We start from the raw sequence: 57,671 nt of genomic DNA on the forward strand, positions 1-57,671 counted from the left end.
GTCTTTAGCCTTCCCGCTAATCCCATAGGAGTCGAGCACCCCTCCATTCCAATCAACTTTTTCATCAAAAAAAGTATACACTAAATCCTAATCAAATAGCCTTTACTTAGAGTAATCTAGCAGTTTTTATTAATAAGTTTGTAGTTCAATTAATATCGAACATTAAACTAAATTAGTCAAATGAATTTGTTTTTCTAAGAATAAGCTCATAATTATTTAACTTCTGAAAAAAACATGTCTAGTGTTATTGGAATCATAAAATTGCTCGAACATATTAACATTTAAGACCATTAAAAGAACATCCAGAAAAATGATAATTTCATCTTTATTAAATGTTTATTTAATGTCCGTTTTCCCTATTGACCATTTTATATTTCAACACTCTGTAGAAACCTCTTGTACTTCAAGAGGTTTCTTTCGTACTTAAATTTTAGATGTTGGGTTAAAATCTAGTAAAAAAGTAAGAGTCTCCATCTAGTCCACATTTCCTTTTCTTTAAACTGAATATTCATAATATATTGTCAAAAATAGTTTCATATATTAATATTAACTGTAAGCGAATACATATGCCGATGCCAATTCTTTCCTTTCCGGTTGGAGTTATGCACGGAATACCTGTTTTGCGGGAGGAAATAAATTGTACAATAAAGATACGATCTATCTTATCGGAGATGCAAAGACTTCATCTAATAATCCGATTATGCAGAAATATAATGCTTTTTTTATTGGACTGGTAGTCGATCGGACAAGTCATTTGATTGTTGATGCTGATTGCTCAGCTACTATTTCTTTAACTTCATCCTTTGTGAAGCATTTATTCGAAGGGCAATCGATGTTAAATGTGGATGGAGTAATAGATGAAATTAGTTCAAGGTATTTTGGTTCATCCCAAAAAGCATTGACTGTAGCCTTTAAAAATGCACATATAAAATACAAGCAAATAATTGAATCTTAAATGCTGCTTTATCTATTTTCGTAGATGAAATCCAGTTATTAGCAAAGGGAAGGCCCTTTCTAATAGCTGGATTTTTTATTTAATACAAGATTATTGTGACAATCGGAAACTTACTAAAAATTTTAATCTTAAACGGAAAGGACAAAAAAGATGATTATTCAATCGATACAAGTGCAAACAGAAGTTTTCCCTTTAAGAAAGCCATTTAAAACAGCTCTTAGGACAGCTACCGAAATAGAGAACGTCTTTGTATATGTCCAGCTAGAAGATGGGATTGTCGGAGTAGGAGCTGCAGCACCAACTTTAGCTATTACAGGAGAATCAAAAGAAAGTATTGAAGCGATTTTAAAGACTGTCCTTACACCACTACTACTAGGAAGGGATATTCGAAATATTAATGAACTCTCTTTAATAATTGAACGCTCTTGTGTGGCAAATACAAGTGCAAAAGCGGCAATGGAAATCGCACTGTATGATGCATTATGCCAACATCTTAATCTTCCACTCTATCAATATCTTGGAGGGCGGACGAATCAATTAAAAAATGATATGACGGTTAGTGTTGGAACAGTGGATGAAATGAGTCATGATGCGAGTCAAATAATCAAGGACGGCTTTTCTATTTTGAAAATTAAAGTAGGAAAAGACTGGACGAGAGACATTGAACGAATTATGGCCATCCGTGAAAGGGTCGGAAACGACATTACGCTCCGAGTAGATGCCAACCAAGGATGGACGCCAAGACAAGCTGTTTCCATTATCCAAGAATTAGAACAGTTGAATTCAAAAATCGAGCTTATTGAGCAACCGGTCCAAGCAGGTGATATTGATGGACTAAAATTTGTAAAGCAAAACGTCAAAACACCAATCATGGCCGATGAAAGTCTTTTTTCTCCCCAGGATGCAATGCGTCTGATCAAAGAGGATGCAGTTGATCTTCTAAATATTAAGTTGATGAAAACAGGAGGAATTAGAAGAGCGCTGCAAATTGCAGATATTGCTGAAAGAGCGAATATCCCTTGCATGATAGGAAGTATGATGGAAACTTCGGTCTCAGTACTTGCGGCTGCACATATTGCTACTGCTCATCCGAACATACAAAAAATCGATTTGGATGCACCACTTTGGTTAAAGATCCAGGATTTTGATGGAATTGAATTTAATGGTGATGAAGTGCACTTATCTTCACTACCCGGCCTAGGGCTACACCGAGGATTCTCTAAAAGTCTTCGTTAAAATAAGGAGAGGAGCTTTACGATGAAAAAGACAAAAAATTTGATTTTAAGTTTATGTGTTGCAGGTACTTTACTTTCTACAATGACAAGCCAATCTTTAGCAAAAACGCAAGAGGAACTTACTCCAGGTGAGACAGCCTACGTTGATGTGTCTGTGTCGACTCAGTGGACAACAAATGGTAGATTCCAAGTTAGAGATATTGATGCACCTTCTTTAAGTAACCCTGTTGATCCACGTCAATGGTCAGCTAATATGGAAGATACAGAAGTTCGTCGTTGGCTAACAAGTTATCTTGAAACTCAAGCAGTATACGGTACAAAAGTAACCATTTTAGAAGAGTCAGGTGACTGGGTAAAGGTTGCTGTAGATGGTCAGCCTACACCACGAAACTCCTTAGGCTATCCTGGTTGGATGCCGAAAAGACAATTAACAACGGATGACAGATTAGAAAATTATAAGAATACCCCATTTATTATGGTATCGAGTCAAACAGCATGGCTTTATGATGGGAAAGCATTAAATGATAAGTTTATGGAAATTAGCTTTAATACTCGCTTACCTGTCGTTAAAGATTTTGGCGACGTTGTAATGGTTGCAACACCAGATGATGGAAATAAATTTATTAAAAAAGAAGATGTAGCAGTCTATCAAAATGAAAATCAGTTCCCTAAGGCAACTCCTGAAAATTTAATTAATACAGCGAAGAAGTTCCTTGGTTTACGTTACTTATGGGCTGGAGTATCTGGATTTGGGTTTGATTGCTCAGGATTTACATATAGCTTATTTAAGTCATATGGTATTACAATTCCAAGAGATTCAGGACCTCAATCTAAGAACGGTAAGGAAGTAAAGAAAGATGAAATCCAACCTGGAGACTTATTATTCTTTGCAAGTAACAATGGAACTGGATCAGTTCATCACGTTGCAATGTATATCGGTAACGGTTTAATGATTCAGGCTCCTAATGCTGCTAGAAGTGTTGAAATCATTCCGTTAAATACTCCTGGTTATATCGAGGAATTCTCAGGTGCTCGCCGCTATTGGGAAGAATAATTAAGTAAATATTGAGCAAAAGTTGGAAAACCATGAACAGTAGTTGTTGTTCATGGTTTTTGTTTTTACTCTTAATGTTCGTAGATTTATATTCAGCTTTTGCTCCGCTATTTTCACAAATTATAAAGTTATCATTCAATTGGAAAAAATTGGAGTATAGGATAATAGATTCATTTTGAATAAAGTCTATCACTCTCAACTTGCTTGTCCCATAGGATAGAGGGAAAGAGATAGGATATCGTTCGAGAAGGAAGCTATATTCTCGTTTTCTATCATTTCTTTCTTATTTTAATAGGAAAGGAGGGATATATGTTGGCTTCCATTCAAAAAAGTGTAGATTCTTCCAGCCTAGCTGAAGTAATCGACCGTATTCTTGATAAAGGTGTTGTGATTGATGCATTTGTAAGAGTATCTCTTGTCGGCATTGAGCTTTTAGCAATTGAAGCTCGTGTTGTTATCGCTAGTGTTGATACTTGGTTACGATATGCAGAAGCAGTCGGATTGCTGAAAGACGAGGAAGAGGAAGAAGAAGAGGAAGTTGCTTAAGCAAGTAGGGCCAAGGCTTTATGCTTTGGTCTACTTTTTTAGACAAGGGGGCTATTATGGAAATTATTAAAATACTAGAAGTAGTAAAAACTTTTTTTGGGCAGTTTATTCGACCAGTTCATAAAATTACTCACGTTCATAAATCTGACAGGGGGTGGGAGCTTACAGTTGAGGTAATTGAAGAAAAAGAATATATGAAAGCTCACGCTAAAGATGAGTTAGTAGGAGTTTATAATGTTTTACTTAGTCCTGAATTAGAAATTGTATCATTTCAAAGAAAATCATTACGGGCTAGAGGCGCAATTCTACATGAGTGAGGGGGAAAACTATGGAAAAAAGCTTTATATCGTCTCCTTATTTGTATAGCTTAACAGAACGGTTACTGTCTTATTTACAATCTGGATTTTCAGTCCATCTTACAGGACCAGCTGGTGTTGGAAAAACATCACTTGCACTTCATATTGCAAAACAAATGGGTAGACCGTATTTATTAATTCATGGAAATCATGAAATGTCTAATAAGGATTTGCTTGGGAGTTTTAATGGCTATACAAACAAAAAAGTGATAGATAACTATATTCATTCCGTTTACAAAAAGGAGGAAACGATTAAAGAAACTTGGGTTAACGGCCCAATTATAGAAGCTGCTACAAAAGGATATACATTGATTTATGATGAATTCACTCGTTCGCATCCAGAAACAAACACTCTTTTTTTATCAATTTTGGAAGAAAGAGTTATTCCACTTTTTGGGATGAAAAGGAAAGAGTCTTTTTTACCCGTGCATCCTAACTTTTCAGTAATTTTTATAAGCAATCCACAGGAGTATGTTGGCGTATTTGAAGCACAAGACGCACTTCTTGACCGATTAATTACGATTCCGCTAGAAAAAATGAATCATGAAACAGAGTGTTCAGTCTTATCACATCTAACTGGATTATCGGAAAATGAGAGTCTTTATATTGCTAATTTAGTGCAAATTGTTCGTTATCATTGTAGAAAGATTGAACCTCAAAGTCTTCGGACCTCGATCAAACTAGCCTCTATCACAAAGCGAAATAATATTCCAATTTCAATTTATGATCAACAGTTTCAAACCTTATGCACAGATATTTTTTGGTTTCACCTCAAACAAGCAGGTAAAGTTCAAACATACTCTCAAGCAAAACAATTCATTGTAAAAATTATCAGTTTGCAAATGGAGGGAGATTGAATTGAGCGAAGGTGTTTATCCTTTTTGTATCATTCAAACGAATATCGATCACGAATTTGGTTTTACAAAATGGGAAGGAAAAGAAATTAAACTTTACCCAATCCGATATAAAGATGTTGTTATGATTGTTGCAGATGTATCTGATCAGGACTACCTTCCAACACGTGCAAATTTACTCGCTCATCAAGGTGTAATTTCTTTAATTATGAAACAGTTAACCGTCATTCCAATGAGTTTTAATAATGTATTTACCTCTACAGAAGAGATTCATTTATTACTAGAAAAACTATATGATGAACTGCAATCAATTTTTCAAAAAATAAACAATAAAATTGAGGTTGGTTTAAAGGTTATTGCGCGTAAGGAGTGGTTAGAAGAAGAAATACGAATGAATGATGACATACAAAAACTTAAGGAGAAAGTAAATCAGCAAAAAGAAGCTGCATTTTACGAAAAGATTAAACTTGGAGAAAAAACGAAGGACTTTTTCTACAATCTGCAACACAATCTGTACAATGAGATTTATTTACCTCTTTCTACACTTTCGAGTGCCTCTAAATCAAACCCTCCAATATACGAAACCATGCTTCTCAATTCGGCCTTTTTAATTGATCGCGACCTAGAAGAAATCTTCGATGAAAAGGTTAATGAACTCTATGAAATATGGAAGGATAAAGTAGAATTCAAATACTCTGGGCCATGGCCAGCATATAACTTTATTCAGTTAACGATAACGGCAGGAGATCAGTCATGATTTTTAAAGCTTTAGCCTTCCCACTAAAATCAATCATTCTATTAGGAGAAAAAATAAAGGAGGAAGCTGACCGCGTATTATTTGACTCGAAAACGATAGAGCAACAATTGGTTCGTTTACAAATGATGTATGAATTAGGAGAAATTTCGGAGGACATTTATGAACAACAAGAAGAAGAACTACTTTTGCGATATCAAGTCGCAAAAATGAAAGAACGGGAGGTAGGCCGGTGAGCATTTATTTATATGGTTTGCTACCAACAAATCAGCTAGAAGATTCACCCTTTTATGAAGTGAAGGGGATTGATCAAGATCAAACTAGTTTTGAAATTGTTGAAAAAGTAACCGCAGTTTTCTGTTATTTAAGAGAGGAAGAATTTGCCGAGTCAGTTCTAAAAGAAAAAATGGACAATCCAAAATGGGTACACAAGCATGCAGTTCATCATCATGAAACAATTGTGACTTATTCTAAAAACTATTTATTTCTTCCTTCTAAGTTTTGTACGGTCTATTCAAGTATTGAAAAATTAAGAGAGGATTTATCGAAAGAGCAGCTTAATATCCTTTCTCTTTTTGAGCAATTAAAGGAAAAAGAGGAATGGAATGTAAAGATGTACTATGATAAAACGAAATTTTTTAAAGTATTGGAGCGACATAGTAAAGTAATCCAAAATATGAGGGATGAGTTGAAAGTATTATCTCCTGGGAAACAATTCTTCATGAAGAAAAAGCAAGGACAACTACTCGAAAATGAAGCACAAAGTGAACTACGTTTAATATCTCAAAGCTTGGAAAACACCTTAGTAAATTCAACGGTTTACAATAAAACAAGAGTAAATTGGAGCCGAAATGCTACAGGAAGAAATGTTGATATGATATACAATAGTACTTCTCTAATCCTAAAAGACGGCAGAAAGAAATTTGAACTGCTAATAAAAGAATTTACACAAAAGTATGAGGATAGGGGAATTATTGTAGAGATTACTGGGCCATGGCCATTCTATCATTTTGCTAGTTTGGATTCTAAAATTACATGAACAGTCAGAATGATAACATCACATTATTAGATATTTTAGACGGAGTTCTAGATAAAGGAGTAGTTATTACAGGTGATCTCATCCTTTCTATTGCAGATATTGATTTGGTATATGTAAATATTTGCTTACTAGTGACAGCAGTAGAATCGATTCATGAAAGGGGGTTAAAGAATGTCAGCAAATCGGGGGATAGCCGCCGAGAGAATTAATTTGAATCCAGAAGATGCTGAACAAGGACTAGCTCAACTAGTGCTTACAATTTTGGAATTGCTAAGGCAACTCGTAGAGCGACAAGCTATTAAAAGGGTAGAGGGTGGTACGCTTACGGAAGAACAAATTGAAAATCTTGGTACAGCTCTATTGAATTTAGAAGAAAAAATGGAAGAATTAAAAATCATTTTTGGACTTGAAGGAAAAGACTTAAACATTGATTTAGGACCTTTAGGGAACTTAATGTAAGAAAGGAGAAAACATGCAACATTCAGCACAATCTACTAATATTTTAGATATTTTAGAGAAAATTTTAGATAAAGGGATTGTCATCGCAGGAGATATTAAAATCGCCTTAGCAGATGTAGAATTACTCACAATTAAAATTCGTCTTGTTGTCGCTTCCATCGATAAAGCGATGGAGATTGGGTTAAATTGGTGGCAGGATGATCCTTATTTTAATTCAAGTGTAAAAGGGAAACTTTTGCATGATCGGATTAATCGGATAGAAGACAAGTTAGGTATAAAGCAAGAGGAGTAGAGTAATTTACTATAATGAAAATAAAGCAGCAACCTAATTGGCTGCTGCATTACATAAAAATAAGGTGATTGTAGTTAATTCGAATTTATAAGTTTAATATCAAATTTTGGTTCAATTGTCATTCTTGGATAGTCTTTTCTCCAATTTAAAGACGACCAAGTGTTAGGATGGAACGCTTTTAATTCCTTTCCAATGCCAAGAACATCCGAATTTGCTGATTGCATCGTCTTAATTGTATTTAATGCGAGTTTCTCAAAGTGCTTATTAAGTTCTTTTTCCAATTGGACGTAATTAGGCTTTATTTTAGGTCCCTTATCACCAAGCTCGAAAGCACTAACTAACAATGATATTTTTATCTTAATTTTCGGTAATTTGGTTGCCCCTTTAGAGACGGTTATTTTTGATATATTTCTTTTTACTGTAAATCCATAATTTTTTTTTTCAACATCTTTATGATCGTATTTTTCACCATTTTTGTTAGAAAAATTACCAGTAAATCTCTGTCTTCCTTTATTTCCGCCTTCCATTAGCATCAACAGTTTAATTTGATCTTTATCAAGTTGTTTTCCGGTAGGTTTTCCATTACGAAATAACATGGCACCACTTAACTCCAAGTTTGAATCGATAGGAGTTAACATCGGCAATGCTAAATCAGACAACTTATCATCCTTTGATTGTATGAAATTCATCATTGAAACAGTTGGTATCGTTCTGTTCTTTTCCATAGAGATAATAAAGTCATTCAACTCTCTCGAAAAATCTGGATTAGAATCTGAAGCCTGTTTAAATACTTTAGAAAAATCTCCATCAATAACAATTAATGGTGAGTTAATAGACGAATAAGGTGCATTGAGTAAAAAATCAAGTTCATTTATAGCATCATCTGAGGCAAAATTTTTACCTAACAAATAGACTCTAGTACTAATCCCTATGAAAGGAGATTGATCAGTATATTCCCATTGACCAATTGCCTCCGCTAAAGTTGGCCCTTTAAGCTCTTTCACCACTGAATGTGACTCACCTGAACCTTGCCCAGTGCTTTTAAGATTCGTAACGAGAAAAAATGCTTCGACTTCACTAGTCTTTTCGTTCAAGTCAAAACCATTTACATCAACTAAATGTAGCTTTTTTAAGTCCAACCTGTCCCAGCACCCTGTCAATAAGGGTAAAAGAAGTAATAAAATTAAGGCTTTTTTCATTTAATCGCCACCTTCTCTTTTACAAAAGATAGTAGTAGTATCAGTGACGGTACGCCAATAATCATAATTGCCGTTGCAATATTGTGATACTCGGCAAAACTGTGAAGTAAATGTCGATTTGAGAAGAAAATTCCGGCCACAAAACAAACAAATGCAATTAACCATACTAAAAGTGGATGGTTTTGGATTTCTTTTTTACCTAGAAAAGATAAATAACGTGCAGACAAAAATAAGTAAATGTAAGCTGTCACTAATGTCACTGATAACCAGATTGCGATAAATAGAATATCTAGACTTTGAACGACTGGCCATCTAAATTTACGAAGAATAAAGACCAGCGGTTCTCGAATGATATTTAATTGATTTTCACTAAAATTGTATGTCGCAATTAATGAGATAAATACGTAAAAGGCAGTCGTTACACCGTTTGCTACAGACATAGCGATTAAGATATGCTTCTTTTTTTTACATTTTACAAACGGAAAAACGTACAGAAGGAGCTCATATCCTGCAAATGTCCAAAATGCAGGAATCGCTCCTTTAATGATAGGGCCAATGCCATGTGTCCCAATTGGAAAAAAATGACGTAAGTCCCCATTACCAAAACCACTAATAAATATAATCATAAAACCGATTAGAAACATGCTCATGATAGACTGGGTTATGGTCGCTATAGACCTAAGTGTAGAGCTTGCAATATATCCAGAGACAATGACCAGTAATCCAATCAGAACAAACCAAGGTGTTTCAAATAACAACCATCGATTTATGACATCTGTATAGGAAACGATAAGCATTAAACATGATTCTGCACAGTATGCTGCAAATAGTAGGTTTATTAATAATCCTAACGGTTTTCCAATTATTGATGATATATACTGTTGAAACGAGCGATCGGGATAAGTTTTTCCAAGATAGTAGACAATTAGGATCGCCAATTGAGCAATTAGTCCACCAATAATCATGGACATCCATGAGTCATAACCTGCTATCAAAGATTCTGTATGGGGGATTGATAAAATACTGACTCCTACCTGATTTAAAATAACTAGGCAAATAAGTTGATTAATAGAAATCTTCTTTAAATGAATCACTCATTCTCCCCCCCTAGGATTACTTATTTTTATTTCATCTTTTGCTAAGCTTTCAATTGGGCGTTTTTTCATGGACCTAATCGGTGCTCTGAAAATTGTATCTTTTATCGTATCGCCATTAAACCAATTGAAAAAGTACGGAATACCAAATGTACTCATCCGAGATAAATGTGCCAAAACCAACAAATATGAAATTTCCAATCCAATTAAGCCAAAAAGTGATGCCATAATGATAAAAGGATAGGCTAATAATCGTGCTGTGTTACTCATTTCATACGAAGGGATAATAAATGAAGCAACCGCAGTTAGTGCTATAATAACAACCATCATGTTTGAAATTAGATTTGATTGAACAACAACCGTTCCGATTACAATACCACCGACAACACCAATCGTTTGACCAACGGGATTTGGTAAACGTACAGTTGACTCTTTTAAAACCTCAAGAATGGCCAACATCGTGATTGCTTCTAAAATAGGTGGCATAGCGACGTACTGCATTGAACTTTGAAGTGTCAGTGCGATTTCTAATGGGAGAATCCTAGGATCAAAGGTAACAAGTGCAACATAAATACCAGGTAAACTAATTGCAATAATAAAACAAAAAATTCTTAGAAATCTTAAAAGACTTCCAAATAACCAGCCAACCTGATAATCATCTGGACTTTGAAAAAAAGCCCAGAACGATACAGGAACGATTGCACACTCTGGCGCACCATCTGTTAAAAAAGCAATTTTCCCATCCATTAAATAAGACATAACTCGATCTGGTCTTTCAGATACGAGCATTTTTGGAAAAAGAGAAAATTTTTTGTCTTGTATAAGTTCTTCAATATATCCTGGTGCTTCAATGTAATCGATATCGATATTAGCTATTCTACGTTCAAACTCCTGTAAAACGACATCGTTTGCAAGAGACTGCAAATAAATTATAGCTATTCTCGAGTTCATTCGACGGCCTACTTGAAAATACCTAATTACTAAATCTGGTGAGGCAATTAAATTTCGTATAATATTTAGATTTGTATTCAGATTTTCATTGAATGCTTTATGTGATCCACGTAATACACGTTCATTTATTGGAAAGTTTATTGAGCGTTCTTTAACTAGTTCTGTTCTAAGTAAATAAAGCTTTAATTCTCCCTTTAGTTGTAAAATTGTTTTTCCTTCTATGAGCGCATTTGCTGCATCAGAAAGAAGCTCGGTTTCAGTAAAATCGAGAATTGAAACGGCCTCTCGTATATTGACATTTGTATTATTAAGTAAAGGACGGATAATGTGGTCTTGTACCGTTTTATCTTCAATCATTGTGTCTAAATAAAATAACCGATAATGTCTCTCACCAGTTTTGAAATCGCTTGTTTTGAAGTCTGAACTATTAAATAGCAATTCCCGAAGAGATTTTTCATTTTTATCTAGATCTCGGTCCGCTATCATTTAGTATCCTCTTTTCTAGGTGGTAATTTTATCCTATTTTTCCCATAAATTCTGTTACTATTCTGTAATTTAAGATGTGAAAATTTTAATATATTCAGCTTTAATTTATAAACTCATTTTCGAACAACGGAACGTTTTACTGTACGTTTTTATCGAATTCACATATAATACAAATATAAGGAGTGTGAGACCATTGGGATTGTCTATAAAATTGGAGAATTAGCAAAAGAAGTGGGAGTGTCTAAGCGTACAATTGATTATTATACTAACTTAGGATTACTTGAACCCGAGCGTTCGGAGTCTGGTCACCGTTTTTATAATGAAGCTTCTTTAGAGACTTTAAAATTTATTGAGCAATGCAAATCAATGCACTTACCACTCCAAGAAATAAAAGATATTTTAGATAAGAAAAAAACAATGATGCCAGATCAGAGTATTGCGCCTCTAACAGAGGAAGTAACTGTTCATATGAATCAGTTACAGAATGAATTGTCACAATTAAAATATTTACTAGAAAATTTAACTGAAGAACAAAAGCTAAATATTATCCGTCAATTAACGTCACAAACATCAGAATTAATTCAGACGTTATTGTCATTTATTCTTTAAAAGGAGAGAATGTGAATGTTTTTTCATCCTATGGATTTCCTTATTTTAATTGCCTTTGGATTAACGATTTGGGCACAATTTAAAGTGAAATCTAGTTTTAATCACTGGGCTGAAGTGCCAGCATCAGGCGGGTTAACCGGAGCTGAAGTAGCTAGATATATATTAAATAATAATAATTTACCTAACGTACCAGTGGAAGTAGTACCTGGTCGCTTATCAGATCATTATGATCCTATGGCAAGAACAGTTCGTTTATCAGAAGAAGTATATTATGGAAGATCGATTGCATCTGTATCAGTCGCAGCACACGAAGTAGGTCATGCGATACAGCATGATACCTCATATGGTTTCTTAACACTTCGTCATCGAATTTTTCCTATCGCTAACATTGCATCAGGAGCAGCTCCATTGCTACTACTAGCAGGATTTTTACTTCAAGCATTTTCTTTAATTGGAGTAGGGATTTTACTATTCTCAGTAGCAGTAGCTTTTCAACTGATCACTTTACCAGTTGAATATAATGCAAGTTCACGAGCAAAGAAATTAATGCTAGCAGGAGGAATGATCCACGATTCCGACAGAAAAGGTGTAAATAAGGTTTTAGGAGCTGCTGCTCTTACGTATTTAGCGGCAACCTTAATTTCAGTTTTAGAATTAGTAAAATATTTATTTATATTTTTCCAAGGACAAACTGAAGAAGAATAAAATTAGTTAAAAAGATGATTTCGTGATCTATTCGAAATCATCTTTTTTGTTTGAAAAATTAAATTTAAATTGGTTAGTATGTTTAAAATTTCGATGTCTAAAATAGTAAATAGGTTTTAAATTTGGAAGATTTATGTATTTTTGTAACCTTAGCTTTTTTAATACTAAATGTTGTACAATTAAGTTGTTAAAAAAATGGGGGAAAATTATGACACTTTCGGCAATTGAACATTTTTTAAATACATACAAAGACTATGCTGTCATCCTGAGTATTCTAATTAATGTTCTAATTAGTATTGTTGGTATTATACCAGCTTGGTTTTTGACAGCGATCAATATTAAATTATTCGGTTTTACTGGTGGATTTTTAGTCTCTTTCATAGGTGAATTAGTTGGTACATTCGTATCATTCGTTTTATATAGAAAGGGTTTACAAAAAAGATTTATTAGTAATTCAACAAAATTTAAAGGATTAAATAGGCTATTAAGCTTAGAAGGAAAAGAAGCTTTTTACGGGGTGCTATTTTTACGTTTTATTCCTTTTATTCCATCTAGTTTGATTACATTGTTTGCAGCCTTTGGGAAAATCACATGGTCAAGCTTCATGTTAGCTAGTTTGTTTGGTAAGTTACCAGTCATATTATTTGAATCGTATTCTGTTAATCAAGTGCTAGAGTTTACTTTATTCGGTAAAGTCATTTTGGGACTGTTAATTATCATCTTGCTAATCTATTTTTATAGAAAACGATTTACTGTTTTTGTGAAGAATAAAATTTGAAAAAGTTGTAAAAAAGCTCAAACCTAATATAAGGGTTTGAGCTTTTCAAGCTGTTGAAAAGCAACCTTGTCAATTAAATTACCAAATTTTCGCAAAAGGAGTAGTGTGATGTTGATTTCCACTACGGGATGCTCGCTTTCCATGGGGCGAGATTCTTTAGCCTCCTCGGCAAGCCTGCGGGGTCTTTAGCCTTCCCGCATATCCCATAGGAGTCGAGCATCCCTTCGTTCCAATCAACTTGTTCATCAAAAAAAGTCTGCAATAAATCCTAATCAAATAGCCTTTACTTAGAGTAACCTAACTGATGTATATTCACCACCTTGTAGGTCAATTCATTTCGAACATTAATTAAACTAATCAATTGAATTTGTTTTTCTAAAAATTAGATCAATTTTTTTAAAACTATTAGTAGATCCTCAAAAAATGATAAATTTCATCATTAAATAAATGTTCATTTAATGTCCGTTTTCCCTATTGATCATTTTATATTTCAACACTCTGAAAAGCTCAAACCTAATATAAGGGTTTGAGCTTTTATTTTTTCTAATACAACTAACTAAAATGGAATTAAAACCAAAAAGGATAGCTATCTTTAACTTTTAAGTAGAAAGCTTTCATAATCATTAGTTTAAACACTGACAACCCTTACATAAACATGTCTAAATTAATTTATTTAATCATATATTGAAATACCTCAATTTTAGAAAAAGCTTTACCTTTTTAAGAAAGATTGTAAGTAATTAATTCTTACTTGAAAACGGCTGGAATTTTACTGTTGTATGGAATGAATGATAGAAAATCATTGGATAAATCGTATAATCTGCTTTCTTAAAAAGTAACTTTGTAGCCTAATAGGAGGGTGTTGTTAGTGAATAGAGTTTCGTTAGAGAATTTATCGAAGAACTTTGAAGAAGTACATTCTGGATTATCCGAAAGGGAAGCATTTGAAGAAGCACATCGTTGTCTTTATTGCTATGATGCCCCATGTATTAAAGCTTGTCCAACAGGGATCGACGTACCTACGTTTATTAAGAAAATTGGTTCAGGCAATTTAAAGGGATCTGCTAAAACAATTATGTCATCTAATCCTGTTGGAGCAAGCTGTGCCAGAGTTTGTCCTACAGAAGAATTGTGCGAAGGTGCTTGTGTACTCAATCATTCTACTAAACCGATTATGATTGGTAATTTACAGCGTTATGCAACTGATTGGGCGATAAAAAATAATCAACAATTATTTAAGCCTGGAAAAAAGAACGGAAAAACAGTTGCAATCGTTGGTAGTGGTCCAGCTGGTTTAGCAGCGGCCCATGAACTTGCCTTACTAGGCTATGAAGTAACAATTTTTGAAGCAGAAAATCATGCAGGAGGTTTAAATCGATATGGTATCGTTTCTTTCCGGCTACCAAAGAGTATATCAAGCTGGGAAGTTCAACAAATCGAAAACTTAGGTGTGAAAATTCATACAAACACTAGAATCGGTTCGGATATTTCTTCAGAGGAATTATTAAAAGACTATGACCTAGTCGTTCTAGCGATCGGTATGGGGAAAGTACCGATGCTAGATATCGAAGGAGAGGATTTGGACGGAGTATACGATGCGATTGATTTTGTAAAAGAGACAAAAACGGGAGAGTTATCAAATCGTTTTATCGGTAAAAATATTGCTGTAATAGGAGCGGGCAATACAGCAATTGATGCCGCAACATGTTCGATTCGATTAGGCGCTGGTAATGTCAAAATTTTATACCGTAGAACGCAATCTGAAATGAGCGCTTATCAATTTGAATATGATTTTGCGAAGCAAGATGGAGTGGAATTCCGATGGCTAACATTACCAATACGAATAATTGGTGAAAATGGAAAAGTAATTGCACTTGAGTGTGTTCGATTAGAACTAGGTGAAGTTGGAAAAGACGGTCGACGCAGGCCTGTACTTATTCCAGATTCCAATTTCACGATACCGGTTGATGGGGTTATAAAAGCGATCGGGCAAACTCGATATGTAGAGTTAATCGAACAATTTGGATTAGAACACACTGATGGCGTTGTGAAAATTAACCAAGATTCATTTCAAACATCTAATCCGAAAGTTTTTGCTTGCGGTGATGTCATATTTGGAAAAGGGCAAGGTGAAGCGATGGTAGTGACTGCAGCTCAGCAAGGAAAAGAAGTAGCTTATGCGATTCATAAACAGCTAAATCATTAAAAGGAGGTTTTCTTGCATGGCAGATCTACGAATTAATCTTGCAGGTATTCAGTCACCTAACCCATTTTGGCTTGCTTCTGCTCCTCCAACAAACTCAGGGTATCAAGTCCAACGTGCGTTTGAAGCTGGCTGGGGAGGGGCAGTTTGGAAAACATTAGGAGAACCAATTATTAATACTTCCTCACGATTTGCCGCGATTAATTTTAACGGACAAAGAGTTGCGGGATTTAATAATATCGAACTAATATCTGATCGACCTCTTGAAGTTAATTTAAAAGAAATTTATGAAACGAAAAAAAGATTTCCTGACCGAGCGATTATCGCATCACTTATGGTTGAACCGCAACAATATAAATGGCACGAAATCGTGAAAAGGGTAGAAGATGTTGGAGTTGACGGATTAGAACTGAACTTTGGCTGCCCACACGGAATGGCAGAAAGAGGAATGGGATCTGCATCCGGTCAAGTTCCTGAATTAGTCGAGCAACAAACTTTTTGGGTAAAGGAAGTTGCGAAAACACCTGTCATTGTAAAACTAACTCCGAACATTACTGATATTACTGTAACAGCTGAAGCGGCAGTTCGAGGTGGAGCTGACGCAGTTAGTATGATTAACACCATCAACAGTTTAATGGGAGTAGATTTAGACTCTTGGAATACGGTTCCACATGTTGCCGGGAAGGGAGCACATGGTGGATATTGTGGACCTGCAGTAAAACCAATTGCATTAAATATGGTGGCAGAATGTGCACGTAATCCACGAATATCCGTCCCAATTTCCGGTATTGGAGGAATATCGAATTGGCAAAATGCAGTAGAGTTTTTATTAATGGGAGCAACTGGCGTTCAAGTTTGTACAGCAGCAATGCATCATGGATTTCGCATTGTTGAAGACATGATTGATGGTCTAAACAATTATTTAGATGAAAAAGGTCTTTCTTCAGTAACGGAGCTAGTAGGTAAAGCCGTTCATAAATATTCTGATTGGGGAAATTTAGATTTAAATTACCAAGTAGTTGCTAGGATTGATACGGATGAATGTATTAACTGTAATAAATGCCATATTGCATGTGAAGATACATCACACCAATGTATTGATATGTCAGTAGATGAAAATGGAAAGTCGTATTTAAAGGTTCGAGAAGAAGACTGCGTAGGATGTAACTTATGCAAAATCGTTTGTCCGGTGGAAGATGCAATTAACATGGTAGAAGTCCCAAGTAAACAGCCTTCGATGACTTGGAATGATCGCCAACATGCTTTAAAGACATTAGCAAGATCTAATCAATATTCAATTTTAAAGGGGGGAAGGAAAAGAAAATGAAGAAAATTATTCGAAATGGAACAATTGTCACTGCAACGGATACTTATAAGGCTGATATTTTAATAGAAGAAGATAAAATTTCTGCAATTGGTTTAAATTTCGATCGGACAGATGCAGAAGTTATTGATGCTTCAGGTCATTATATTTTTCCAGGTGGAGTAGATCCGCATACACATTTAGATATGCCGTTTGGTGGAACTGTCACAAAGGATGATTTTGAATCTGGAACGATTGCGGCTGCTTTTGGGGGAACAACAACCATTATTGATTTTTGTTTAACGAATAAAGGAGAACCACTCCAAAATGCAATCGAAACATGGCATGAAAAATCCAAAAATAAAGCAGTGATCGATTATAGCTTTCATCTTATGATTGGCGAAATAAATGATGATGTTTTAAAAGAGTTACCTAGAGTAATAGAAAAAGAGGGAATCACATCATTTAAAGTATTTATGGCTTATAAAAATGTATTTCAAGCTGATGATGCGACGTTGTATCGTACTCTATTAGCAGCAAAGGAATATGGGGCACTAGTAATGGTGCATGCGGAAAACGGTGATGTTGTAGATTATTTAATCAATCAAGCTTTAGCTGAAGGAAAAGTAGAACCTATTTACCATGCATTGACACGTCCCCCAGAAGTAGAGGGAGAAGCGACTGGTAGAGCGGCTACATTAACTGGCCTAGCAAATTCACAACTATATGTCGTTCATGTTACTTGTGCAGAGGCGGTTGAAAAAATAACGGAAGCCCGAAATAATGGAATTGATATATGGGGTGAAACATGCCCACAATACTTAGTGCTTGATCAGTCTATGCTAGAAAAGCCTGACTTTGAAGGAGCAAAATATGTTTGGTCTCCTCCTCTCCGCGAAAAATGGAACCAAGATGTGCTATGGAATGCTTTAAAAAATGGAAATCTACAAACGTTAGGGTCTGATCAATGTTCTTTTGACTTTAAAGGACAAAAGGATCTAGGTCGAGACGATTTTTCAAAAATCCCTAACGGAGGACCGATGATTGAAGATCGAGTAAGTATATTATTCTCTGAAGGCGTTAAAAAAGGCAGGATCTCATTAAACCAATTCGTTGATATCTCTTCTACTAGAGGTGCAAAGCTATTTGGTTTATATCCACAAAAAGGAACAATAGCGGTCGGTTCAGATGCTGATTTAGTGATTTTTGATCCGAATTGTAAACGAACGATTTCTTCAGAAACACACCATATGGCAGTCGACTATAACGCATTCGAGGGAATGGAAGTAACAGGTGAACCAGTGAGTGTATTAGTTCGTGGAGAATTTGTCATAAGGGAAAAGCGATTCGTAGGAAATGCAGGTAGTGGGCAGTTCTTAAAGAGGAAGAAGTATGGTGAAACTAGTTTAATAGAAGAGATTAGTAACGAAGGGAAGAAGTAATCAATGTCAACTTATAAGGAATTTTTAATTGAAAGAAATCAAATTGATTCCCTTATAAAGAAAGGCTACCAGATTAAGAGTGTAAGAGAAACGCTAGACGGAGCTTATGTTGACTTTGAAAATCAAGAGGAAGAGGATCGGTTTATAACGCTCCATATTATGAATGCTGATACTCGTAAATATTTTGGATCGTTAATTATAAAACAGTTTGGGGTTCATCTTTGAAAATTAGAGAATCTCTAAATAAAATGGGCGAATTGCAATTAAAATCTGTGAATCGCAAATAAAAGGGCCGAAACGCAATTGAAATTTGAGAATCGCAAATAAAAAGGCCGAATCGCAATTAAAATTAGAGAATCGCAAATAAAAGGGCCGAATCGCAATTAAAATTAGAGAATCGCAAATTAAAGGGCCGAATCGCAATTAAAATTAGAGAATCGCAAATAAAAGTGCCGAAACGCAAATAAAATCCGAGAATCGCAAATAAAAAGGCCGAATCGCAAATAAAAAGGCCGAATCGCAAATAAAAAGGCCGAATCGCAATTAAAATCCGTGAATCACAAATAAAAATAGTAAAATCACAATTAACATTGAAATCGAGTGTTCTAAAAGATTAAATCATTAAAAAAATAGATGAATTTCACTCGGATTATTAAAAGATGATTTGAATTTTAGCTAGTTTTGCTACTTTTTATTAAAAACGATGCAATCCTGGTAAGCTTTTAAACGAATCTGCAATGATCAAGCAAAACAGAACGTCACGCATTAAATGATGATATACTTACTGGCAAAAACCAATAATGAATGACAAATCGCATCTCATCCGTAACTACTAACGGGATATGCGATTTTTTCTATTTAAAAGGCTTTCCCATTAGTCAGTCACTTAAACTAATGGAAAAGCCTAATTTTTTTATTTACTCTAATCTACTAGTAATCATTTTTTTCCTTGTATAGAATTCAACCCCATCTGCACCATTTGCGTGTAGGTCACCATAGAACGAGTTTTTCCAACCAGAGAATGGAAAGAAAGCCATTGGTGCGGGCACGCCAATGTTAACTCCGAGCATTCCTACTTCAATGTTATCTCGGAAGTATCGAATACTTGATGCACTGTCTGTAAAGATACAAGCTCCATTTCCAAAATCTGACTTGTTCGTTAGCTCAATCGCTTCTTCTAATGTTTCAACTCTAACGATTGATAGAACTGGTGCGAAAATTTCTTCTTTCCAGATTTTCATAGATGGGTTCACATTATCAAAGATCGTAGGTCCAATAAAGTAGCCTTTTTCTTTTCGAATTAAATCATTTCGTCCATCTCTTAATAATATGGCACCTTCTTGTATTCCACATTCAATATATTGTTCCGTCCGTTCACGATGTTCCTTGCGAATGACGGGACCTAGAAATACATCTTCATCCAATCCATTTCCGATTGTGATGTTATCCGCTTCTATTTTTAATTTCTCTATTAAAGGATCTGCAATGTCTCCAACTGCTACGACCACTGAGCAAGCCATACATCGTTCACCTGCAGAACCGTATGCAGCTGTAACGATTTGCTTAACCGTTTCTTCTAAGTTTGCATCTTGTAAAACGATACTATGATTTTTCGCACCAGCTAAAGCTTGAACACGCTTACCGTTTGCAGAGGCAGTTTTATATACATATTCCGCCACTGGCTGTGAACCTACAAATGAGATAGCTGGAACATCCTTGTTTTGAAGTAATTCGTTTACAATTTCGTGTGCTCCGTGAACAATATTGAACACACCCTTTGGTAGACCTGCTTCGGTAAAAAGTTCTGCTAAACGATTTGCAAGAAGTGGAGTACGTTCTGAAGGCTTTAAGATAAAAGTATTTCCACAAGCAATAGCTAATGGGAACATCCAACAAGGTACCATCATTGGAAAATTAAAAGGCGTAATGCCTCCTACTACGCCAACAGGATATCGATACATTGCCGATTCTATATTTGTAGCTATATCAGGTAGTTGTTTACCCATCATTAATGTTGGTGCGCCGGCAGCAAATTCTACGCATTCTATTCCACGTTGAACTTCCCCATATGCCTCATTATAGCTTTTGCCATTCTCAATCGTTATTAAATTAGCAAGTTCATCCCAATGTTCAACTAACAATTGCTGATATGAAAATAGTATTCTTGCTCTTTTTGGAACAGGTGTTTTACTCCATGTAGTAAAAGCGTTTTTAGCTGCTTTTACAGCATTTTCTAAATCTGATTTAGTTGATAAAGGAACAAACGCTAGTATTTCTTCGGTAGCAGGATTAGGAACTGGGATTGTTTTGGCATTTGGTGAAGCATCAATCCATTCACCATTAATAAAATTCTTTAATACTTTAATATTTGTTTGAGTGGACATAGAATTTCACCTCGTACGATTATAGGTTTGAGAATGCTTTGTTTAAAGTAGATACGATAAAGTCAAGCTCTTCATCAGTTGTTGTAAATGGAGGAGAAAGTGTAAGAATATTATTATAGCCTGGGACGGTATCTCCATTTCGACCGATTATTAATCCTTGTGCCTTACATTCGGTTATTATTTTTAATACCATTTCTGGACTAGCAGGTTTTTTACTCTTTTTATCTTCAACAAGCTCAATTCCTGCAATAAAACCAAAGCTGCGGATATCTCCAACATTTTTATAAATTAGCAAACCGTCTAATTTTTTACGAAGCTCATCACCTAAATAGCTAGCACGTTCAATTAAATTTTCTTTTTCAATTATTTCTAAGTTTTTAAGTGCAACTGCACATGAAGCAGGATTTCCTCCAAATGTGTTCACATGACGAAAATGATGATCTGCTCCAGGCTGTTTAAATACGTCATATAGTTCGCTTCTTACTGCAGTTGCTGAAAGAGGAGAATAGGCACTCGTCATTCCTTTAGCCATTGTGACGATATCAGGTTTTATACCGAAGTTTTGGTGTCCAAACTGTTTTCCAGATCTGCCAAACCCACAGATTACTTCGTCAACAATTAGTAAAATACCAAATTTATCACAAATTTCTCGAACTTTTGTTAAGTATTCGGCAGGTGGTACAATTACTCCTCCACCTGTAATCACTGGCTCCATAATGATTCCAGCAATCGTTTCAGCACCTTCATAATTAATAACATCCTCGATAGCTTTCGCACATTGGATGCCGCAATCTCCATACGTTTTACCGAAAGGACATCGATAACAATAAGGTGGTGCTACATGTTGAAAACCTGAAGAAAGAGGTTCATATTTAACTTTGCGATTAGCTTGACCAGTAGCACTTAAAGCACCCATAGAATTACCATGATAAGCTCGATATCTTGAAATAAATTTATAACGCAGGGGCTCACCATTTTGGTGATGATATTGTCTAGCGATCTTAAAAGCTACTTCATTCGCATCGGATCCTGAATTAGAATAAAAAATACGATAGTCTCCAGCGAGCCATTCATTTAACTTTTCAGCTAATAAGATAGAGGGAACATTACCTTGAGACATTGGAACATAGGGAATTGCTTGAATTTGTTCAGCAGCAGCTTTGGCGATTTCCTCGCGACCGTATCCTACATTCACACACCATAATCCAGACATCCCGTCTAAATAATTTTTACCATCAATATCAGTGACTGTACTATTTTTTCCGGATACTAAAACCATTGGATTTGGATTGTGAGGCGACATATGATGCCATACATATTTTTGGTCTAATTCAAGAAGCTCTTCTTTTGAAAGAGAAGTAGAAGGAGTTGCTTTTACAGTTTTATCATTCACTGTTAGTCACCAACTTTCAAAATTCTAGTTTTATTTGAAATCCTCTTTATTAATTAATATTACAGAAGGATTTATATTATCCTTTTTGCTGGACAAAATTCTAGATTAAATGAATTATGATTAAATATAAAAAAATAACCGCTAATATAGTATATTAGCGGTTTAATGGCTTTCTTTTAATAAATTCTTACTACAATACTCAATAATTTCTTTTCTCTTCACCATACCTATAAACACATCTTTATCATCAATAACAGGAATGAAGTTTTGATTAATAGCTCGTGTAAATAAATCTTCTATTTGTGCATTAATTGATACGGGCTCATATATGTTGTGCAGGGAAATTTCTTTTAAACTGATTTCGTTCGTATTAGAAAATGATAAACTTGCCGTATTTTTTAATTTCCATAATAAGTCACCTTCAGTAAGTGTACCAACGTATCTACCATCATCATCTACTAAAGGTATAGCCGTATAACGATGATGTTCCATTTTTTCAAGTGCTTGACGCATAGTTGAATTGATATTCATATATACTAGTTCGTTTTTGGGGGTAAAGAAAAACGCGATATTCATTTTTCGTACTCCTTAATATAGTTTAATTATAATTTGTATTTTTAGGTTTCAAGTAATTTACTAATATTTTGTTCCATTACAAAAACTTCAATTCGCTCACCAGTTTTTGTACTCGTATCACTATGACTTGATAAAACCTTACATCCTGTATGTTTTTCAATAATTTCTTCATATTCTTTACTATACATTTCTCTAAGGACTTGGCGCATTTTTTTTACAAGACTTTTGCCTGTGTTGTGTGAAACTAAATGTTTCTCTTCGGTTGTCAATACGCCTTTGAATCGAAGGATAATCATGTCTTCAACAATATATGTTTTTGCTTCTTGAGGACCTCTTCCAATTAACTCTCTTTGGAATTTTATAAATGCCTCACTTAATTCGATTTCCAGTTTTTTTTTCGTTGTTAACATTAATATCTCTCCTATACTATTATTTAAAACAAAAAAATAGCCACAAGAAGAGAACTCTTCTCGTAGCTATTTATTTCAATGGAAAGTATATTGAAATATTAATAACACGATTAAGTTTTACTCTCTTCAAACGCTGGCGAGGTTAGCTGACGGATTCGGACTTGAAAAGTTGCCCTACCATTTTGGATTCACCCCATGTGCAATGCACGAATTGGTTCCCCCGCTCGTATAAACGATTTAGCGATTACAGCAAATTAATTTATTTTGTTGATATATATATCATACAGAGATAAATAAAATTGTAAAGGAATAAATATTTACAAAAATTTTATAAAAATTTTCATTGAAAAAACTCTTTACATGAAAAAAACATCGCCGTATAATCAAATCAACAAAATAATTATCGGCTTAATTACGAATCATTCGTAAGCGGAGGAACCAATTTTTTGGGGTTAATTTTACATGAATGTAGAAGGGATGAGATACTCTTTCGCCATCCTACCCGACAGCTAACTTCGTAGGCTAAAGCGAGGGAGGTCAGTAGACCACCTAATTTGAACGGGTTTTTTTATTGCCTTTTTGCAATAATTTTGCCTGAGCAAATCACTGTGTAGGTCTTTTTATTTTGTTTTCAAATGGAAAATTCTGGATTATGCATAGAAAAGATCAGGGAGACAGAACACAAAGAGAGCAATACGCTAGCTGGGTGTTAGGTAGACCAATGAATACTTTTCTTCCAAATTCAATTAACTAAATCGTTATTAGTTGTAGACATATTTAATTAAAAAACTATGTTTATATCTACAATATTTAGTTAATTTGCTGGGGGATTAGTGTCCATTGGTCTTTTTTGTTGTTCAGAAAAAGGCATGAAATTTATGAGAGGGGAGAATTTGAATGATCAATGACTTAACAATGATTGGTCTACTTGTTATCGTTTTTGCAGTTTTTTGGGGTTTTACAATTTTTTGCGAAAAAGCGTAAGGGGGATATATTGATGCTTATTCCAGCAATTATAGGGATTGTTCTTATTCTATATTTAATTTTTGTACTAATTAAACCAGAGAAATTTTAGTTAAACATGTGGGAGGAATTTTTAAATGTCCATGGGAATTTTGCAGGTAGTTGTTACATTACTCATTATTGTTTTATTAGTAAAGCCAGTAGGTAGCTACCTTGTTAAAGTATATGACAATGAGAAAACGGGATTAGATCGCTTTTTTGGGCCTTTTGAAAGGTTTATTTATCGATTAATTGGTGTACAAGAAGAAGAAAAAATGGGTTGGAAAAAATATGTTTTAGCGATGTTGTTAAGTAATTTTGTGATGTTAATTATTTTATATGCAATTTTTAGATTTCAAAAATATTTACCTTTCAATCCAGATCATATAAGTAATATGCCATCAGCTTTGGCATTCAATACGGCAACTTCTTTTATAACAAATACGAATTGGCAGGCTTATAGTGGTGAAAATTCACTAACGTATTTCTCCCAAATGGCGGCTATTACATTCCCAATGTTTACTTCAGCAGCTACCGGCTTTGCAGTAGCGATTGCCTTTATAAGAGGATTAGTAGGACGTCAAGATAATCTAGGAAACTTTTATGTAGATTTAGTTCGTTCAATCACTCGAGTATTTTTACCTTTATCATTTATCGTAGCTTTATTTTTAGTATTCCAAGGTGTACCTCAAACTTTAAAAGGTGCAGTAGATGCAACAACAATTGAAGGGGTAAAACAAGTCATTACTAGAGGGCCTGTAGCTGCACTTGAATCAATTAAACATATTGGTACAAATGGTGGAGGATTTTTTGGTACAAATGCTGCACATCCATTTGAAAATCCTACACCTTTATCAAATTTAGTTCACATAGTGTGTATGATGCTTTTACCTACTTCATTAGTTTATGCATTTGGTGTAATGGTTAAAAACAAAAGGCAAGGCTGGACAGTATTTGCTGCAATGGGCATATTGTTTATAGCTCTTCTTACAGCAGTATTTGTTGCAGAGTATAATGGTACTCCTGCGCTACAAGCGCTTGGTATACATGGAAATATGGAAGGAAAAGAAGTGCGTTTTGGAATATCTGAATCAGCGCTCTTCACGGCTGTTACGACTGCTGCTACAACTGGATCAGTTAACAATATGCACGATTCATTAACACCAATCGGTGGAATGGTACCACTTGCTGAAATGATGTTAAATAATGTTTTTGGTGGAAAAGGCGTTGGTTTATTAAATGGATTACTATATGTCATCTTAACAGTCTTTATTTGCGGGCTAATGGTAGGGAGAACACCTGAATTTTTAGGAAAGAAAATCGAAGCAAAAGAAATTAAACTAGCATCAATTGCGATTTTAACTCACCCATTAATTATCTTAGTTCCTACTGCATTAGCATTAGCTTTAAAAGGACCAGTTTCTTCTATATTAAATCCTGGTTTCCATGGTTTGACTGAAGTATTGTACGCCATTACTTCTGGAGCAGCTAATAATGGATCAGCATTCGGTGGATTAACAGCTAATACGGATTTCTATAACATTGTAATCGGATTAGTTATGTTGTTTGGTCGATATATTTCAATTATTGCTATGCTAGCGATTGCTGGGTCATTTTCTACTAAGAAAGTTGTTGCAGCAACATCTGGAACATTCAAAACAGATACGCCTTTATTTACAGTCATATTAGTTGCGATTATTTTAGTTGTTTGTGCATTAACGTTTTTCCCTGTACTTGCACTAGGTCCAATCGCAGAGCATTTAGGGATGTTCAAATAGTAGGAAACGGTAATAGCTAAGGAGGAGAATGAACAAATGGCAATCGAAAATAAGCCACTATCAAAAGCAATAAAAACGCAAGCTGTGATTGATTCATTTAAAAAATTAAATCCACTTGTGATGATAAAAAATCCAGTCATGTTTGTAGTAGAAGTCGGGACTTTCATAACTCTTATTCTATCAATTAAACCAGATCTTTTTGGAATCAGTACAGTAGGTAGAATATATAATATTGCTGTATTTTTAATTCTTTTATTTACAGTATTATTTGCTAATTTTGCAGAAGCACTTGCTGAAGGGCGTGGTAAAGCGCAGGCAGATACACTAAGAAAAACAAAATCAGAAACAAATGCAAAGTTAAGACAAAAAGATGGGTCTTATATAGAAGCACCATCAACCTCACTGAGAAAAGGAGATATCGTTCGAGTAGATACAGGAGAAATTATTCCTTCAGATGGAGAAATTATTGAAGGTCTTGCATCGATTGATGAATCAGCTATAACAGGTGAATCAGCACCAGTTATTAAAGAAGCAGGAGGAGATTTTTCATCTGTTACTGGAGGGACTACAGTCGTTTCAGATTATATTATTGTTAAAATTTTAACTGATCCTGGTGAATCATTTATTGACCGAATGATTTCTTTAGTAGAGGGAGCAGCTCGTCAAAAGACACCGAATGAGGTGGCATTAACTACTTTATTAGCAGTGTTAACACTAGTTTTTTTAATCGTGATTATGACACTTGTTCCAATTGCGAATTATTTAAATGTCTCAATTGATGTTGCAACATTAATCGCGTTACTTGTTTGTTTAATTCCTACAACGATTGGTGGGTTACTATCAGCAATCGGTATTGCAGGGATGAACCGTGTAACACAATTTAATGTATTAGCTATGTCTGGTAAAGCAGTTGAAGCAGCTGGTGATATTGATACGATGATTTTAGATAAAACTGGTACGATTACGTTTGGTAACCGTATGGCAAATGAATTCATTCCAGTTGGTAGTATAACTGAAAAAGAGGTAACGATGGCTTCTTTAAAATCTTCCGTAAAAGATGAAACGCCAGAGGGACGTTCTGTTGTAGAGTTGGCACATAAAACTGGACTAAGTTGGGATCAAAATGAATATAAAGACGCCGAGGTAATTGAATTTACTGCTGAAACTAGAATGTCAGGTTTAAATTTAAAAGATGGAACTGAAATTCGAAAAGGAGCGGTAGACGCAATTAAGAAATATATTGCCGCTAAAGGAGGAAACATTCCTCCTGACCTTGAGGAAAAATCAAATGTTGTAGCAAAAGCTGGAGGTACACCACTTGCTGTTGCAATAAATAATCAAATTTACGGTGTTATTTATTTAAAAGATACAGTAAAACCAGGATTGAAAGAACGATTTGAAGAATTAAGAGCGATGGGGATCAAAACGGTTATGTGTACAGGTGATAACCCGTTGACAGCTGCAACTATTGCCAGAGAAGCAGGTGTTGACGAGTTTATTGCAGAAGCAAAACCAGAAGATAAAATCGCTGCGATTAAAAATGAACAAAATGAAGGAAAGTTAGTTGCGATGACTGGAGATGGAACAAATGATGCTCCTGCCCTAGCTCAAGCTGATGTTGGTTTAGCGATGAATTCAGGAACAATGGCTGCAAAAGAAGCAGCAAATATGATCGACTTAGACTCTGATCCTACTAAACTATTATCTGTTATTGCGATTGGTAAGCAATTACTAATCACACGTGGTTCATTAACAACATTTTCAATCGCAAATGATATTGCGAAGTATTTTGCGATTATCCCAGCCTTATTTATAATGGCAATTCCGCAATTAGATTATCTTAATATTATGGGACTGAATTCGCCTAAGTCTGCAATCCTATCAGCATTAATATTTAATGCAATCATCATTCCTCTCCTCATTCCTGTTGCGATGAAGGGTGCGAAGTATAAGCCGATGGATGCAAATAAACTATTATCCAAAAACTTATTAATCTACGGACTTGGTGGTGTTATTGCTCCGTTCATTGGAATTAAAATTATTGATATGCTTGTATCCACATTGCATTTTGTTTAATAGATTGGAAATGGAGGATTTAATGTGAGATCAGTTATGATTGCGATAAGAGCATCTATTGTATTGTTATTAATTTGCGGATTGGGATATCCATTAGCTACAACAGGAGTTGCACAAGCTATTTTCCCAAAACAAGCAGATGGTAGTTTAATAGAAACGAATGGAAAAGTTACCGGTTCCAAATTACTAGCTCAAGAATTTAAAGGGCCTGAATGGTTCCATTCTAGAGCGTCTGCTGCGAATTATAATCCTACTGCTTCAGCTGCAACTAATGCTGCTGTCGCATCAAAGGAATATGTTAAAGCAACAAAAGATAAAGTAAATAATTTAAAAAAAGAAAATAATGATCTTGGTAAAACAATACCAGCAGATTTAGTAACAACGTCTGGTTCGGGATTTGATCCTGATTTATCCCCAGAAGCAGTAAAAGCTCAAGTACCGAGGGTTGCTAAGGCAACAGGGATTTCAGAGGATAAATTAAGGGCTTTAATCGATTCTCATACAACTGGTCGTCAATTAGGAATATTTGGAGAGCCGCGTGTGAATATATTAGAACTGAACTTAGCATTACAGAAATTAATATAAAAGGGGAGAGAAGTCTCTCCTTTTTCCTATGTATAGAGAAAGGAGGAAGAATATTGAGTGGTAAACAGTTTCGTAGAAAAACACCCGAGGAATTACTAGCATCCATACAGAAAATCAAAAAAGGTAGATTAAAAATAATCATTGGGACAGTAAGTGGATCTGGAAAGACATACCATATGCTACAAGAAGGTAATGTTTTAAGAGAACGTGGGATTGATGTTGTAATTGGTTTAATTAGTGAGACGAACCGTCAAAAAACAATTGATCAAATAGGAAATTTGGATAAAGTCCCTACTGTCCATTGGGAAGAAGAAGGAACGATTAAACATGACCTTGATTTGGATGCAATTATTAAAAGAAATCCAGAAGTAGTACTTGTTGATTCCATAGCTCATCAAAATCGACCAGAAGCAATGTTTCCAACACGTTTAGAAGATATTAATTATTTAATCTCCAAAAATATAAGTGTTATTACAACTATGAATATATATGAAATTAAAGAAGTATATGATGAAGCTGATAAATTGACCGGTGGAAAAGTTAAAGTGGAATTATTTGTTCCAGAAGATACTTTGTCATTGGCTAATGAAGTTAAGTTATTAGATGTAACACCTGAAGTTATTTTAGAAAGATCAAAAGAAGATTTTAACAATAATGATGAAAACACAAAATATACTCAGTTATTTCATAAAAGCAACTTAGCAGTACTTCGGGAGTTAGCACTACGTTTTATAGCTAACGAAGTAAATGATGAGCTTGATGAATATAGAGAAATACATGGTATGGTAGGACCATCCGGAGCGTCAGAAAAAATTTTAGTTACTGTTCAATATCATTGGAATGGTTCTATTTTGATACGTAGGGGGCAACAAATTTCCAAAAGATTAGGTGGAGATTTACAAGTAGTATGTTTTCAACCCCCTAACAAAAAATTCACTACTGATGAATTAACGTTTAAACGCTCCATCATAAAACTTGTTGAAAAAGTCGGAGGAAATTTTGAAGAATTGCCATTAAGAAGTAAATCAATTGCGAGTGAAATAGTTGAATATTCAGTTCGAAATAATATAACAAGTATTGTACTCGGGCAATCAAAAAGAACTCGATCGGAAGAGATTGTAAATGGTTCGATCGTTAATAAAATTTTAAGAAAAAGTAAAAATATAGATGTATTTATTGTTGCTGATCGAGCCCGAAAAGATGGTGAAAGATTAATTCCTACAATGCAAGTAAATAAAGAAATAACAGATCCATATCGTCGCTTAAATCCACAAGAGCTTGCTCAGGAAATTCATAAAATTAAACGTGGTTCCTTAAAAGTTTATATAGGAGCGGCTCCTGGTGTCGGAAAAACATATACGATGTTAAGAGAAGGTAATGAGTTAAAGAAAAAAGGAATCGATATCGTCATTGGGTTACTTGAAACGCATGGTAGGAAAGAAACCTTGGAAAAAGTAGGAGTTTTAGACGTAATCCCGAGAAAAGTCATTCCTTACAAAGAAACAACTTTAGAAGAAATGGATACTGAGGCTATTATACAAAGAAATCCAGAGGTCGTGTTAATAGATGAATTAGCGCATACGAATGTTCCAGGAAGTAAATATAATAAGAGATATTTGGATGTTGAAGAGATTCTGGAAGCAGGGATATCAGTAATTTCTACAATGAATATACAACATGTTGAAAGCTTAAATGATAGTGTCGAACAAATTGCTGGAATAAGAGTGAGAGAAACAGTTCCTGATCACATACTTAAAGATGCTAATGAAATCGAATTAATTGATATTTCTCCAAAAGCACTTAGAGAAAGAATGAAAGAAGGGAGAATTTATGCACCAATTAAAATCGAACAATCACTAAATAATTTCTTTAAAACTGGAAATTTAATTGCATTAAGGGAATTAGCATTAAGGGAAGTCGCAGATGATGTAGATGAACGTCTTGAGGCGTGGGAAAGAGATTTATCACTTAGAGGACCTTGGAGACAAGAGGAAGTCATTTTTGTTTGTGTAAATTTAAAACCTAATAATGAAAGACTTATTCGTAGAGGCTTTCGAATTGCATATCGGCTAAAAGCTAAATTGTATGTATCGTATGTTAAAGTACATGACAATTTTTCAGAAGAAGAAAAACTTTCATTAAAAAAAATAAAAGATTTAACTGCACGCTTAGGTGGAAAGTTTGAATTGTATGAAACAACTGATCGAAGACACGTTTTTATTGAATTAGTAAAAAATATTTTAGAAAAAAAGACAACTCATGTAATTATTGGGCAGTCAGCCCGTTCTAGATGGGAGGAAATAAAAGCAGGATCAATCGTTCAAAAGTTGTTAAGGGAGTTGCGCCACTTAGATGTTTTAGTAGTTGCTGACCCTAAAGAAGGACAGGATAAAATATAAAAAACTTTTTTCTTAAAAACCCTTGACCTAAACTTAGGTTTAGGCTGTAATCTCTGATTTGTAAGAAACAAATTAACAAATTGGAGGAAACTTAAATGAAAAAATTTGCTTTTGTAACAGGGGCTAATAAAGGAATAGGATTAGAAGTTGTTCGTCAGTTGGCAGAAAAAGATTACCATGTATTTTTAGGTGCTCGAAATGAAGAATTAGGGAAGCAAGCTGTTAAATCTTTAGGATTATCAAATATTACCTTTATTCCAGTTGATGTCACTAATACAGAATCGATACAAAATTCTCTCGCAAAAATTAATGTGATAACTAATCACCTAGATCTTTTAATAAATAATGCAGGTATTGCACCTGATTTTAATATTAAACCAAGTGAAATCAAACTTGAAACATTACGTCAGGCCTTTGAAGTAAATTTCTTTGGAACTTTCCAAATGATCCAAACTTTTTTACCATTGGTTAATAAATCAGAACGAGGAAAAATTATTAATGTAACGACCGATATGGCATCACAAACAATGTTTGACCGCGGTGAAACTGACCCAATTAATATTTTAGGTTATAATTCTTCAAAAACAGCTAATAATTCTTTAACATTAACATTTGGTAAAGAATTTGGAAGTAACGGTCCAGAAATTTTCGGTGTTACACCCGGATTTACAACAACGGACTTAAATCATAATTCGGCTGGAGGAAAAACAACAGCTGAGGGTGCCAAAATCATAGCTGACTTTGCGTTAAGTAATATAAATTATAATGGCAAAATATTAAATGCAAATGGCATTATGCCGTGGTAAGGGAGAGTTCATGAATTATACAATTGGGCAAGTAGCAAAGTTAAATAACTTAACAATTTCTCAATTAAGATACTATGACAAACAAGGATTGTTACCCTTTCTAAAAAGAACTGAAAGTGGAGACAGAATTTTCGATAAGGATTCACTTAAATTGATCGAAATGATCTTATGCTTAAAAAATACAGGAATGCCAATCAAAAAAATAAAGCAATTTGTTGACTGGACTATGCGTGGAGAAGAAACCTTGAATCAACGTTTAGATCTTATGAAACAGCAAGAAGAAAATGTTTTACAGCAAATAAAAGAAACAGAAGAAAATTTAAAGAAAATTCAACGGAAAATTGCTAAATATGAATTCGAAATACAAAAATAAAAAAGACGACTTTTAACAGTTGTCTTTTTTATTGAATTCATAAGTATATACTCAAGGTTTTTTAATTGTTGTTTAAATTAGATTTCTCTATAACAAGACCTAATTTTTTAGCTACATAACCCGTGGTACTAGCCTGTATAAGAATTGTCATTAGAATGGCGATAAAAGTAACTGTTGTTATTTCGTTTGCATATTTAACTCCAGCAGCTACAATCATCCCAGAAAGTGCAGCAGGAATAACTCCCGTTTCACGAACCCAAAACATAAACAAAATTTCTTTCCATGTCCATTTTGCTTTTCGATCTGGCAAAGCACAAAAAAGGACTGTAAGCGGTCTCGCAATAAACATGAAAACTAAAACAATTAGTACTCCTTGTATCCAAAATTTACTTAAAATATGAAAATTAACTTGGGTACCAAGTAACATAAAAATAAGTTTCCTCATAATTAATGTAACATTATCCGAAAAATGTGCATCTGTTGTTTTAGTTTCATCTGAAATATGAAGACGAAACAATTGTGGATTACCTAAAATAAGACCAGCTGTAAAAGTTGCCATAAACCCACTAGCATGAATCAATCCAGCTACTAAATATGAGCTAATTGCTAATACTAGACTGACAATTGTGCTGTATTTATTTAAAAATGCCCATCTATGTGATGAAGTAAAAAAAGCTCCAAAGAAACCAACAATTATTCCAACTAATATTCCACCCCCAGCTTCACGAAAAAAACTCCAAATACTAGCTGAAATGGATAATTGCGATTGTCCTAAAATGACTCCAAGTATAGTAAATGCCAAAATAGAACCCGTTGCATCATTAAAGGCTGATTCACTTTCTACAGTTTGTCTTACTTTTTCATGGATCGTAACTTGTTTAAAAACTGGAATCAAAGTTGCTGGGTCTGTAGATGCGATGACTGATGCAAGCAAAAGTGCATATAAGAATGGTAGCTTCAATAAATAAAAAGCTGTAACTGCTACAACTAATGCTGTAATAATGACTCCAAGAGTCGATAGTAGAGAGATGGTAATCCATACTTTTTTTAAAACGGAAACATGAATGGCTTTACCACCTTCAAACAGAATTAAGACAGAACCTAGGACGATAATGAACTGATTTGCCACTGATTCATTTGGCAATGAAATGAAATTAAATACTGATGGACCTACTAATATTCCGATTATCATAAATAAAGCTACATCAGGAATTTTTATTTTTTCAGCTAATTTAATTGCCAATAATCCAAAAATCAAGACGAAAGTAATTATATACAATTCATGTTCAACAGTCTTCATTACTACTGATTCCATAATAGATCACCTCTTTAGGCACTTATAAACTAATCTTAGATTGACCTTGTTGAACTCGAAATATTTATTAAGAATATATCAAGTAATTATTATATTTTTTTCTCATTGGGTACGCTAATAATCAAATAGGGCAAAACAATATGAAAAGAGGAGATGTACTACTATGAAAAAAAAGCTGGAGCCTTCCTTAGACCCATCAAAAGTTTTAGTGATTGGATTTGCTCTTATTATAGTTTTAGGTAGTATTCTTCTAGCTCTACCAATCGCTACTATGGATGGAAAAGGGTTGAATTGGTTGGATGCTTTATTCACTTCTACATCTGCTACTTGTGTGACTGGATTAGTTGTAGTGGATACCGGTACAACGTTCACATTATTTGGACAATTAGTTATCTTGTCGCTCATTCAAGTTGGGGGTTTAGGTTTTATGACATTTGCTACTTTTTTTGCAGTTCTTTTAGGTAAGAGAATTTCTCTAAAAGAACGGTTGTTATTGCAGGAAGCATTGAATAATTTATCAATTGCAGGAATTGTTCGTTTAGTAAAGAGAATCTTTATTTTTACAATTGTGATCGAATTAGTTGGTGGGATCATATTAGCAATTCGTTTTTCATTTGATATGCCAATTAGAAAGGCAATCTATTTTGGACTATTTCATTCTGTTTCTAATTTTAACAATGCTGGGTTTGATTTAATGGGAGGATTTAAGAGTCTAACTGGCTATGTTGCAGATCCTACTGTTACAATTGTAGTTTGTTTATTGATTACACTTGGCGGAATTGGTTTTATCGTAATGAACGAATTGTATGAATATAAACAAACAGGCTTTCTCTCTTTACATACTAAAGTAGTTCTTCAAACAAGTATTTATTTATTAGTTTTAGGAACTGTTCTGATTTTCTTCTTAGAATTGCATAATCCTAAAACATTACAGCCTTTATCTTGGACTGGCAAATTTCTGGGATCATTGTATCAATCTGTGACACCTAGAACGGCAGGATCCAATACACTCAATATACCTGATTTAACGCAACCCACACTTTTTATTATTATCATTTTAATGTTTATTGGGGCATCTCCGGGTTCTACGGGTGGAGGGATAAAAACGACTACATTCGCTACATTATTAGGAGCTGTTCGTTCACAGATTAAAGGGAAAGAGGATGTTGTATTTTTTAAAAGAAGTATAATGTATGACACTATTTATAAGGCACTTACTGTTACTGTATGTGGTCTGCTTATTGTTATCTTTGTAACCATGATATTGACAATTACAGAACATGGAAAGGACTTCTTAATGATCTTATTTGAAGCAACTTCTGCATTTGGAACTGTTGGATTATCTATGGGATTGACCCCTGATCTAACACCAATTGGAAGGATTTTGATCATTTTAACAATGTTTGCGGGAAGGGTTGGTCCATTGACGATTGCTTTTGCTGTTACATTAAGAAGAACTTCGGATCCTTTTAAACGACCAAAGGGTAAAATCATGATTGGTTAAATCGGACCATAATTCAATTTATAGGAGCAATGTGAATATGAAAAAACAATATGCAGTCATTGGACTCGGTAGATTCGGCTCAGGTATTGTGAATACTTTATTACAACACGGTAATGAAGTGTTAGTAATTGATATTAATGAAGATCGAATTAATCAGTTTGCAGACACAGCTACACATGCAGTAATAGCAGATTCTACAAATGATGAAGCTTTAAAGGCTATTGGTATAGGTAACTTTGACACAGTGATTGTAGCGATTGGAAATGATATGCAATCTAGTATTTTAACAACCTTAGTTTTAAATGAATTGAAAATTGATAAAATTGTTGCAAAAGCATTAAATAAGCGTCATGGTGAAGTGTTAAAAAAAGTGGGGGCTGATTGGGTTATCTATCCGGAAAAGAATATGGGAGAAAGAGTAGCTCATCAATTAATGTCTCCAAATGTTTTAAACTTTATTGAACTCGCTCAAAATTACAGTATTGAAGAAATTAAGTTACCTTCAAAAATGGTTGGGAAAAGTTTGAAAGAATTAAACATTAGAGTAGAATTTAATTTAACTGTCATCGCTATAAAAAGCGAAGGAGTAGTTAATATCTCACCTTCTCCTGATGAAATTATACATGAAGGAGATGTATTAGTTATGATTGGAGAAAATAGGGATTTACATAGATTTTCAAATATCGAATAAGTTTTAAAAATACAATTTTAAATTAAAAATTATTTTCTCATGAGTAGCGTTTTTTAGTAAAATGTACTTATTTTTATCGTGATAAATATGTAAACGATTACCAAAAATAGAGCAACTAAAATCATTTATTTCAAGTAATCGTTTACAATAAATATTCCAAAAATCACCATTTGACGAGTGTATTTTATCATGATAAAGTTGGTCTTACGTTTAAAAACGAACGTCAAACCACGGCCATTTGGTCATGGTTTTTTATATGAAAAAAATCGAAAGGAGAATACAAAAATGAAAAAAGTTATTTTATCTTTAGTAGTTGGATGTGGATTTTCTATTTTACTGACTGGGTACGAAACGAATAAGTCAGAAGTTAATAAAAAGGTCTCTATGTTTAATCAAACTGAGGTACAAAACGTGTTATCAAGTATTGTAGCAGTTGATCAATCGAAAGAGATCGTTTGGAATCAAGCGCGCTAATTAGTAGCGAATTTTCCTAAAGATGGTCTTACGTTTAATAATGAACGTCAAACCACGGCCATAGGTCATGGTTTTTTTATATGAAAAAAATTGAGAGGAGAAAACAAAATGAAAAAAGTAATTTTATCTTTAGTAGTTGGATGTGGATTTTCTATTTTACTGACTGGGTACGAAACGAATATGTCAGAAACGAATAAAACAATTTCAACGTTTAATCAAAAAGAAGTACAAAGTGTATTAACAAATATAGTTGTAACTGGAAATTCACAACAAATCGTTTGGAATCAAGTACGATAATTATAGCAGGAAGAGGGAAAAAGAGATTTTTTTTGCCACTCATTTCTTCCTATATTTGTTGATCCATTAGATTGCTATTATTTTGAGATTCCAAATTTATAATGTAAATTTTAAAAAAAGTCTCTTTACAAATTTATCCTAAAGTTATATATTTACATTTGAAAATTTTATATTTCTCTATTTTCAAACCATAGTTGCTTAATCTTAAAAAGAGCGGGGGAACCATTTCTTTATAGGGGTGAATCCTTTTTTGTAAAGGTAGGGGTATTCTTTAATCCCGAATCCGACAGCTAACCTCGTAAGCATTTAAAGAAGGGGGTTTATTTAGTATTGTTTTTAAACACTAAGTAAAGCTTAGTGTTTTTTTGTACGTTTTTTTAAGAAAAGGGGAGAAATTTATGCATCATCCGTCCGATTATATAGAACTAGGACTTTTTATTTTAGCGATTTTTGGGATTTATTACTCAGTTGCAAATTTTAACAGCGTAAAACGAGTTTTTATTGGTAGACCAATGAGAACTGCAGAGATCCATGCTCAGCATAATAAGTTGATTTGGTTTATTGCCTTACCGATTCTTGCAGCCGATTTGTATTCATCTGTATCTTATGGACCAGAGGCTGGAATGACCGAGTTGATCGGTCTAGGGGCAAAAGCACACTGGTATATCATACCAATTACAATCGCAACTGTTCTTTTATTAGGATTACTTATTCTTTCATATATTATGGGAATATTAGCTTATCCTAGTGGTGGCGGGGCATATGCGATTGCAAAAGACAATTTCAAACCTCGATGGGTTTCGCTCATCGCTTCAAGCTCACTATTAGTTGATTATATTTTAACTGTTGCGGTTTCAGTATCTGCTGCTTTAGAAGCTGTTGCATCTGCATACCCAGCTGTTGCACCTTATGAAACAGTGTTAGCTATTTTTTGTGTATTTCTATTATTAGTTGTTAATCTTCGTGGGGTTGCAGAGTCTGCAAGAATTTTCGCATGGCCAACATTTGGCTTCATGATTTGTATGTTACTTTTAATATTTACTGGATTTTTTGATGAATTGCAACATGGTTTTGTACAGCATCATACACCTACATTTGGTACTGTTCCACAAGGTTTAAGTATTTTGCTTGTATTAAAAGCATTTAGTTCTGCATGTTCAGCTTTAACAGGTATTGAAACTATTTCAAATGCAGTACCAGTTTTTAGGGAACCTCGTCAAAAAAATGCAATTAAAACATATATAGCGCTAGGTGTTATAACTTCAATTACACTTTTAGGTTTTGCCTATCATTTATATGTGAATGGTATTTCACCTAATCCAAACGATACGATGTTATCACAATTAATAAAAGTCTATTTCGGACATGGAATACTGTATCAAGTTATCATTTGGTTTACGTTTATCATTTTAATTTTAGCTGCTAACTCAACGTTTACAGGATTTTCTCAATTGGCGGCGATTGTAGCGGCAGATGGATTTTTACCTCGAGGATTTACAAACCGAGGTGATCGTTTAGGTTACTCAAACGGAATCATCGCACTTGCTGCAGCGGCTAGTATTTTAATTATTGCATTCCAAGCGCATACAAATGCATTAATTCCACTGTACGCAATCGGTGTATTTTTATCTTTTACAATAGCGCAATTAGGTTTAACAAGAAGGTGGAAGCGGGTTAAAGGACCGAAATGGCAAGTGAAATTAGCAATAAATATTATCGGTTTAATTGTAACTTCTGTTGTTACGGTTATATTTGCAGTTACAAAATTTGCTGATGGTGCTTGGGTTGTTTTAGTTGTTATTCCGACAATAATTTTCTTCTCTTTAGCTATTTATAAACATTATCAAAATGTAGCAAGCGAATTAAGGATTGATTTAAGTTCTTTTAAACCAGAAGCAAATAAAGTTATAACAGTTGTATTAGTGTCGGGTACTCATCGTGTTGTTCACAATACATTATCATTTGCAAAAGGTATTGCTACTGAACCAATTGCAGTCTATGTAGGTTTTGATGATGAATCGATCAAAGGAATGGAAGAAAAGTGGGAAGAATGGGGTACACCTTGTCGCCTAGTCGTTTTAAAAAGCCCATATCGATCAGTATTAGCACCACTATCAAGATTCATTAAGATAATTGAAGCAAAAGAGCAAAATAGTCACGTTCAAATTGTGATTCCACAATTTATTCCTAAAAGATGGTGGCATAATCTTCTGCATAATCAAACTGCATTATTACTTCGACTTTGGTTGATTAGTCAGAAAGATGTAGTCGTTACGACAGTTCCTTATCATTTGAGAAAATAGTATTAAAAGCATGAAATGTTTATTTCATGCTTTTTTATTTGGAAGTCTTAAGAAAAATAAGTGCAAACAAAAAAAGTGAATATAAACGTTTTTAAGTTGATGAAGAATATTAAGAATTACAGTTTAAAAAGTGTTAACAAAAAAATAACTTAATATTGCTATACGAAACATACAATATATGAGGTATTAATAAAAAATAACTTTTCCTAATTAAGAATTAAAGAGGTGTGGTTATGTATTATTATCAAAACTACCGAAACTTGAATGTAAGAGATCAGAAATTAATAAGTGACGTTGAAAAAGCTATCAATGGTGAATATTCAGCAATTAGTTGCTATGCGAAATTAGCGAATTTAGTAAAGAAAGAGGAGGAACGTAAAACCATATTAGAAATAAGGGAAGATGAAATAAAACACTACAATCAGTTTGTATCAATTTATACTAGTTTAACAGGGAGAAACCCACAGCCGAAAATTACAGAAAATTGTCCTGATGTCTATATAGAAGGTCTTGAGTTTGCACTAAAAGATGAACAAGAAACAGTCGATTTTTATTTAAGTGTTTCAGACGGAACATCAAATCAATTTATTAAAAATGCTTTTAGTAGAGCGGCAAAAGATGAGCAAAATCATGCAGTCTGGTTCCTTTATTTTTACACAAAAAATAAATAGGATTAATTATAAGGAGAGGACAATGAGCATATTGTTCAAATTTAAAGAGTCAGGTGCATAATAGGCATGCAATAAACGATAGGGCGTGGGTATATGAATCTCTCATCCAAAAGAAATAGTTTCAATAGTAAAGAAGCTATACTACTTGCTGCATTTAGCTATCAAGCTTATGTACTTTATCAAACAGGAAAAATTAATTTACCGAAAGGCTATGTGCTAAAATATACTATTTTTGCTGATGTGAATGTAGAAAATCCCACTAAAGAAGTATTTGGATTTATTGCTGAATCGAGTGAAAATGTCATCATTGCATTTAGAGGATACGCCTCTTATCCGGCAGATCTTATTGCAGCATATGATATTCTCCAAGTACCATATCCATATGTAGAAAATGCGGGAAAGACTTCTCGAGGTTTTACTTGTATTTATCAATCTACAAGAAAAAAATTATTAAAAGAAATAAATAAATTTTCAAAGAAGAAAAGCCTATTCATAACTGGACATAATTATGGTGGAGCTTTAGCAACGTTAGCTTCTTTAGATCTTGTTGTAAATACAAAATTTGAAAATATATTCGTCTATACTTTTGGTAGTCCTCGTGTTGGAAATCCAGAATTTGTTTTCAAATTTAATCAAATCGTTCGAAATAGCAATAGAGTTGTTAATATTCACGATTCTTTTGCAACATTTCCAGATAAAGTTTATCCTCCTCCATTTACAGAAGATGGAATATTTTATGAACACGTAAATACAAAGTATCCACTTTCTTTTCAGCTGAACGATACACCACGAAACGATGGGATAGGTTGCTATTTTAAAAATCTAAGTCAATTGAATCCAAATTATTCAGAAGTGTTGTGCTCAGAAAATCCTGGTTTTTGCCCCAGCTCAGAAATGTGTTTTCCGTTTCAGAGAACTTGTAACTGTCCAAAACCTTGTCCTTAAAGAAGGTGGTGTTTTATATGAAACATTCACGTAATGGAGAAGAGGTGTTCAATAGTTCAGACGCTATTTTACTTGCCGTAATGTGTCATCAATCGAATCAACTGATTGAAAATGAAAAAGGTGAAATAATCTTACCGAAAAGATTTAAACTGATTCATACAATTTACGCATTTGCAGGAGTAGAAGAACCGGAGGCAGAACCATTTGGTTTTATCGCAGAATCAAATAATGAGATCGTTATTGCTTTTAGAGGTACTGATTCATTTAAAGATAATGAATCAGATCAGGACTTATATCAAGTAGAGTATCCGTTTGTTGAAAATGTTGGCAAAACTCATCGTGGTTTTACTTGTATTTATCAATCTGCTAGAAATGAAATGATGAGAGAATTAATGAAGCTTTCACGTGATAAAAAACTATTCATAACAGGATATAGTTTAGGAGGAGCTTTGGCCGTTTTATGTTCATTTGATATTGCGATAAATACAGATTATAAAACACCATATGTTTATACATTCGGTAGTCCAAGGGTAGCCGATCCAGAGTTTGCATATCGATTCGATCAAACTGTAAAAAATAGTGTACGCATATTTAATGTACATGACATTATTCCTACGTTGCCTGCAGAATCGTATCCTCCCCCATTTACTGCAAGAGGCCTCTATTATCGACATGTAAAAAAAAATTTTCCGGTATCATTTCAACTAAATAGTATTGCTCGTAATCATTATATTGGCTGTTATTTTAATCAAATGCGTAGGTTGAATCCTGAATATGCTGCTTCATTATGTGCTAAAAATCCTGGTTTTTGTCCAAATACAAAAATCTGTGTTCCTTTTAATGGAAACTGTATTAGTAAAGATTCTAAGTAAATGGTTGAATAAAGTAAGTAAACGAAAAACAGAAGAGGCATATGTGCTCTCTTCTGTTTATTTTATTTATTTTTAAAGTGAGTTTAGTCCTATATGTGTTTTGAAAAAAGTCATATTATAATAGTTACCATGACATGATTAATGTAGGATTAACTTATCAAAAATAGTTTTTATCTATTATCAACGAAGTATAATTGAGTTTATAGGAGAGATTTGGATTGAATCGTTGGAAAATTCTTGCTTGTATTTTTGTATTAGGTATTATCAATTTTGCAGATAAGTCGGTTGCTGGATTCTCAGCTGTTCCTATAATGAAAGAATTTCGACTTTCATATGAACAATGGGGGATCGTTGGAAGTAGTTTTTTCTGGTTTTTCTCGATAGCAGGCATGGTAGGAGGAGCTTTATCAGATCGAATCGGGACAAAAAAAATGTTGGCGATGTTGGCGGTTTTTTGGTCAATTGTTCAGTTTAGTGCATTTTTCATTACTGGTTTCCCATTACTAATTTTGTCACGAGTAATGTTAGGGATAGGTGAAGGGCCTTTTTATGCAACTGCTGTCAATCATTTGAGTAAATGGTTTTCGAAAGACTCGCAAAGTTTTGCTTTATCCATTTTGAACTTAGGAAATACGATTGGAGCATTAGTATCTGCACCGATTTTAGTCGCAATCATTTCGTCTAGTGGATGGAGGATGGCATATGGCTCTTTAGGTATGCTGAGTATGATTTGGTTTATATGTTGGGTTTGGTTTGGTCGTGAAAAACCGAATGTTCAATTAGAAAAACAGGAATTAAGATCCGATTCTTTAGTAAGTAAAATTCAAGTTATGTCAATTTTACGAAAGCCAACTTTTATTTTTTCATGTTTAGCTTCCTTTTCAGCTTACTGGATGACTTCATTTAGTATTGTGTGGCTTCCTTCTTTTTTGGTACAAGCAAAACATTTCACACAAAGTCAAATGAGTTACGCCATAGCATTTATTGGGATTTTAGGAATTATTGTTAATATCATTATTTCTAGATTTGTAGATCAATTATATAAGAAAAACCAAAGCTATCGAAGATCACATGTATTCGTTGGTGGACTTTCATTGATTATTGCGGGAATACTAACTTATTTATTAACGATTATTTCTTCAACAGTAATCATAATTGCTATGTTTTCTATTATACAAGGACTATGTATTCTTATGTTTGGTCTAAGTCCTCAAATAGTAAATAGCTTATTACCTTCTAAAAAAGGATTTATGAGTGGATTAATAGTTGGAATCAGTTCTTTGGCAGGTACAATTGGTTCGATTATTACAGGGAAAGTCATACAATCTGCGGGTACAAACATTAATCTTGGATACAATCATTCAATTTTGTTAGCAACATGTTTAATGCTTATTTTTGGAGTGGCATTTTTTATTTTCGTGAGACCAAAAGAAAATTTAAACGTTAATGAATCTAAACATCAAGTGGGAGCTTGATAAATGTGCAGAAACTAAATAGGTGAAAATCAGAAAGTTATTGCTCAATTCCCTTTCAAAAGGATTGGGCTTTTTTATTTTTTACGGATAATAGTTAGTAAATGTTACTGTATTTTATTAGGGTTGAAATTTATCGTTTTTAATAATTTATTCGTTCTATTTATAGGGCTATATTATTATTCTTATTATTCTGATAATTAATTTTTAATCTATTTCCAATAATAATATTAGGAATTCTCTGATTTTCCCCCAATTTTAAAATTGAAAAATACTCATCAGACGACAAGGTTTGCATCAAAGAATTTACTTTAAAGTTGATAATGATTTCTATTTTTACACTATCAATCAAAATTCGACATGAAATCCTGAAAAACACAAGGGAATATATGTCTTTTGAACCAGCAGGTTATTCCAAAGTAGAGGACATACTAGCTAACTTAACACCACAACAAAGATCTGCATTAAATCAACTTTCAACGAACGAATCAACAGGACTTCAAATTTCATCTGATATTGATCAGAATTCAACTAAACAAACATCTGTAATTGTACAATTTGCAAATCAACCGGTAAAAGTTGCGCAAATTGAAGCAAGTATACAAGGGCAAACTTTATCTTCAAATGAAGCTGAAAATTTAATTGATCAAGATCATGATACATTTAAACAAGACGTTGATCAAATTTTAATCGATGAGAAAAATAAGAAGGTAGATTACGAGATTACTCGCTCATATAAAAATGCGTTTAATGGTGTTTCGATGAGCCTACCAGCTAATCAAATTAAAAATCTATTAAAAACAATCATTTACAAGATTAGAAGGCTCAATGAAATTAGAAGGTACAATTGATCCAGCAACGAATCAAACAAATTGGGCACTTAACCAACAAAATATAGGTGCAAAAGTAACTGTTACTTCATATGACGGAACAATCTTAGATGCTCAGTTTACGAATAAAAACGGTAGTTATGTTATAGATGGAATTAAACCTGATAATAAGCCTGCAACGATAAAAGTTGATGTACCAGGACATTTTACAATGTATAAGGATTTAGTGTTATCAGATAACGTTCGAGGTGAAGCACAAGGAAGAAGATTAGGATTCAACCTGGCTACAGCTGCAGCTGGTGATACAAATAAAGATAATGTTATTGATATTTTAGATGCTTTAAATATTCAAACATATTGGGGTACAAATAAATCAGGATCTGATTTGAACTTCGATGGGGTTGTAAACAAAAAAGATATGGATTATGTAATTAAAAACTTTGGTTTACAAAATAATACGGTACCAAATTCACCAAAAGCTAAGACTTCATATAAAGGCGTAACACTTGAAGATGTATTAAATCAATTAGGTTTAAAGTAAGAGTACAGATTACTTCTGAAAAAAGCATATATCGATAAGAAAATAATAAAAACATTATAATTTAATTAAAAAACTATCATACTTTTTAAATAAAAAGTATGATAGTTTTTTTGTAAAAAAAGGAAAATCTAAATCTTTTTGATTTTTAAGCAAAAAACGTCAAATTCCCCCAAATTGAAATTGTCGAAAATTTCATATATTTCACATAAAAATCGTGTTTTAATAGGGTTTTCTGACGCCAAAACGAATAAACTGCCAAAATATCCTATTTTTTGCTGTTTTTCTACAAAAAAATAAGATGAATAATCGCTAAATTTCCCCAATACAAGATAAGCAGAACATCAAGTAATATTTAAGTAAATTAAGTGTTAAGAAAAATCTTAATACTTAAATTTTCTGTAAAATCTTTACAGTAATTGTAATACTGGGGGGGAAACCATGAAAAAGAAAAGAGTATCTAGTAAGGTGCCAACTAAAAAAATAATGTCGATTTTTGCGTTAAGTTCGATGTTTTTAAATGTTGTGGTACCTCATAGTTTCGCAAGTGTAAATACTGCTGAAACGAAGCTAAATCAGCAAGGTTTATCTAGTAATACCTTTGATGCAAAAGAAGTAAATCGTATTCTTGACGGGCTTACACCAGAGCAAAAAGCAAATATTAATAAGCTTACTGGTGCAGATAATACTGAAAAAATCCGTGTAGACAAAAAGGATTTAATCGGTTCAAAAAAGATTAATGTTATTGTTCAATTTAAACAAGATCCAGCTAAAATACAAATCATTAAGCAATCTTTAGCTAATGGTGGAGCAACTGCAAGTAGTCAAGCGTTTAATAGTGAATATACCGAAGCAATCAACAAGGTTAAAGATTCACATGCAAATTTTAAGAGCTTTTTAAATACTCAACCTAAAACTTCTATTGTTGGCGGGAAAACTGTAAAAACAGAAATCAGTATTACCCGAGAATTTACAGATGCATTTAATGGAGTTGCTTTAACCTTACCAGCGAATTTAGTTCAAAAGCTTGCAGAAAGTCCAGACGTTGCGTCTGTTTGGTCTCAAGTAGAATATTCTTTACCTGATGAAGGCAATTCTCAAAAATCAGCGACAGCTACATCAGCTGGTAAGCCAACTTCAGCACTTTCCCATTTAGGGATTGATAAGCTTCAAGCTGAAGGGAATACAGGTATTATTAAAACAGGTCCACGTGCGGGCCAAAAGGTTAAAGTGGGTGTATTGGATACAGGAATCGATTACAACCACCCTGATCTTTATAAAGTAACACATGATGAAAATGGAAAATTATATGGTGGTCATGACTTTGTAAATAATGACGGAATTGATGCAACAGGAAACATTAAGTATGTGGATGACCATGATCCAATGGAAACAACTTATGATGATTGGGTAGCTGATAAGGCGAGTTCAAATCCAGTTTGGGGAACACCACCTTCAGATTATAAGCCATATATTACTTCACATGGAACACATGTTTCCGGTACGATTGCAGCAAATACGACGAATAATAACGATGTTTATTCGGCAAATGGGGTAGCACCTGATGTGGCTCTTTATGGTTATCGTGTATTAGGACCAGGAGGACATGGAACAACGGAATCTGTACTAAGTGGTATCGATCAAGCTACAAAAGATCATATGGACGTAATTAATCTATCTCTTGGTGCAAATATTAATGATCCATTATACCCAACAAGCATTGCGATTAACAATGCTACTTTAGCTGGAGTCGTGTGTGATGTTGCTGCAGGTAATGCTGGACCTGGGCAAGCTACAGTTGGTTCACCAGGATCTTCAGCACTAGCAATTACTGTAGGTGCAAGTACAGTCCCTGAAGAAATTGCAACAATGACTGTTAAGAATGGTTCAGTTTCCTATAAATCACGTTTATTTGGTAAAAACTTTTCACAAGCAGACGATGTTTATAAAGGTCAAACACTTCCAATCGTTGATGTTGGGTTAGGAAGTGAAGCAGACTATAGTGGAATTGATGTGAAAGGTAAACTGGTTCTAGTAAAGCGTGGCGTAGACTATTTATCAACAAAAATGGCAAATGCTAAAAATGCTGGAGCAGCGGGTATGATTATCTGGGATAATACGGATGATAGAGATAGCCAAGGTTACATTCCTAGTTTCTTAGGTGTTAGCATGGATAATGTTTATTCTATTTCACTAACTCAAGAACAAGGACAAGCTCTTTCTGATGCGATTAAAAAGGACCCAAAAGCGGCTAATATTACGTTCCCTTCTACTCTAGATGCATCTATTACTAAGAGCGGGGATGAATTAGCAAGCTTTAGCTCAACAGGCCCAGTTAAAGATTGGACAATTAAACCAGATGTAGTTGCACCTGGAGTTGATATTTCTTCAACAGCTCCATACGATATTTGGGAGCCAAATGCAGCACATGATTATAAACTTGGATATCAGATTATGTCTGGTACATCAATGGCAACTCCTCACGTTGCTGGAATCTCAGCTTTAATTAAAGCTGCACATCCAGATTATACACCGGCTGATGTCAAAACAGCATTAATGAATACTGCAAAAGATATTAACACAGATTCAAAGACTTATAGTGTCTATCAAGTAGGAGCAGGACGTGTTGATCCATCACGTGCTATTAAAGAAAATGTAAAAATTCAAGTTTTAGATAAAACCGTTACATTTGATAATCTAGCAGATAACTCAACAGCACATGAAGTAGATAACATTACAGGTAGCATGTTTTTTGGTTTTAAAGGTAGAGGAGAAGGTGCAGCGAATGGTTCTGATGATGTAGTTTCTTCAAAAGATTTTAACGTTTCTAACGAAGGAACTAGCAGTAAAACATTTAATGTAAGTACGGAATTTATTACTTCAAAATTTGCTGGGTCGAATAAAGTAGGACCAGGAACAGGAAATGATGTTAAAATTGATTTTTCGGTTGATGGAAATAACGTGAAATCGATTAATGTCGGGGGAGGAAGTACAGTTAAAGCCACGGCAAAAATAACAGTTCCGTCAAATTCACTTGAGGGTACTTACGAGGGATATATCCACTTAATAAATGCAGCGGACTCATCGGAGACTTATCGAATTCCATTTACAATTACAGTTGCGGAAAAAGGAATTAATACGTTTAATGTTGCGATAAAAGCTGCGGCAGAAGGAAATATTTCAGCTTATAATGTTTCATTTAACAACGAAATGGAAAACTGCTATATTGTTGTGAAGGATAAAGATGGGAAATATATAGGTGTAACAAACACATTATCAAGCGGTAGAAATTTTATCCCAGGTGTCCAATATGGCCCACTATTAACTCTTTTTAATGGATGGTATCTTCCATTTACAAAGACATACGATGGAACATATGACGAATCTGGTATTGCAGATAAAGTGGAAGTACTAAAAGAAGGTAGTTACTCTCTAGAGATGATTGCTACTGGTAAAGATGGAAAACGTTATACAGCGGAAGATACGCTCTATGTTGATGGTACTCCGCCGACTATGACGATGGATTCTGACTCAAAACCAGGAATCTATGAAATCGATACGACAGGGTACCTACCTGGACAAGAAATTAAAGGATTTAATGGTACGGTTTATGACTCGAACGTAGACGTGATGAAAAATAATGGAGAAACATCAGTACCTAGGCTTACGGATGGCAAACCTGTTCCTGTTGATCAAGGGTTGAATATTGTCACTGGTTATCAAGACAGTCAATTCCCAACAGTTTACTTCAATACAAATGCGAAAGGTCGTTTCCACTTTGGAGTGACGAAAGAGGACTTAGCCAATAAACTGGGTAGTGATTTTATAATTGACCCTACAGATTATTCGGGTGAAAATGATTATGAGATCAATCAACAAACTTATTACTTTATTAAAAAAGGAAATCCTTACGTTACCTTAACTTCATCTAATGGAGTAGATGCAGGACCAGGTAACAAAGATAAAGTAGTTGTCGATCCGAATAAACCATTCAAAGCAACAATCGCAACAAAATATGGTGTCGGAATGACTGGTGGTAAATTTTTACTGAATGACAATGGTGTGTACCAATTCTCTAATATCCGATTAACAGATGAGTATAAAAATTATCTAATTAGTAAAGGAATCGATCCAACTACCGTTCTTACTATAGGTCAACCATATACACATCAATTTTATCAAGTTGGAAAAACAACAGATATCACAATTTCAAATATAGGTTCAGCCGGTGCTCTTGATCATGATATGCCGATTATTGAGGCAGATGTAACTTATACAAACCTTGATCCTGTAGTAGGAGAATTTCCATATGACTTGTTGCAAGCGAATTTAACATTGTCAGGAACAGATACAAGGGTTGCGTGGTTCCCAGTTGATATACCTTATGTAAGACAGTTCACTTCTTTAATTAGAGGTCGTGTAGCAGCGGAATCTTTCGCAAGAAACAACATTAATAACAACTATCCACAATTCACTGTTGATTCAGGTGCGAAGGTAACGGCTACAGATGCAAATGGTAAAAAATTTACAACAGATCAACCGACAACAGCTAATAATACAATGGCTTATGCGTTTATCAACCCATATTATGCTTTGACAGCTGATGTAAGTGACAAGCCATATTCTTTGGAAGCAAGTGTACCAGGACATTTTAAAGGATATGCAAAAACACCTGTGATTGGTCAAAACAAATTCGGTTATCAATCAGGTACAGTAAAAGATCTTCCGAGTCTCTTCCCAATCCTTTTAGGGGGAGATGTAAATAGTGACGACGTCATCGACATGAAGGATTTACTGCAAGAAATTAGTGTTTATTACCAGTATAAAAATATTTTAAGTTCACCACCAGGTACATTGAATACGGTGGCAAACAAAACGGCATTCTTAAACACAAACCGAAATGCTGATATTTATTGGATTAAACCAACAGGATTTGGTTATGGAATTGACTATAATGACTTCTATTATATCTTTAAAAACTTTGGTACAAAAAATCAAAGTGCGATTGATGCAGGCTTAAGTGTTCCAGATACTCAACTAACAGTTGATAAAGATACGACGATCACAACGGATTATGCCGGTTCAATTACGTTAAATGCTGGTGACACATTACAGCAAGTTATGCAAAAACTTAATTTTGCAGGTCCAGCTCAAGCAGTATCAACAACACCTAAGTTACAAGACTTGCAAAATGGAGCAACGATTTCACTTTCTCCATCAAGCACGATGATCGTTGATGATTTAGTGTGGAGAAAAGCAATTACAAAAGTTATGCTAGGATCAACTGATGTAACTGATAAAGTAACAATTAGTCCGGCTTACACGTATTATGATGCAAATGGTGTAAGTCAAACAATGCCTTCAAAAATTACGTTACCGGGTTCATTATTCCCGACGGCAACGAATTATACTATTACAGTGAAGGCAACAGGTTACCAAGATGTAACGAAAACGTTAACAGTATCAACGGTGCCAATTCCGACGCCAGCGATTCCAATTATCACAGACCCAACAGTAGCGCATATTGGGAATGATTTAACATTATCTTTCCAAGAAGATGCGAACTGGCGAAATGGAATCAATAAAGTAATTATGACCACTAATAGCGGTAAAACTGTGGATATCACGAATTTAATCAATCCAGACACAAATCAAAAATATTACGACATTAGCAAACCAGGGAAAATCACGTTTAATGCAAAAACATTTATGACGGATTCTACTCTTGATCCAAATAATACTTCAACATTTAATCAAGCGACAATCAATCCTGGTGGTAAAAATTATTTACCTCAGCTTTACAAATTTACAATTGGCTCGACAGGTACAGATGGAACAGTTTATCCAGATACTATAGCAGGTTCTGACCCAATTTACACTGCGCAACAGCCTGTTGGTTATAGTATAACATTTGACAGTCAGGATGGCTCAGCCCCTAAGTCGATGGCAGTAGGATACAAACCGAGCGCAAGTCGTTCGAATGGTCCGAATAGTGATTTAGTAAGTTTTTATAGTCCTGCACCAACAAGACCGGGATATAAGTTTCTTGGATGGTATAATGAACCTTCTTTAAAAACAGTATGGGATGCAGGTCCAATAACTGCAGACAAGACTGTTTATGCGAAATGGCAAATGAATACGACTCAAAGCTACTCACCAGTTGATAAAGCGAATCCGGATGGATTAAAATTCGACGGAAGTAACGGAGGGGTTTCTGGCGTTGGTTGGATATTAGGAGAAGGCGATTTAAAAATCAATATTCCTGACTATTTAACAAATGTTTCTTGGTTAACATCTAAGGACAAGATTGCCAATATCGAGGCAACATTCTATCAGATGAAGAGCGATGGTTCAAGGGAAACAACACCAACGGTCTATACGTTAGATCCAAGTACCTATGACTTGACGTCAAACGGTAATAACGGAATCCTTTCCTTTAAAACAGCAACTCATGATCAAGCTGTTCAAGCAGGTCAAACGAAATTAGGTGAGAAATTTGCCTTTAGTGAGATGCCAACGTTATCAAATGCAGGGGCGATTAAAGGATATAATATCAAACTAACGTCATCAACAGGGGAAGTAGTCACGATCCCTAATATTCAACTAGGATATAGACGTCATATTGACTTGAACGGTGGATCCTTAAAGAGTGCAAAAGACTTATTCTTTGCCGATACACTTGTCAATGGTTTGGCGACAGCACCGAATATGAGTACAGGTTCTTCTCATGTAGTAAATGGAAATCTGACTATTAGTTCAAATCTGTATCTAGATGCAGCTAACTCAATTGATAAGATGTCTGATATTTCAATGGATAATGGTAAATTTATAACGGATAATGCAACTTACTATTTATGTTGGAATAAGGTACCACCAACGGTTAATAAAGATGTTGCTGGAAACATTGTAGGAAGCGACATTACGTTAACATTTAATGATGATGGAACTTGGAAGAATAATATCAAAGCAGTGAAAATCGGTGCTAAAACTTTAGAACTAAATAAGGATTACACGATTTCGAATAATAGTATTACCCTTAAGGCTGCTCTTTTCACGAATGCACAAAAGTTCAATGTGACGATTGTTTCAGAAGGGTATATAGATGTAAATGTAGTTGACCAAGTTGTCGGCTATACGGTTACGTTTAATTCAAATGGCGGAGATCCAGTTCCAGCTCAAATCGTCGACAGAAGTGCGACGAAACCATTCGATCCATCAAAAGCTGGATACAAGTTCTATGGATGGTATATCGATCAAGATCTAACAATACCATATGATTTTGATAATATTGTGACAAAACCAATTACACTTTATGCAAAATATGCTTTAGCAGGATCTTTTGTAACAGCAGATACAACGGATAATGCGATCGGGAACAATATCGTATTAGAGTACAGTGATAAAGATTGGGCAAATGCGATTACTGACATCACACTTAACGGAGTTACAATAGACGGATCGAAATATACTGTCGATAAAGAGAATCGTACAATTACTCTAGATAAGAGTCTATTCTCAAGAGCGAGAGATTATCAGATTTCGATTAAGGCTACTGATTACGCTGATGTATCATTAGTTCAAAAATTAGTAAATGGATATAATGTACATTTCGTAGTACCAGGTGATGCACCAGCTGAAGTAAAAGAAGCAACGAAAGATCAAATTGTAGCACGAAGAATCACAGCACCAACTGTTCATGGTTATGAATTAACTTGGTTTGCGGATCAAGATTGCACAATCCCTTGGGATTTCACAAATTCAATTTACTCAGCAAAAACGCTTTACGGAAAATGGAAACCAGCAAAATACACTGTCATCTATGATACACAAGATGCTGGATTAGTTGTTTCGGCGAAAGCTGAATACAACACATTACTAGACGAAACAAAACCAACAAGAACGGGTTACACATTCCTTGGTTGGTATAAAGATGCAGAAGGTAAAACACCATGGAACTTTGCAACAGACAAAGTATCCGGAGATATGGTTTTATATGCAAAGTGGAGTATTAACTCTTACACAATTCACTTTAACAGCAATGGCGGCAGTCAAGTGGCTGATAAAACTGCAAACTACAATAGCAACATTTCTTTACCAAAACCAACAAGAACAGGTTACACATTTGTTGGATGGTACACTGATGCAGCATTAAAAACGCCAGTAGGCCCAACTGTAACATTAACAAACAACATTACATTGTATGCGAAGTGGAGTATTAACTCTTATTCGATCCATTTCAATAGTAATGGTGGTAGTCAAATTGCAGACAAAACTGCAAATTACAATAGCAAAATCACTTTACCAAAACCAACAAGAACAGGTTATACATTTGTTGGATGGTACAAAGATTCTGCATTAAAAACGTCTGCAGGTTCATCAGTAACATTAACAAGCAATATCACACTTTATGCAAAATGGAACATAAACAAATATACTGTTAAATTTAATTCTGTTGGAGGCACAATTTCGACTAGAACTGTAAATTACAATTCAACGATTAGCCAACCAGCATCACCAACAAGAAAAGGATATACATTCCTTGGATGGTATAAAGATGCATCTGGAAAAGTAGCTTGGAATTTCGCGAAGGATAAAGTGACTACAAACACTACGATTTATGCGAAATGGGTAGCTAATCCAGCAAAACCAACAAATGTAAAATTAACAAAATCAGGTTTATCTTCTGTAAAATTAACATGGTCTAGTATATCGGGTGCTGCGGGTTATGAGATTGTTAAATCAACTTCAAAAACAGGCACATTTGGTCACTTAACAAATGTAACAAAAACAAATTACACGAACAGTGGATTAACAAGAGGTAAAACTTACTATTACAAAATTCGTTCTTACAAATTGGTTGGATCGAAAAAAATCTACAGCGATTGGACAAGTGTTATAGCGTTCAAACGATAATAAATAGTAGGACAAGGTTTCTCAGGTAAAAACAAGTCAGAACGGGGTGTTTAGGATATTTAATAATTGAATAAACACCCTTTCGTAAAAAACGATTGATCATCTTTTTTAAAAACAAACTTTCCCTTAAAAATATAAAAGACAAGAATACGTAAAAATCAGTATTCTTGTCTTATTTTTTTAAATTGGCATAAATCATGTATAGAATACAATTGAATATAAGACTTATCATTACGCATTTTGATGCAAGATATGTTAATAATAAGAATGAATCGATTTTCTGGAATCATAAATAGATAATTCACCAACAAGTTATAGTTTTAGTTTTCTTAAGGAGTAGTTGAAGAATGAATTTTGATCAAATGGAACATATTGTAACTGCAGCAAAAGAGATGTCAATCACGAAAGCTGCAGAAAAATTATTTATCTCTCCTTCTGGAATGAGTCAATCCATTACTCAATTAGAAAATGAGCTTGGCATAAAAATTTTTAACAGATCGAAACAAGGAGTTACACCAACTTTTGAAGGGAAAATTGTATTATCAAAAGCGATTATTTTATTAAGTACGATTAAAGAGCTTAATAAAGAAATAGATGATATTAAGAATAGAAGCAGCAATCATTTAAAAATCTTAACGGCACCTACTTTTTCAGCAATTCTTCAAGAAACGATGATCAAGTACAATGAGAAAAATAGTGAAATTACATTTGATGTAGTTGAAGAAAACCCTGCTTATATGATTCAGAATTTCAGTAAGCAAGATTATGATATTGCACTGATTCCTTGTACAATCGAAGAATTAAAGAAAGAAAAATTTATTGGTTTTGAACATTTAACAAAAGGGCATATTTGCATCGCGGTCGGTAAGAAATCTCCGTTTTATTCTTATGAATTTGTCACACCAAACGAACTAACGAATGAAAAAATTGTTATGTATAAAAACTCTGACTATAAGACATTGCAAAAAATCTCTAAACTGAATCCCAAAAATGTAGTCCTTCAAACAAATAGAAGTAGCTTGCTTTATGAACTTGTGAAAGAAAGCCAAGCCATTTTATATTTACATAATTTTTCAATAAGAAATCGTCCGATCGTTTTAAATGGTGACATTAAAATTATTCCATTAAAGGAAGAAACGTTTTTCGATTTAGATTTTTGGTTGATATACCTACAATCAAAAGGATTATCAACACTTGCGAAAGATTTTATGGATGAATTTAAATTGCAGTTTAAAAATAGTATTTAAAAAAGATAGTGAAGCCAGCATAACAACTGACTACACTATCTTTTTTTTAATTATTCTTCAAGTTGAGACTCTGTTCCAATTGCTCCTGTACTTAATATAGTAACGGTCACTTTCGGTTTGATTTCAATAGTAGGATATTCCTTTTGCCAATTTAGTTTTCGCCATTCTTCTGGCTGATGTTCTTTTAAATATCTTCCAATACCAAGCACATCACTATTAGCAACCTGTATTTCTTTGATTACCTCTTTAGCTCTTTTATTTAAATCTTTCTTAATAATGGACCACATTTCTTTTTCTTGTAACATTTTAATTGATGTAATTCCGTCTATTCTAACAAATGCATCAACTTTTAAATTTACTTTTATTTTATCTTTAGAAGTCGTAATAGAGAAATTATTTCTAGGTCTAATGATTTCATAAGATATTGTATTGTATGGTGCTTCATATTTTTTAGGAAGCTTTGTAATAAAATGGCCGGTATTTCCATATTTACCCATCAGCATTAAAAGAACAGGAGATTGTTCAGAAGTTATGAAATGACCAGTATAGCTAGCATTATGCATTAGTCCTGCACCAACAACTTCTACTCGTTTATCTGATACATCTACAACTGGGATTGTGAAATCAATTCCATCTTCAGAACTATAAGTAAAAATATTAAATAACTCCATTTTTTGAGCGATGGAGGTTGACTCGGCATTATCAATTGTATCCCTTAATATAAATGACAATGGTTTTGAACCAACGGTTTTTAATGCCAAAACGTTTTTTGCAGGTTGCTTATTTGTAATAGCGACAGATACATTTATATTTGAAAATGTTCTACGCCGAAAGGTACTTAAAAGATGAATAAATTTAGTTTTCGAGAAATCTTCACCTAATAATATAACCCTCGTTTTTGATGTCGTTATATCTCCGGGTAAAAATGATTGTATTTCCATCCCAGCATGAGATACTGAATTCTGTATAGATTTAACAGATTCATTTTGGAAATCGAAGACGCCAGCTCCTCTTCCGATAATATCAAGTATTAGTGCATTCACCTCAATTTTTTTATCTTGATCGATATCAATACTAATCCCATTTACTAATGTTTTTTCTGTAATGGTTCTTGAATCCCAGCAACCAGTAGCTACTAAAAGAAATAAAAATAAACAAATAATGATTATTGACTTGCGAATCAACTGATTAGCCCCCTAACTTTATTAATTAGGAACAATAGGCATGGAATAATAATAATAAATAATGGGTCTAAATAACTACCGAAATTTACAATTGTTTCTCTTCTGATTAGATGGAAGGAAACTAACGGATAAAAAGCAAATACTACTATAATGATGAAAAGTAATATGCTTTTCCTATTTTTTACAATTAATGAAAGTCGTTTATGTACATCTTCACTAACGATATAAATATAGCTAACTACTGTAGCACAAATGACAATTGTCCATAAGCTTAAAAATATCGTATCTAAACTTTCAATCATTTTCGAGTGATAGGTTTTAAAAATATATAGAATGGGGTCTATGATATAACTATTTTCTTTGTTACTTAATCGAATATAGGAAGTAATAATAATAAAGGTATAAAAAATTGTCGTAAAGAAATTTGCAAATGTTAAAGTAAATAATTTCTTTTTTGTATCTTGAAAGTTTGGCGCTATAAATAAAAAGATTTCAAAACCTAACATTTCAAGAAATGATGAATATGCACCGGAGCCAATCTTTTTTATTGGATATTGGCCAATAGGTAATATTCTGCCAATATGAACATTATCATAAGCAGATAGTAAAAATAAGATAAAGATTAGAAAGATAAAAGTACAAAGTACATATGTTCTAGCAATTGTTAGAATGTCATTTTTCGCAACAATATACGCTGTTAATAAAAATAAAATGAGTATAAGCCAAGACGGGCTTTTAGGAAAAATCCATATCGTGATAATATCTGAAAATCTCATCGATACTACAAGCACAACATACAAAAAATAGACGTAATAACAAATATTTATACATGTTCCAATGAATGGATTCGTTATTATTTTTGTATAGTCAGTAAAACTTTTGTCTGGAAATTTTTTATATAAACTATAATAAAGAAGTATTAAAATTTGAACAATCATGCCACCTACTAGAGTTGAAATCCATCCGTCATGGCCAGCAACTTTATACATATTATTAGGAAAGCTAGTTATAGCAACACCGAATTGCGTAAATATAATTAAATAGAATAGGTGTTTATTATTAATCATGACGATTTCCCCTTTCTATTTTTAAAAAGAACAAACTCAGAGAAACCTGGATTTTCAACATATCGAAAACTAAAGGCTTTAATTTTTGATAGGTGAGCAAAAATCATAAAGACGCCTAAGCTAATTCCGATAAATCCAAAAATTGATGCAAGGATTAAGAGTGGTATCCCCATGATTCGTGCTGCAATCGACATTTCCCTTGATGGAAGTGAAAATGATGCAATGGCAGTGACTGCAATCACAACAACCATAGAATTTGAGATTAAATTCGTTTGTACAATAGCCGTCCCAATAACAATTGCTCCGACAGTACCAATTGTTGATCCGATTGGATTTGGGAGTCTTAAAGGTGCTTCCTTCAAAAGCTCTAAAATAATAATCATTGTTAAAGCTTCGATCAATGGTGGAAGAGGGACATTTTCAATTGATAGTTTTAAAGTATAAAAAATAGAAACAGGTAAAATATTCGAATGATAAGTGGTAACTGCGATATAAATTGAAGGTATTAATACTGCGATCCAAAATGCGAAAATTCTTAAAGAATAAAAAAATACTCCAAAAAGCCATCGGAAATTAAAATCTTCTGTACTCCGAAAATAACCATAAATATCATAGGGAAATAATAAAGCGTTAGGGTCATTATCAATTATAATAGCAGGCTTTCCCGTTATTAAATGACGAATTGTACGATCCGGCCTTTCAGTGTACATCACTTGTGGAAATATAGAAGTCGGATACTCTTCTATACTATTTTGAATATGAACAGCCTCAATCATTTTTTTAGGTTCAACTTGTCCACTTAACTCAAGCTTTTTAATTTTTTGCTCAATTGTTTTAATCATTGATTGAGGAGTGATATCGTTCAAATAAATAATGGAAAGCGATATAGGATATTTTTTACCAACTGTTATATTTTTTATGATTAGCTCCTTTGTACGTAGTCTTTTTCGAATTAAAGTTGAATTAATTTTAAGACTCTCAACAAAACTGTCATGAGGACCTAGTGAAACTGTTTCAGTACTTGATTCTGTGATAGAACGATCGCTATTATTACTAGGTGCAGAATAGGATTTGGCTTTATTTTTATTGTTATCATTAAAAACAATGACATTTCCCGAAAGAATGGCTTGTATACATTCATCAAGAGTATATGCATCATCAGAATCTAATATAGTCGTGATGATTCGACCTGAATGATCTTTTGAAACTAATCGTTCTAATATATGTGTTTGAATAACCTCTGAATCGATCA

50 protein-coding genes and 3 riboswitches (1 of these 53 running past the window's edge) are annotated in these 57,671 nt (G+C 33.9%); of the genes, 39 read left to right on the forward strand and 11 right to left on the reverse strand.

Going from position 1 to position 57,671, the window contains the following annotated elements; translation table 11 throughout:
• Window positions 1-637: 637 nt before the first annotated feature.
• From BED47_RS09365 to BED47_RS09415, 12 genes are all read left to right on the forward strand, one after another.
• On the forward strand, window positions 638-955 hold the full coding sequence (locus BED47_RS09365) for a DUF3870 domain-containing protein (RefSeq protein WP_069033477.1): 318 nt from the start codon (window positions 638-640) through the stop codon (window positions 953-955).
• Between the two features lie 150 nt (window positions 956-1,105).
• Window positions 1,106-2,191 (forward strand): dipeptide epimerase, encoded by a 1,086-nt coding sequence (locus BED47_RS09370; protein ID WP_069033478.1) that lies wholly within the window; start codon window positions 1,106-1,108, stop codon window positions 2,189-2,191.
• 21 nt (window positions 2,192-2,212) lie between these two features.
• Window positions 2,213-3,244: a C40 family peptidase gene (locus BED47_RS09375; RefSeq protein ID WP_069033479.1), complete on the forward strand. Its 1,032-nt coding sequence runs from the start codon at window positions 2,213-2,215 to the stop codon at window positions 3,242-3,244.
• Window positions 3,245-3,553: 309 nt separating this feature from the next.
• Window positions 3,554-3,790: a gas vesicle protein GvpJ gene (gene gvpJ, locus BED47_RS09380; RefSeq protein WP_069033480.1), complete on the forward strand. Its 237-nt coding sequence runs from the start codon at window positions 3,554-3,556 to the stop codon at window positions 3,788-3,790.
• A 56-nt stretch (window positions 3,791-3,846) separates the two neighbouring features.
• Complete coding sequence (gene gvpO / locus BED47_RS09385) at window positions 3,847-4,107, forward strand: gas vesicle protein GvpO (RefSeq protein ID WP_069033481.1); 261 nt, start codon at window positions 3,847-3,849, stop codon at window positions 4,105-4,107.
• A gap of 11 nt (window positions 4,108-4,118) precedes the next feature.
• Complete coding sequence (gvpN, locus tag BED47_RS09390) at window positions 4,119-5,003, forward strand: gas vesicle protein GvpN (RefSeq protein ID WP_069033482.1); 885 nt, start codon at window positions 4,119-4,121, stop codon at window positions 5,001-5,003.
• A 1-nt stretch (window position 5,004) separates the two neighbouring features.
• A complete protein-coding gene (locus BED47_RS09395) occupies window positions 5,005-5,757 on the forward strand; it encodes a GvpL/GvpF family gas vesicle protein (protein WP_069033483.1) in 753 nt (250 codons plus the stop codon).
• A complete protein-coding gene (locus BED47_RS09400) occupies window positions 5,754-5,990 on the forward strand; it encodes a gas vesicle protein GvpG (protein WP_069033484.1) in 237 nt (78 codons plus the stop codon). The genes BED47_RS09395 and BED47_RS09400 overlap by 4 nt, the downstream gene beginning before the upstream one ends.
• Window positions 5,987-6,793: a GvpL/GvpF family gas vesicle protein gene (locus tag BED47_RS09405; protein WP_069033485.1), complete on the forward strand. Its 807-nt coding sequence runs from the start codon at window positions 5,987-5,989 to the stop codon at window positions 6,791-6,793. Before BED47_RS09400 ends, BED47_RS09405 begins: the two co-directional genes overlap by 4 nt.
• Window positions 6,790-7,002 (forward strand): gas vesicle protein, encoded by a 213-nt coding sequence (locus BED47_RS23195; protein WP_084006849.1) that lies wholly within the window; start codon window positions 6,790-6,792, stop codon window positions 7,000-7,002. Before BED47_RS09405 ends, BED47_RS23195 begins: the two co-directional genes overlap by 4 nt.
• On the forward strand, window positions 6,965-7,252 hold the full coding sequence (locus BED47_RS09410; RefSeq protein ID WP_069033486.1) for a gas vesicle protein K: 288 nt from the start codon (window positions 6,965-6,967) through the stop codon (window positions 7,250-7,252). The genes BED47_RS23195 and BED47_RS09410 overlap by 38 nt, the downstream gene beginning before the upstream one ends.
• 13 nt (window positions 7,253-7,265) lie before the next feature.
• The gene (locus tag BED47_RS09415) at window positions 7,266-7,544 is read left to right on the forward strand and encodes a gas vesicle protein (RefSeq protein ID WP_069033487.1); all 279 of its coding nucleotides are present in this window, start codon (window positions 7,266-7,268) and stop codon (window positions 7,542-7,544) included.
• A 74-nt stretch (window positions 7,545-7,618) separates the two neighbouring features.
• Here BED47_RS09415 and BED47_RS09420 read toward each other — a convergent pair whose 3' ends face one another.
• Genes BED47_RS09420 through BED47_RS09430 form a run of 3 tightly spaced genes read right to left on the reverse strand, consistent with a single transcriptional unit; the run spans window position 7,619 to window position 11,274 of the window.
• Window positions 7,619-8,743 carry a Ger(x)C family spore germination protein gene (locus BED47_RS09420; protein ID WP_069033488.1) on the reverse strand — a complete coding sequence of 375 codons (1,125 nt, stop codon included), beginning with the start codon at window positions 8,741-8,743 and terminating at the stop codon, window positions 7,619-7,621.
• Complete coding sequence (locus tag BED47_RS09425) at window positions 8,740-9,837, reverse strand: GerAB/ArcD/ProY family transporter (protein ID WP_069033489.1); 1,098 nt, start codon at window positions 9,835-9,837, stop codon at window positions 8,740-8,742. Before BED47_RS09425 ends, BED47_RS09420 begins: the two co-directional genes overlap by 4 nt.
• Window positions 9,838-11,274 carry a spore germination protein gene (locus BED47_RS09430; protein ID WP_069033490.1) on the reverse strand — a complete coding sequence of 479 codons (1,437 nt, stop codon included), beginning with the start codon at window positions 11,272-11,274 and terminating at the stop codon, window positions 9,838-9,840.
• 198 nt (window positions 11,275-11,472) lie between these two features.
• Here BED47_RS09430 and BED47_RS09435 point away from each other — a divergent pair, with 198 nt between their 5' ends.
• The 7 genes from BED47_RS09435 to BED47_RS09465 all read left to right on the forward strand — a co-directional run bounded on the left by BED47_RS09435 (window position 11,473) and on the right by BED47_RS09465 (window position 18,539).
• The gene (locus BED47_RS09435; protein ID WP_069033491.1) at window positions 11,473-11,883 is read left to right on the forward strand and encodes a MerR family transcriptional regulator; all 411 of its coding nucleotides are present in this window, start codon (window positions 11,473-11,475) and stop codon (window positions 11,881-11,883) included.
• Between the two features lie 15 nt (window positions 11,884-11,898).
• Window positions 11,899-12,588: a zinc metallopeptidase gene (locus tag BED47_RS09440; RefSeq protein ID WP_069033492.1), complete on the forward strand. Its 690-nt coding sequence runs from the start codon at window positions 11,899-11,901 to the stop codon at window positions 12,586-12,588.
• A 208-nt stretch (window positions 12,589-12,796) separates the two neighbouring features.
• The gene (locus BED47_RS09445) at window positions 12,797-13,366 is read left to right on the forward strand and encodes a TVP38/TMEM64 family protein (RefSeq protein WP_069033493.1); all 570 of its coding nucleotides are present in this window, start codon (window positions 12,797-12,799) and stop codon (window positions 13,364-13,366) included.
• An 868-nt stretch (window positions 13,367-14,234) separates the two neighbouring features.
• Window positions 14,235-15,572 (forward strand): NAD(P)-dependent oxidoreductase, encoded by a 1,338-nt coding sequence (locus BED47_RS09450; protein WP_439097778.1) that lies wholly within the window; start codon window positions 14,235-14,237, stop codon window positions 15,570-15,572.
• A gap of 16 nt (window positions 15,573-15,588) precedes the next feature.
• A complete protein-coding gene (gene preA / locus BED47_RS09455; RefSeq protein ID WP_069033495.1) occupies window positions 15,589-16,896 on the forward strand; it encodes an NAD-dependent dihydropyrimidine dehydrogenase subunit PreA in 1,308 nt (435 codons plus the stop codon).
• Window positions 16,893-18,314 (forward strand): dihydropyrimidinase, encoded by a 1,422-nt coding sequence (gene hydA, locus BED47_RS09460; protein WP_069033496.1) that lies wholly within the window; start codon window positions 16,893-16,895, stop codon window positions 18,312-18,314. Before preA ends, hydA begins: the two co-directional genes overlap by 4 nt.
• 3 nt (window positions 18,315-18,317) lie before the next feature.
• Window positions 18,318-18,539, forward strand: coding sequence for a hypothetical protein (locus tag BED47_RS09465; RefSeq protein WP_069033497.1), 222 nt, complete (start codon window positions 18,318-18,320; stop codon window positions 18,537-18,539).
• A 692-nt stretch (window positions 18,540-19,231) separates the two neighbouring features.
• Here BED47_RS09465 and BED47_RS09470 read toward each other — a convergent pair.
• From BED47_RS09470 to BED47_RS09485, 4 genes are all read right to left on the reverse strand, one after another.
• Window positions 19,232-20,698, reverse strand: a complete 1,467-nt coding sequence (locus BED47_RS09470; RefSeq protein WP_069033498.1) for a CoA-acylating methylmalonate-semialdehyde dehydrogenase — start codon at window positions 20,696-20,698, stop codon at window positions 19,232-19,234.
• A 19-nt stretch (window positions 20,699-20,717) separates the two neighbouring features.
• On the reverse strand, window positions 20,718-22,091 hold the full coding sequence (locus BED47_RS09475) for an aspartate aminotransferase family protein (protein ID WP_069033499.1): 1,374 nt from the start codon (window positions 22,089-22,091) through the stop codon (window positions 20,718-20,720).
• A gap of 162 nt (window positions 22,092-22,253) precedes the next feature.
• Window positions 22,254-22,667 (reverse strand): CBS domain-containing protein, encoded by a 414-nt coding sequence (locus tag BED47_RS09480; protein ID WP_069033500.1) that lies wholly within the window; start codon window positions 22,665-22,667, stop codon window positions 22,254-22,256.
• Window positions 22,668-22,708: 41 nt separating this feature from the next.
• Window positions 22,709-23,077, reverse strand: a complete 369-nt coding sequence (locus BED47_RS09485) for a DUF2294 domain-containing protein (RefSeq protein ID WP_025671276.1) — start codon at window positions 23,075-23,077, stop codon at window positions 22,709-22,711.
• Between the two features lie 115 nt (window positions 23,078-23,192).
• Window positions 23,193-23,330, reverse strand: a riboswitch (cyclic di-AMP (ydaO/yuaA leader).
• Window positions 23,331-23,472: 142 nt separating this feature from the next.
• Window positions 23,473-23,616, forward strand: a riboswitch (cyclic di-AMP (ydaO/yuaA leader).
• Between the two features lie 458 nt (window positions 23,617-24,074).
• Here BED47_RS09485 and BED47_RS24515 point away from each other — a divergent pair.
• From BED47_RS24515 to BED47_RS09515, 7 genes are all read left to right on the forward strand, one after another.
• Entirely contained in the window at window positions 24,075-24,152 is a 78-nt protein-coding gene (locus BED47_RS24515; RefSeq protein WP_098121507.1) for a potassium-transporting ATPase subunit F, read from the forward strand.
• Window positions 24,153-24,183: 31 nt separating this feature from the next.
• A complete protein-coding gene (kdpA, locus tag BED47_RS09490; protein WP_069033544.1) occupies window positions 24,184-25,857 on the forward strand; it encodes a potassium-transporting ATPase subunit KdpA in 1,674 nt (557 codons plus the stop codon).
• Between the two features lie 36 nt (window positions 25,858-25,893).
• The gene (kdpB, locus tag BED47_RS09495) at window positions 25,894-27,933 is read left to right on the forward strand and encodes a potassium-transporting ATPase subunit KdpB (protein WP_069033501.1); all 2,040 of its coding nucleotides are present in this window, start codon (window positions 25,894-25,896) and stop codon (window positions 27,931-27,933) included.
• Between the two features lie 24 nt (window positions 27,934-27,957).
• Window positions 27,958-28,518 carry a potassium-transporting ATPase subunit KdpC gene (gene kdpC / locus BED47_RS09500; RefSeq protein WP_098948014.1) on the forward strand — a complete coding sequence of 187 codons (561 nt, stop codon included), beginning with the start codon at window positions 27,958-27,960 and terminating at the stop codon, window positions 28,516-28,518.
• Between the two features lie 53 nt (window positions 28,519-28,571).
• On the forward strand, window positions 28,572-30,917 hold the full coding sequence (locus BED47_RS24360) for a universal stress protein (protein ID WP_069033502.1): 2,346 nt from the start codon (window positions 28,572-28,574) through the stop codon (window positions 30,915-30,917).
• Between the two features lie 95 nt (window positions 30,918-31,012).
• On the forward strand, window positions 31,013-31,723 hold the full coding sequence (locus BED47_RS09510) for an SDR family NAD(P)-dependent oxidoreductase (protein ID WP_069033503.1): 711 nt from the start codon (window positions 31,013-31,015) through the stop codon (window positions 31,721-31,723).
• Window positions 31,724-31,733: 10 nt separating this feature from the next.
• Window positions 31,734-32,096 (forward strand): MerR family transcriptional regulator, encoded by a 363-nt coding sequence (locus tag BED47_RS09515; protein ID WP_069033504.1) that lies wholly within the window; start codon window positions 31,734-31,736, stop codon window positions 32,094-32,096.
• 61 nt (window positions 32,097-32,157) lie between these two features.
• Here BED47_RS09515 and BED47_RS09520 read toward each other — a convergent pair whose 3' ends face one another.
• On the reverse strand, window positions 32,158-33,411 hold the full coding sequence (locus tag BED47_RS09520) for a cation:proton antiporter (protein WP_069033505.1): 1,254 nt from the start codon (window positions 33,409-33,411) through the stop codon (window positions 32,158-32,160).
• A gap of 163 nt (window positions 33,412-33,574) precedes the next feature.
• On the opposite strand from BED47_RS09520, the gene BED47_RS09525 reads away from it, so the two are divergent.
• The 13 genes from BED47_RS09525 to BED47_RS09585 all read left to right on the forward strand — a co-directional run bounded on the left by BED47_RS09525 (window position 33,575) and on the right by BED47_RS09585 (window position 54,168).
• Window positions 33,575-34,915: a TrkH family potassium uptake protein gene (locus BED47_RS09525; RefSeq protein WP_069033506.1), complete on the forward strand. Its 1,341-nt coding sequence runs from the start codon at window positions 33,575-33,577 to the stop codon at window positions 34,913-34,915.
• Window positions 34,916-34,952: 37 nt separating this feature from the next.
• Window positions 34,953-35,606, forward strand: a complete 654-nt coding sequence (locus tag BED47_RS09530) for a potassium channel family protein (protein ID WP_069033507.1) — start codon at window positions 34,953-34,955, stop codon at window positions 35,604-35,606.
• A gap of 285 nt (window positions 35,607-35,891) precedes the next feature.
• Window positions 35,892-36,080 carry a hypothetical protein gene (locus tag BED47_RS09535; RefSeq protein ID WP_069033508.1) on the forward strand — a complete coding sequence of 63 codons (189 nt, stop codon included), beginning with the start codon at window positions 35,892-35,894 and terminating at the stop codon, window positions 36,078-36,080.
• A gap of 108 nt (window positions 36,081-36,188) precedes the next feature.
• The gene (locus BED47_RS09540; protein ID WP_025671293.1) at window positions 36,189-36,377 is read left to right on the forward strand and encodes a hypothetical protein; all 189 of its coding nucleotides are present in this window, start codon (window positions 36,189-36,191) and stop codon (window positions 36,375-36,377) included.
• Between the two features lie 185 nt (window positions 36,378-36,562).
• Window positions 36,563-36,697, forward strand: a riboswitch (cyclic di-AMP (ydaO/yuaA leader).
• Window positions 36,698-36,775: 78 nt separating this feature from the next.
• Complete coding sequence (locus BED47_RS09545) at window positions 36,776-38,680, forward strand: APC family permease (RefSeq protein WP_084006852.1); 1,905 nt, start codon at window positions 36,776-36,778, stop codon at window positions 38,678-38,680.
• A 233-nt stretch (window positions 38,681-38,913) separates the two neighbouring features.
• Window positions 38,914-39,351 (forward strand): ferritin family protein, encoded by a 438-nt coding sequence (locus tag BED47_RS09550; RefSeq protein ID WP_069033509.1) that lies wholly within the window; start codon window positions 38,914-38,916, stop codon window positions 39,349-39,351.
• Between the two features lie 93 nt (window positions 39,352-39,444).
• Window positions 39,445-40,296 carry a lipase family protein gene (locus BED47_RS09555; RefSeq protein WP_069033510.1) on the forward strand — a complete coding sequence of 284 codons (852 nt, stop codon included), beginning with the start codon at window positions 39,445-39,447 and terminating at the stop codon, window positions 40,294-40,296.
• Between the two features lie 17 nt (window positions 40,297-40,313).
• Window positions 40,314-41,168 (forward strand): lipase family protein, encoded by an 855-nt coding sequence (locus BED47_RS09560; protein ID WP_069033511.1) that lies wholly within the window; start codon window positions 40,314-40,316, stop codon window positions 41,166-41,168.
• A gap of 218 nt (window positions 41,169-41,386) precedes the next feature.
• The gene (locus BED47_RS09565) at window positions 41,387-42,643 is read left to right on the forward strand and encodes an MFS transporter (protein ID WP_069033512.1); all 1,257 of its coding nucleotides are present in this window, start codon (window positions 41,387-41,389) and stop codon (window positions 42,641-42,643) included.
• A gap of 386 nt (window positions 42,644-43,029) precedes the next feature.
• A complete protein-coding gene (locus BED47_RS09570) occupies window positions 43,030-43,491 on the forward strand; it encodes a protease inhibitor I9 family protein (RefSeq protein ID WP_069033513.1) in 462 nt (153 codons plus the stop codon).
• Window positions 43,469-44,011: a dockerin type I domain-containing protein gene (locus BED47_RS09575; protein WP_069033514.1), complete on the forward strand. Its 543-nt coding sequence runs from the start codon at window positions 43,469-43,471 to the stop codon at window positions 44,009-44,011. The genes BED47_RS09570 and BED47_RS09575 overlap by 23 nt, the downstream gene beginning before the upstream one ends.
• A 438-nt stretch (window positions 44,012-44,449) precedes the next feature.
• Entirely contained in the window at window positions 44,450-52,921 is an 8,472-nt protein-coding gene (locus BED47_RS24365) for an InlB B-repeat-containing protein (protein ID WP_069033515.1), read from the forward strand.
• A 347-nt stretch (window positions 52,922-53,268) separates the two neighbouring features.
• Window positions 53,269-54,168, forward strand: a complete 900-nt coding sequence (locus tag BED47_RS09585; RefSeq protein WP_069033516.1) for a LysR family transcriptional regulator — start codon at window positions 53,269-53,271, stop codon at window positions 54,166-54,168.
• A 50-nt stretch (window positions 54,169-54,218) separates the two neighbouring features.
• Here the strand turns inward: BED47_RS09585 and BED47_RS09590 are convergent, their stop codons facing one another.
• The 3 genes in view from BED47_RS09590 to BED47_RS09600 are tightly spaced (each overlapping or abutting the next) and all read right to left on the reverse strand, a layout consistent with a single transcriptional unit that may run on beyond the window.
• Complete coding sequence (locus BED47_RS09590) at window positions 54,219-55,352, reverse strand: Ger(x)C family spore germination protein (RefSeq protein ID WP_069033517.1); 1,134 nt, start codon at window positions 55,350-55,352, stop codon at window positions 54,219-54,221.
• The gene (locus BED47_RS09595) at window positions 55,349-56,419 is read right to left on the reverse strand and encodes a GerAB/ArcD/ProY family transporter (RefSeq protein ID WP_069033518.1); all 1,071 of its coding nucleotides are present in this window, start codon (window positions 56,417-56,419) and stop codon (window positions 55,349-55,351) included. Before BED47_RS09595 ends, BED47_RS09590 begins: the two co-directional genes overlap by 4 nt.
• On the reverse strand, window positions 56,416-57,671 hold the 3' portion of the coding sequence (locus BED47_RS09600; RefSeq protein ID WP_069033519.1) for a spore germination protein. 127 nt of this gene lie beyond the right edge of the window; only the last 1,256 of its 1,383 coding nucleotides appear in the window; its start codon lies beyond the right edge, outside the window; its stop codon occupies window positions 56,416-56,418. The genes BED47_RS09595 and BED47_RS09600 overlap by 4 nt, the downstream gene beginning before the upstream one ends.

Origin of the sequence: Gottfriedia luciferensis (genome assembly GCF_001712755.1) — a bacterium.
Classification (GTDB): domain Bacteria; phylum Bacillota; class Bacilli; order Bacillales; family Bacillaceae_G; genus Gottfriedia; species Gottfriedia luciferensis_B.

Bases quoted from the DNA above. Each gene is read 5' to 3' on its own strand.
- BED47_RS09370 (WP_069033478.1), top strand. From the start codon at position 1,106: ATGATTATTCAATCGATACAAGTGCAAACAGAAGTTTTCCCTTTAAGA.
- BED47_RS09375 (WP_069033479.1), top strand. From the start codon at position 2,213: ATGAAAAAGACAAAAAATTTGATTTTAAGTTTATGTGTTGCAGGTACT.
- gvpJ (WP_069033480.1), top strand. From the start codon at position 3,554: ATGTTGGCTTCCATTCAAAAAAGTGTAGATTCTTCCAGCCTAGCTGAA.
- gvpO (WP_069033481.1), top strand. From the start codon at position 3,847: ATGGAAATTATTAAAATACTAGAAGTAGTAAAAACTTTTTTTGGGCAG.
- gvpN (WP_069033482.1), top strand. From the start codon at position 4,119: ATGGAAAAAAGCTTTATATCGTCTCCTTATTTGTATAGCTTAACAGAA.
- BED47_RS09400 (WP_069033484.1), top strand. From the start codon at position 5,754: ATGATTTTTAAAGCTTTAGCCTTCCCACTAAAATCAATCATTCTATTA.
- BED47_RS23195 (WP_084006849.1), top strand. From the start codon at position 6,790: ATGAACAGTCAGAATGATAACATCACATTATTAGATATTTTAGACGGA.
- BED47_RS09410 (WP_069033486.1), top strand. From the start codon at position 6,965: ATGTCAGCAAATCGGGGGATAGCCGCCGAGAGAATTAATTTGAATCCA.
- BED47_RS09415 (WP_069033487.1), top strand. From the start codon at position 7,266: ATGCAACATTCAGCACAATCTACTAATATTTTAGATATTTTAGAGAAA.
- BED47_RS09420 (WP_069033488.1), bottom strand. From the start codon at position 8,743: ATGAAAAAAGCCTTAATTTTATTACTTCTTTTACCCTTATTGACAGGG.
- BED47_RS09430 (WP_069033490.1), bottom strand. From the start codon at position 11,274: ATGATAGCGGACCGAGATCTAGATAAAAATGAAAAATCTCTTCGGGAA.
- BED47_RS09440 (WP_069033492.1), top strand. From the start codon at position 11,899: ATGTTTTTTCATCCTATGGATTTCCTTATTTTAATTGCCTTTGGATTA.
- BED47_RS09445 (WP_069033493.1), top strand. From the start codon at position 12,797: ATGACACTTTCGGCAATTGAACATTTTTTAAATACATACAAAGACTAT.
- preA (WP_069033495.1), top strand. From the start codon at position 15,589: ATGGCAGATCTACGAATTAATCTTGCAGGTATTCAGTCACCTAACCCA.
- hydA (WP_069033496.1), top strand. From the start codon at position 16,893: ATGAAGAAAATTATTCGAAATGGAACAATTGTCACTGCAACGGATACT.
- BED47_RS09465 (WP_069033497.1), top strand. From the start codon at position 18,318: ATGTCAACTTATAAGGAATTTTTAATTGAAAGAAATCAAATTGATTCC.
- BED47_RS09470 (WP_069033498.1), bottom strand. From the start codon at position 20,698: ATGTCCACTCAAACAAATATTAAAGTATTAAAGAATTTTATTAATGGT.
- BED47_RS09480 (WP_069033500.1), bottom strand. From the start codon at position 22,667: ATGAATATCGCGTTTTTCTTTACCCCCAAAAACGAACTAGTATATATG.
- BED47_RS09485 (WP_025671276.1), bottom strand. From the start codon at position 23,077: ATGTTAACAACGAAAAAAAAACTGGAAATCGAATTAAGTGAGGCATTT.
- BED47_RS24515 (WP_098121507.1), top strand. From the start codon at position 24,075: ATGCTTATTCCAGCAATTATAGGGATTGTTCTTATTCTATATTTAATT.
- kdpA (WP_069033544.1), top strand. From the start codon at position 24,184: ATGGGAATTTTGCAGGTAGTTGTTACATTACTCATTATTGTTTTATTA.
- kdpB (WP_069033501.1), top strand. From the start codon at position 25,894: ATGGCAATCGAAAATAAGCCACTATCAAAAGCAATAAAAACGCAAGCT.
- BED47_RS09510 (WP_069033503.1), top strand. From the start codon at position 31,013: ATGAAAAAATTTGCTTTTGTAACAGGGGCTAATAAAGGAATAGGATTA.
- BED47_RS09515 (WP_069033504.1), top strand. From the start codon at position 31,734: ATGAATTATACAATTGGGCAAGTAGCAAAGTTAAATAACTTAACAATT.
- BED47_RS09520 (WP_069033505.1), bottom strand. From the start codon at position 33,411: ATGGAATCAGTAGTAATGAAGACTGTTGAACATGAATTGTATATAATT.
- BED47_RS09525 (WP_069033506.1), top strand. From the start codon at position 33,575: ATGAAAAAAAAGCTGGAGCCTTCCTTAGACCCATCAAAAGTTTTAGTG.
- BED47_RS09530 (WP_069033507.1), top strand. From the start codon at position 34,953: ATGAAAAAACAATATGCAGTCATTGGACTCGGTAGATTCGGCTCAGGT.
- BED47_RS09535 (WP_069033508.1), top strand. From the start codon at position 35,892: ATGAAAAAAGTTATTTTATCTTTAGTAGTTGGATGTGGATTTTCTATT.
- BED47_RS09540 (WP_025671293.1), top strand. From the start codon at position 36,189: ATGAAAAAAGTAATTTTATCTTTAGTAGTTGGATGTGGATTTTCTATT.
- BED47_RS09545 (WP_084006852.1), top strand. From the start codon at position 36,776: ATGCATCATCCGTCCGATTATATAGAACTAGGACTTTTTATTTTAGCG.
- BED47_RS09550 (WP_069033509.1), top strand. From the start codon at position 38,914: ATGTATTATTATCAAAACTACCGAAACTTGAATGTAAGAGATCAGAAA.
- BED47_RS09555 (WP_069033510.1), top strand. From the start codon at position 39,445: ATGAATCTCTCATCCAAAAGAAATAGTTTCAATAGTAAAGAAGCTATA.
- BED47_RS09560 (WP_069033511.1), top strand. From the start codon at position 40,314: ATGAAACATTCACGTAATGGAGAAGAGGTGTTCAATAGTTCAGACGCT.
- BED47_RS09570 (WP_069033513.1), top strand. From the start codon at position 43,030: ATGTCTTTTGAACCAGCAGGTTATTCCAAAGTAGAGGACATACTAGCT.
- BED47_RS09575 (WP_069033514.1), top strand. From the start codon at position 43,469: ATGAAATTAGAAGGTACAATTGATCCAGCAACGAATCAAACAAATTGG.
- BED47_RS24365 (WP_069033515.1), top strand. From the start codon at position 44,450: ATGAAAAAGAAAAGAGTATCTAGTAAGGTGCCAACTAAAAAAATAATG.
- BED47_RS09585 (WP_069033516.1), top strand. From the start codon at position 53,269: ATGAATTTTGATCAAATGGAACATATTGTAACTGCAGCAAAAGAGATG.
- BED47_RS09595 (WP_069033518.1), bottom strand. From the start codon at position 56,419: ATGATTAATAATAAACACCTATTCTATTTAATTATATTTACGCAATTC.